This is a genomic window from Pseudomonas sp. S37 (assembly GCF_016658545.1).
Classification (GTDB): domain Bacteria; phylum Pseudomonadota; class Gammaproteobacteria; order Pseudomonadales; family Pseudomonadaceae; genus Aquipseudomonas.
Genome location: NZ_JACVZC010000016.1, coordinates 1 through 56,846, shown reverse-complemented (window position 1 = coordinate 56,846; position 56,846 = coordinate 1). Strand labels below are relative to the sequence as shown.

Annotated in this window: 50 protein-coding genes, 1 other RNA gene and 1 pseudogene (1 of these 52 running past the window's edge); 18 read left to right on the top strand and 34 right to left on the bottom strand. The window is 63.2% G+C overall.

Annotation, left to right across the window (positions count from 1 at the left end):
- The 4 genes from IAE39_RS08495 to IAE39_RS08480 form a co-directional block, all read right to left on the bottom strand.
- Positions 1–389, bottom strand: partial view of an efflux RND transporter permease subunit gene (locus IAE39_RS08495; RefSeq protein WP_201201214.1) — the 5' portion only. 2,665 nt of this gene lie to the left of the window's left edge; 389 of the gene's 3,054 nt are visible here — the first part of the coding sequence; the start codon lies at positions 387–389; its stop codon lies beyond the left edge, outside the window.
- Positions 386–1,450, bottom strand: coding sequence for an efflux RND transporter periplasmic adaptor subunit (locus IAE39_RS08490; RefSeq protein ID WP_201201209.1), 1,065 nt, complete (start codon positions 1,448–1,450; stop codon positions 386–388). The genes IAE39_RS08495 and IAE39_RS08490 overlap by 4 nt, the downstream gene beginning before the upstream one ends.
- Positions 1,447–2,535, bottom strand: coding sequence for an efflux RND transporter periplasmic adaptor subunit (locus IAE39_RS08485; RefSeq protein ID WP_201201208.1), 1,089 nt, complete (start codon positions 2,533–2,535; stop codon positions 1,447–1,449). Before IAE39_RS08485 ends, IAE39_RS08490 begins: the two co-directional genes overlap by 4 nt.
- Before the next feature lie 214 nt (positions 2,536–2,749).
- Entirely contained in the window at positions 2,750–2,956 is a 207-nt protein-coding gene (locus tag IAE39_RS08480) for a DUF3077 domain-containing protein (protein ID WP_201201207.1), read from the bottom strand.
- Positions 2,957–3,382: 426 nt separating this feature from the next.
- Here IAE39_RS08480 and IAE39_RS08475 point away from each other — a divergent pair, with 426 nt between their 5' ends.
- On the top strand, positions 3,383–3,838 hold the full coding sequence (locus IAE39_RS08475) for an REP-associated tyrosine transposase (protein WP_201201205.1): 456 nt from the start codon (positions 3,383–3,385) through the stop codon (positions 3,836–3,838).
- A 105-nt stretch (positions 3,839–3,943) separates the two neighbouring features.
- Here the strand turns inward: IAE39_RS08475 and IAE39_RS08470 are convergent, their stop codons facing one another.
- From IAE39_RS08470 to IAE39_RS08440, 7 genes are all read right to left on the bottom strand, one after another.
- Positions 3,944–4,837 (bottom strand): ABC transporter permease subunit, encoded by an 894-nt coding sequence (locus IAE39_RS08470; RefSeq protein WP_201201201.1) that lies wholly within the window; start codon positions 4,835–4,837, stop codon positions 3,944–3,946.
- Positions 4,834–5,754, bottom strand: coding sequence for an ABC transporter permease subunit (locus IAE39_RS08465; protein WP_201201200.1), 921 nt, complete (start codon positions 5,752–5,754; stop codon positions 4,834–4,836). Before IAE39_RS08465 ends, IAE39_RS08470 begins: the two co-directional genes overlap by 4 nt.
- The gene (gene potA, locus IAE39_RS08460) at positions 5,751–6,893 is read right to left on the bottom strand and encodes a polyamine ABC transporter ATP-binding protein (RefSeq protein WP_201201198.1); all 1,143 of its coding nucleotides are present in this window, start codon (positions 6,891–6,893) and stop codon (positions 5,751–5,753) included. Before potA ends, IAE39_RS08465 begins: the two co-directional genes overlap by 4 nt.
- A 71-nt stretch (positions 6,894–6,964) precedes the next feature.
- Entirely contained in the window at positions 6,965–8,059 is a 1,095-nt protein-coding gene (locus IAE39_RS08455) for a polyamine ABC transporter substrate-binding protein (protein WP_201201196.1), read from the bottom strand.
- A gap of 158 nt (positions 8,060–8,217) precedes the next feature.
- A complete protein-coding gene (locus IAE39_RS08450; RefSeq protein ID WP_201201194.1) occupies positions 8,218–9,315 on the bottom strand; it encodes a polyamine ABC transporter substrate-binding protein in 1,098 nt (365 codons plus the stop codon).
- A 168-nt stretch (positions 9,316–9,483) separates the two neighbouring features.
- Positions 9,484–10,845: an aspartate aminotransferase family protein gene (locus IAE39_RS08445; RefSeq protein WP_201201188.1), complete on the bottom strand. Its 1,362-nt coding sequence runs from the start codon at positions 10,843–10,845 to the stop codon at positions 9,484–9,486.
- Between the two features lie 48 nt (positions 10,846–10,893).
- On the bottom strand, positions 10,894–12,252 hold the full coding sequence (locus IAE39_RS08440) for a glutamine synthetase family protein (RefSeq protein ID WP_201201186.1): 1,359 nt from the start codon (positions 12,250–12,252) through the stop codon (positions 10,894–10,896).
- A gap of 573 nt (positions 12,253–12,825) precedes the next feature.
- On the opposite strand from IAE39_RS08440, the gene IAE39_RS08435 reads away from it, so the two are divergent.
- The gene (locus tag IAE39_RS08435) at positions 12,826–14,202 is read left to right on the top strand and encodes a glutamine synthetase family protein (RefSeq protein WP_014592784.1); all 1,377 of its coding nucleotides are present in this window, start codon (positions 12,826–12,828) and stop codon (positions 14,200–14,202) included.
- A 151-nt stretch (positions 14,203–14,353) separates the two neighbouring features.
- Here the strand turns inward: IAE39_RS08435 and argA are convergent, their stop codons facing one another.
- Both argA and argE read right to left on the bottom strand, forming a co-directional pair.
- Entirely contained in the window at positions 14,354–15,652 is a 1,299-nt protein-coding gene (gene argA, locus IAE39_RS08430) for an amino-acid N-acetyltransferase (RefSeq protein WP_060498133.1), read from the bottom strand.
- A 124-nt stretch (positions 15,653–15,776) separates the two neighbouring features.
- Positions 15,777–16,919, bottom strand: a complete 1,143-nt coding sequence (argE, locus tag IAE39_RS08425) for an acetylornithine deacetylase (protein WP_201201184.1) — start codon at positions 16,917–16,919, stop codon at positions 15,777–15,779.
- 229 nt (positions 16,920–17,148) lie between these two features.
- On the opposite strand from argE, the gene IAE39_RS08420 reads away from it, so the two are divergent.
- A complete protein-coding gene (locus IAE39_RS08420) occupies positions 17,149–18,525 on the top strand; it encodes a CYTH domain-containing protein (RefSeq protein ID WP_201201182.1) in 1,377 nt (458 codons plus the stop codon).
- 173 nt (positions 18,526–18,698) lie between these two features.
- On the opposite strand, the gene IAE39_RS08415 is transcribed toward IAE39_RS08420, so the two are convergent.
- Positions 18,699–19,169: an Lrp/AsnC family transcriptional regulator gene (locus IAE39_RS08415; protein WP_084850173.1), complete on the bottom strand. Its 471-nt coding sequence runs from the start codon at positions 19,167–19,169 to the stop codon at positions 18,699–18,701.
- Between the two features lie 127 nt (positions 19,170–19,296).
- On the opposite strand from IAE39_RS08415, the gene IAE39_RS08410 reads away from it, so the two are divergent.
- The 3 genes from IAE39_RS08410 to IAE39_RS08400 all read left to right on the top strand — a co-directional run bounded on the left by IAE39_RS08410 (position 19,297) and on the right by IAE39_RS08400 (position 21,978).
- Positions 19,297–19,602 carry a hypothetical protein gene (locus tag IAE39_RS08410; protein WP_201201180.1) on the top strand — a complete coding sequence of 102 codons (306 nt, stop codon included), beginning with the start codon at positions 19,297–19,299 and terminating at the stop codon, positions 19,600–19,602.
- A gap of 300 nt (positions 19,603–19,902) precedes the next feature.
- Positions 19,903–21,576 (top strand): GspE/PulE family protein, encoded by a 1,674-nt coding sequence (locus tag IAE39_RS08405; RefSeq protein ID WP_201201178.1) that lies wholly within the window; start codon positions 19,903–19,905, stop codon positions 21,574–21,576.
- Positions 21,577–21,663: 87 nt separating this feature from the next.
- Positions 21,664–21,978, top strand: a complete 315-nt coding sequence (locus IAE39_RS08400; RefSeq protein ID WP_201201174.1) for a DUF2388 domain-containing protein — start codon at positions 21,664–21,666, stop codon at positions 21,976–21,978.
- A 113-nt stretch (positions 21,979–22,091) separates the two neighbouring features.
- Here IAE39_RS08400 and gcvP read toward each other — a convergent pair whose 3' ends face one another.
- The 10 genes from gcvP to IAE39_RS08350 all read right to left on the bottom strand — a co-directional run bounded on the left by gcvP (position 22,092) and on the right by IAE39_RS08350 (position 34,621).
- On the bottom strand, positions 22,092–24,965 hold the full coding sequence (gene gcvP, locus IAE39_RS08395) for an aminomethyl-transferring glycine dehydrogenase (RefSeq protein ID WP_201201172.1): 2,874 nt from the start codon (positions 24,963–24,965) through the stop codon (positions 22,092–22,094).
- 193 nt (positions 24,966–25,158) lie between these two features.
- Entirely contained in the window at positions 25,159–25,542 is a 384-nt protein-coding gene (gene gcvH / locus IAE39_RS08390; RefSeq protein WP_201201170.1) for a glycine cleavage system protein GcvH, read from the bottom strand.
- Between the two features lie 51 nt (positions 25,543–25,593).
- Entirely contained in the window at positions 25,594–26,676 is a 1,083-nt protein-coding gene (gene gcvT / locus IAE39_RS08385) for a glycine cleavage system aminomethyltransferase GcvT (RefSeq protein WP_201201169.1), read from the bottom strand.
- A 124-nt stretch (positions 26,677–26,800) separates the two neighbouring features.
- Positions 26,801–28,423, bottom strand: a complete 1,623-nt coding sequence (locus IAE39_RS08380; RefSeq protein WP_201201168.1) for an ABC transporter permease — start codon at positions 28,421–28,423, stop codon at positions 26,801–26,803.
- A gap of 160 nt (positions 28,424–28,583) precedes the next feature.
- The gene (locus tag IAE39_RS08375; protein ID WP_201201166.1) at positions 28,584–29,585 is read right to left on the bottom strand and encodes an extracellular solute-binding protein; all 1,002 of its coding nucleotides are present in this window, start codon (positions 29,583–29,585) and stop codon (positions 28,584–28,586) included.
- Positions 29,586–29,808: 223 nt separating this feature from the next.
- Entirely contained in the window at positions 29,809–31,026 is a 1,218-nt protein-coding gene (locus tag IAE39_RS08370) for a 2-octaprenyl-3-methyl-6-methoxy-1,4-benzoquinol hydroxylase (RefSeq protein ID WP_201201165.1), read from the bottom strand.
- Positions 31,027–31,035: 9 nt separating this feature from the next.
- Positions 31,036–31,518, bottom strand: a complete 483-nt coding sequence (locus IAE39_RS08365) for a DUF4442 domain-containing protein (protein WP_201201164.1) — start codon at positions 31,516–31,518, stop codon at positions 31,036–31,038.
- Entirely contained in the window at positions 31,515–32,714 is a 1,200-nt protein-coding gene (ubiH, locus tag IAE39_RS08360) for a 2-octaprenyl-6-methoxyphenyl hydroxylase (RefSeq protein ID WP_201201163.1), read from the bottom strand. The genes IAE39_RS08365 and ubiH overlap by 4 nt, the downstream gene beginning before the upstream one ends.
- Entirely contained in the window at positions 32,711–34,045 is a 1,335-nt protein-coding gene (gene pepP, locus IAE39_RS08355) for a Xaa-Pro aminopeptidase (RefSeq protein WP_201201162.1), read from the bottom strand. The genes ubiH and pepP overlap by 4 nt, the downstream gene beginning before the upstream one ends.
- 21 nt (positions 34,046–34,066) lie before the next feature.
- Entirely contained in the window at positions 34,067–34,621 is a 555-nt protein-coding gene (locus tag IAE39_RS08350; protein WP_201201161.1) for a YecA/YgfB family protein, read from the bottom strand.
- Positions 34,622–34,802: 181 nt separating this feature from the next.
- On the opposite strand from IAE39_RS08350, the gene IAE39_RS08345 reads away from it, so the two are divergent.
- The 4 genes from IAE39_RS08345 (at position 34,803) to IAE39_RS08330 (ending at position 36,190) form a co-directional block, all read left to right on the top strand.
- On the top strand, positions 34,803–34,985 hold the full coding sequence (locus tag IAE39_RS08345; RefSeq protein ID WP_201201241.1) for a TIGR02449 family protein: 183 nt from the start codon (positions 34,803–34,805) through the stop codon (positions 34,983–34,985).
- Positions 34,982–35,302 carry a cell division protein ZapA gene (locus IAE39_RS08340; RefSeq protein WP_201201159.1) on the top strand — a complete coding sequence of 107 codons (321 nt, stop codon included), beginning with the start codon at positions 34,982–34,984 and terminating at the stop codon, positions 35,300–35,302. The genes IAE39_RS08345 and IAE39_RS08340 overlap by 4 nt, the downstream gene beginning before the upstream one ends.
- Before the next feature lie 17 nt (positions 35,303–35,319).
- Positions 35,320–35,499, top strand: a non-coding RNA gene (ssrS, locus tag IAE39_RS08335) — 6S RNA.
- Positions 35,500–35,581: 82 nt separating this feature from the next.
- Complete coding sequence (locus IAE39_RS08330; RefSeq protein WP_201201156.1) at positions 35,582–36,190, top strand: 5-formyltetrahydrofolate cyclo-ligase; 609 nt, start codon at positions 35,582–35,584, stop codon at positions 36,188–36,190.
- Positions 36,191–36,208: 18 nt separating this feature from the next.
- Here the strand turns inward: IAE39_RS08330 and IAE39_RS08325 are convergent, their stop codons facing one another.
- Complete coding sequence (locus tag IAE39_RS08325; RefSeq protein ID WP_201201154.1) at positions 36,209–36,361, bottom strand: hypothetical protein; 153 nt, start codon at positions 36,359–36,361, stop codon at positions 36,209–36,211.
- Positions 36,362–36,540: 179 nt separating this feature from the next.
- Between IAE39_RS08325 and IAE39_RS08320 the strand changes: the two genes are divergently transcribed.
- The 4 genes from IAE39_RS08320 to IAE39_RS08305 all read left to right on the top strand — a co-directional run bounded on the left by IAE39_RS08320 (position 36,541) and on the right by IAE39_RS08305 (position 42,078).
- Positions 36,541–36,990, top strand: a complete 450-nt coding sequence (locus IAE39_RS08320; protein WP_201201152.1) for an EVE domain-containing protein — start codon at positions 36,541–36,543, stop codon at positions 36,988–36,990.
- Between the two features lie 297 nt (positions 36,991–37,287).
- A complete protein-coding gene (locus IAE39_RS08315; protein WP_201201149.1) occupies positions 37,288–38,247 on the top strand; it encodes an HlyD family secretion protein in 960 nt (319 codons plus the stop codon).
- Positions 38,244–40,964, top strand: a complete 2,721-nt coding sequence (gene rbbA, locus IAE39_RS08310; protein WP_201201148.1) for a ribosome-associated ATPase/putative transporter RbbA — start codon at positions 38,244–38,246, stop codon at positions 40,962–40,964. Before IAE39_RS08315 ends, rbbA begins: the two co-directional genes overlap by 4 nt.
- A gap of 1 nt (position 40,965) precedes the next feature.
- Entirely contained in the window at positions 40,966–42,078 is a 1,113-nt protein-coding gene (locus IAE39_RS08305) for an ABC transporter permease (RefSeq protein ID WP_201201147.1), read from the top strand.
- 182 nt (positions 42,079–42,260) lie between these two features.
- Here IAE39_RS08305 and IAE39_RS08300 read toward each other — a convergent pair whose 3' ends face one another.
- Both IAE39_RS08300 and IAE39_RS08295 read right to left on the bottom strand, forming a co-directional pair.
- The gene (locus IAE39_RS08300) at positions 42,261–42,746 is read right to left on the bottom strand and encodes a type II toxin-antitoxin system PemK/MazF family toxin (RefSeq protein WP_236548472.1); all 486 of its coding nucleotides are present in this window, start codon (positions 42,744–42,746) and stop codon (positions 42,261–42,263) included.
- Positions 42,747–42,859: 113 nt separating this feature from the next.
- Positions 42,860–43,264: a flagellar basal body-associated protein FliL gene (locus IAE39_RS08295; RefSeq protein ID WP_201201145.1), complete on the bottom strand. Its 405-nt coding sequence runs from the start codon at positions 43,262–43,264 to the stop codon at positions 42,860–42,862.
- 168 nt (positions 43,265–43,432) lie between these two features.
- On the opposite strand from IAE39_RS08295, the gene IAE39_RS08290 reads away from it, so the two are divergent.
- Complete coding sequence (locus tag IAE39_RS08290; RefSeq protein ID WP_201201143.1) at positions 43,433–44,410, top strand: NADPH:quinone oxidoreductase family protein; 978 nt, start codon at positions 43,433–43,435, stop codon at positions 44,408–44,410.
- A gap of 133 nt (positions 44,411–44,543) precedes the next feature.
- Here the strand turns inward: IAE39_RS08290 and IAE39_RS08285 are convergent, their stop codons facing one another.
- The 5 genes from IAE39_RS08285 to trxA all read right to left on the bottom strand — a co-directional run bounded on the left by IAE39_RS08285 (position 44,544) and on the right by trxA (position 50,029).
- On the bottom strand, positions 44,544–45,194 hold the full coding sequence (locus tag IAE39_RS08285; protein WP_201201141.1) for a gamma-glutamylcyclotransferase: 651 nt from the start codon (positions 45,192–45,194) through the stop codon (positions 44,544–44,546).
- Between the two features lie 280 nt (positions 45,195–45,474).
- Positions 45,475–46,443, bottom strand: coding sequence for a CDP-6-deoxy-delta-3,4-glucoseen reductase (locus IAE39_RS08280; RefSeq protein WP_201201139.1), 969 nt, complete (start codon positions 46,441–46,443; stop codon positions 45,475–45,477).
- The gene (gene ubiD / locus IAE39_RS08275) at positions 46,443–47,909 is read right to left on the bottom strand and encodes a 4-hydroxy-3-polyprenylbenzoate decarboxylase (protein ID WP_201201137.1); all 1,467 of its coding nucleotides are present in this window, start codon (positions 47,907–47,909) and stop codon (positions 46,443–46,445) included. Before ubiD ends, IAE39_RS08280 begins: the two co-directional genes overlap by 1 nt.
- A gap of 204 nt (positions 47,910–48,113) precedes the next feature.
- Positions 48,114–49,373 carry a transcription termination factor Rho gene (rho, locus tag IAE39_RS08270; RefSeq protein ID WP_003253661.1) on the bottom strand — a complete coding sequence of 420 codons (1,260 nt, stop codon included), beginning with the start codon at positions 49,371–49,373 and terminating at the stop codon, positions 48,114–48,116.
- Positions 49,374–49,699: 326 nt separating this feature from the next.
- On the bottom strand, positions 49,700–50,029 hold the full coding sequence (gene trxA / locus IAE39_RS08265; protein ID WP_201201135.1) for a thioredoxin TrxA: 330 nt from the start codon (positions 50,027–50,029) through the stop codon (positions 49,700–49,702).
- A gap of 244 nt (positions 50,030–50,273) precedes the next feature.
- On the opposite strand from trxA, the gene ppx reads away from it, so the two are divergent.
- Entirely contained in the window at positions 50,274–51,776 is a 1,503-nt protein-coding gene (ppx, locus tag IAE39_RS08260) for an exopolyphosphatase (RefSeq protein WP_201201133.1), read from the top strand.
- Here ppx and ppk1 read toward each other — a convergent pair.
- Positions 51,763–54,021 (bottom strand): polyphosphate kinase 1, encoded by a 2,259-nt coding sequence (gene ppk1, locus IAE39_RS08255; protein WP_201201131.1) that lies wholly within the window; start codon positions 54,019–54,021, stop codon positions 51,763–51,765. The two genes, ppx and ppk1, sit on opposite strands and share 14 nt — an antisense overlap.
- 213 nt (positions 54,022–54,234) lie before the next feature.
- Here ppk1 and IAE39_RS08250 point away from each other — a divergent pair, with 213 nt between their 5' ends.
- On the top strand, positions 54,235–54,879 hold the full coding sequence (locus IAE39_RS08250) for a DedA family protein (protein WP_201201123.1): 645 nt from the start codon (positions 54,235–54,237) through the stop codon (positions 54,877–54,879).
- 501 nt (positions 54,880–55,380) lie between these two features.
- Here IAE39_RS08250 and IAE39_RS29625 read toward each other — a convergent pair.
- Positions 55,381–56,007 (bottom strand): annotated as a pseudogene (locus tag IAE39_RS29625) (sterol desaturase family protein); the annotation flags it as partial.
- A gap of 112 nt (positions 56,008–56,119) precedes the next feature.
- Here IAE39_RS29625 and elbB point away from each other — a divergent pair.
- Positions 56,120–56,779 carry an isoprenoid biosynthesis glyoxalase ElbB gene (gene elbB / locus IAE39_RS08240; protein WP_201201121.1) on the top strand — a complete coding sequence of 220 codons (660 nt, stop codon included), beginning with the start codon at positions 56,120–56,122 and terminating at the stop codon, positions 56,777–56,779.
- Positions 56,780–56,846: the final 67 nt, after the last annotated feature.

Here is a 56,846-nt window from a genome sequence, read left to right as displayed (position 1 = left end):
ATCCCGGCGGGGAACTGGCCACGGATGTCCTGGATCTTCTTGCGCACCTGGTACCAGATTTCCGGGATGTCCTTGGCCTTGGTGGTGTCACGCAGGTACACGTACACCGTGGACTCGCCCGGGCGGGTGTAGCTCTTGGTGTAATCGAGCGAGTCGAGTTCCTCGAGCTTTTTCTCGATACGGTCGGTGACCTGGTACAGGGTTTCGTCCTGGGTCGCACCGGGCCAGCGGGTCTGGATGACCATGGTCTTGATGGTGAACGACGGGTCTTCTTCACGGCCCAGGTTGAAATAGGAAAAAATCCCCATCAGCAGGCCGACGAACATCAGGTACCAGACGAACGATTGATGCTTGAGTGCCCAGTCGGACAGGTTGAAGCCGCCTTTCATTGCGCATCCTCGTCGAAGGTGACCTTCTGGCCAGGCTTGAGGCTGTTAACGCCCGCAGTCACCACGCGCTCACCGGGCTGCACACCGGCGGCCAGGACGATACTGTCGGGCGTGCGGTCGAACAGGGTAACGTCACGAGTATCGACCGTTTTCTGCCCGGTATCGATCACCCACACCTGGGTTTTGCCGTCACGCTCCAGCAAGGCACTCAAGGGCAGCTCGCTGCGTGGGGACACTTGCGAAGTCAGGGTCACACTGATCGCGGTGCCCAGGTGGAACGCTGCCGGGGTGCTTGCCAGGGTCAGGCGGGCACGGCGGGTACGGGTGGTGGGGTCGGCCTGCGGCTCCAGTTCGCGCAGGGTGGCGGTGGTATTGATGGTGGGGTCGAGCTGCGAGGCGACGGTGAAGGTCAGGTCCTTGTTCAGTTGCTCGGCCAGGCCGATCGGCAGGTCGATCACCGCCTCCTTCACATCGGGCCGCGCCAGGGTCACCACGGCCTGCCCGGCAGTCACGGTTTGCCCGGCTTCGGCCTGCCAGGCGGTGATCACCGCCGCGTGGTCGGTGCGCAGGGTGCTGTAGTCGAGCTGGTCGCGCGCCTGGCTGAGTGCCGAGCGGGCCTGTTCCAGCGCGGCGCTGGTGGTTTTCAGGTTGGTCTGGGCGATGTCCAGCTGCGCTTGGGCACCTACGCCCCGGTCATACAGTTGCTGCTGGCGGCGGGCATCGGCCTGGGCGTTGATCCATTGCGCTTGCACCTTTGCCAGGTCGCCTTCGGCAGCACGCAGCTGGTTCTGCTGGTCGGTGGGGTCCAGCGTGGCCAGCGTGTCGCCCGGCTTGACCTGGGCGCCCACATCCAGCCAACGCCGGGCAATGCGCCCGGCAACCCGGAAGCCCAAGGTGCTTTCAAAGCGCGCCTCGATATTGCCGGCAAAACGGCCCAGCTGCGACTGCACCTGGGGTTCTACCGTCACCGACAGCACCGGCCGGATCGGCTCTGGTGCTTGCTCCTCGCTGCCGCAGGCAGCCAGCAGCAGGCCGGCCGACAGCATCAGCAGGCGCTTCATAGCTCACCCCCTTGGGCCTTGGCATCGACCTTCTGCACCTGCATGCCGGGGTGCAATAGCTGGCTGCCATTCACCACCACGGTCTCGCCAGCCTTCAAGCCGCTGGCGATAACGATCTTGCCAGTCAGGTATCGGCTGACCTCGACCTTGCGCAGTTCGACCTTGTCGCCCTCGCCCACTACCCACACGGCAGGCTCATGCAGCGCCTTGGTCAACGCCGACCACGGCAGTTCGATGCTCGGCCGCCCCACGGCATTGGTGCTGGCCGTTACCGGCGCACCCAACTGCATGCCCGCTGGCACGTCCTTCAGGGCCACCTTGACCTGCACCGTGCCACTTTGCGCCGACACGGTGGGGGTGATTTCGCGGACAAAGCCGTGCGCCTGGACCTTGGGGTCGTCCAGCAGGCTGACGATCACACCGGCATCGCTGGGCGGCGCCACCAGCAAGGATTCATAGACGTTGAACACCGCATCGCGGTCGCCATCGACGGCCAGGCCGAAGATCGGCATGGTCGCCTGCACCACCTGGCCCACTTCGGCCTGACGCTCGGTGATGACCCCGGCGGCTTCGGAAACCAGCGCGGTATAGCTGAGTTGTTCGTTGGCATCGGCCAGTTGCGCCTGGGCGGCCTTGAGTGCGCTCTGGTTGCTGCGCAGCGCAGCTTCGGCGGAGTCGTATTCGCTCTGGCTGGTGTAGCCCTTGGGCAGCAGTTTTTGCTGGCGCACGAAGGCAGCGCTGGTCTGGGTAACCCGCGCCTGGGCGGCGAACACCTCGGCCTTGGCCGAGTTGACGTTGTTCTGCAGGTCTTTCGGGTCCAGCCGGGCGAGCACCTGGTTGGCCTTGACGTGGTCGCCCACATCGACGCTACGGGAAATGATCTTGCCGCCGACGCGGAACGACAAGTCGGTCTGCACTCGCGCTTGCACATCGCCCGTCAGGGTGACCCTGGCAGCGAAATCGGTGGGTTGGACCTGTTGCACACCAACCCGAGGCAGCGTCTCGGGGACTTCTTCCTTGCTACAGCCGGTGAGCATGTACAGCAGCCCCAGGCAAACGACCGACAGCGGACGTATCAACGCCATGCTGGCTCCTTGCTTGCGCACAAATGATTTGTGGGATGCGACTGTGAGCGTAGTTCAGGGTTCGATAAACATCACTGACGGGGATCAGTTCGGCATTTTCGGCGCTTGCGCGGGCCTCTTCGCGGGTGAACCCGCTCCCACAGAGGACACTACCAACCCGAAGGCTGTGATATCCCTGTGGGAGCGGGTTTACCCGCGAAGAGGCCGGTACAGGTCAAACCTGAACTGAAGCCTTGTTCAGCCCCAGTTCGATGTCATCGATCAAAGCTTTGGCAAAGCCACTGAGAATTCTTGCTGCACTACCCGCCAGCCGGTCGTTTTCCATCTCGGCTTCGGTTGTCAGGTGATTGATGCAGCCGAGCATGACTGAGAGTTCGGAGAAGGCATGGTTGGAATCCAATGTCGTTAATTGGACCACCAACTCGTCTTTCTCACGGACAAGGGGTGGCAGCCGAACGTGGGGTGAGAAACCGAGGACATTGAACCCGGCCAGACCGAAGCCTGCCCACGTAAGGCCGCCATGACAGGAAGCCCGTTCAACATCGAGCGGGTTCTCACACCCGGTCGCCTTGCTTGGCGACCCAACGACGTTATCCCTGGGGCATTTCCCCTACAACAGAGCAGCTTCCACGCGGCTCGTAGGATAATTCCCAAGCTGACCCGAATAAAGCTTTGGGTTTGAGTTGATGAAAAGTCGTACGCCGTGAGGGCCTCTTCGCGGGTTTACCCGCGAATAGACAGGTATTGCCACCAAAGTGTCTGCCACATCCAGAAACCATCCTCTACACAGCATCTGTCTCCCAACCACTACCTTTTAAAGCTCACCTGCTTTTCAAGGAAGAAACCAATGCCTCGGGCCCAGTCTCACCTGCTTCGCCGTGGTCGCTATTCAGAGCTTGGCAGGCTCTATCTGCTAACCACCGTCACCCACCAGCGCGAGCCACTGTTCCAGGACTTTTACCATGCTCGACTGGTCATACACCAACTGCGGCAGTCGGATGAGGAACATGCCTGCCGATCATTGGCTTGGGTGCTGATGCCGGACCATCTGCATTGGCTGATTGAGCTGAAAGGTACGACGCTGGGAACCTTGATGCGCAGGTTCAAGTCCCGGTCCAGTCTGGTGTTGCATCGGGCGGGGGTTGAGCATGATCCGGTTTGGCAACCTGGGTATCAGGACCGGGCACTCAGAAGGGAAGAAAGCATGGTGGATTTCGCCAGATATATCGTTGCCAACCCCTTGCGGGCTGGCCTGGTCAAAAGTGTCAGGGATTATCCACATTGGGATGCAGTGTGGCTTTGAATCAGTGCAGGAGCCTTCGCGGGTGAACCCGCTCCCACAGGGATTAACACAGGCCCGAGGCAGTGATATCCCTGTGGGAGCGGGTTCACCCGCGAAGAGGCCGGGTCAGGCGGACGCAGCCACCTGCGTCGGGCGCTTCACCTGCGGCTGCGAAGCATTGGCCGCAGCCCCCTCTTCGATCGCCTGCTGAATCGCCCGGCGGCGGTTTTCTTCGGCACGGCGGCTGAAGAACCAGACAAAGAAGGTCACCAGCGACACCGACAGCAGAATCAAACTGGCCACAGCGTTGATCTCCGGCTTCACACCCAACCGCACCGCCGAGAACACTTCCATCGGCAAGGTGGTTGAGCCTGGGCCGGACACGAAGCTGGCCAGTACCAGGTCGTCCAGCGACAGGGCGAACGACATCATGCCGCCCGCCGCCAGCGATGGCGCGATCATCGGGATGGTGATCAGGAAGAACACCTTCCACGGCTTGGCACCCAGGTCCATCGCCGCTTCTTCGATCGACAGGTCCAGCTCACGCAGGCGGGCCGACACCACCACCGCCACATACGCCGCGCAGAACGTGGTGTGGGCGATCCAGATGGTGACGATGCCGCGCTCCTGCGGCCAGCCGATCATCTGCGCCATGGCCACGAACAGCAGCAACAGCGACAGACCGGTGATCACCTCGGGCATTACCAGCGGCGCGGTGACCAGGCCACCGAACAGCGTGCGGCCCTTGAAGCGGGTGACCCGGGTCAGCACGAAGGCCGCCAGGGTACCCAGCGCCACCGCCGCCACCGCCGTGTAGCAGGCGATTTCCAGCGAACGCATCACCGAACCCATCAGCTGGGTGTTGTCGAGCAGGCCGACGTACCACTTGATCGACCAGCCGCCCCACACCGTCACCAGCTTGGAGGCGTTGAACGAGTAGATCACCAGAATCAGCATCGGCAGGTAGATGAACAGCAAGCCGAGCACCAGCATCAGCTTGGAGAAACTGAAGCGTTTCATGCGCGGCCCTCCATCTCTTTGGCCTGGCTGCGGTTGAACAGCAGGATCGGCACGATCAGGATCGCCAGCATCACTACCGCCAGCGCGGATGCTACCGGCCAGTCACGGTTGTTGAAGAACTCTTGCCACAGCACTTTACCGATCATCAGGGTTTCCGGGCCGCCGAGCAGTTCAGGAATCACGAACTCGCCCACCACCGGGATGAACACCAGCATGCAACCGGCGATGATGCCGTTTTTCGACAGCGGCACGGTGATCTTCCAGAAGCTGTTGAAGGTGCTCGAGCCCAGGTCCGAAGCAGCCTCCAGCAACGCCGGGTCATGCTTCACCAGGTTGGCGAACAGCGGCAGGATCATGAACGGCAGGTACGAATAGACCACGCCGATGTACACCGCGAGGTTGGTGTTGAGGATCTGCAGCGGCTGGTCGATCAACCCGGTCCACATCAGGAACCCGTTGAGCAGGCCGTTGTTGCTGAGGATGCCCATCCAGGCATAGACGCGGATCAGGATCGCGGTCCAGGTCGGCATCATGATCAGCAGCAGCAGCACCGTCTGCGTCTCTTTCTTGGCGTTGGCGATGGCATAGGCCATCGGGAAGCCGATCAGCAGGCACAGCAGGGTGCTGAAGAAAGCCATCTTCAACGAACCCAGGTAGGCCGAGAGGTACAGCTCATCCTCGGTCAGCAGGCCATAGTTGGCCAGGTTGAGCACCAACTGGATCTTGTCTTCGACGTAGCTGTAGATCTCGGTGTACGGCGGGATCGCCACGTCGGCTTCGGCAAAGCTGATCTTCAGCACGATGAAGAACGGCAGCATGAAGAACAGGAACAGCCAGATGAACGGCACGCCGATCACCACGTGCCGCCCCTGCGGGGTCAGGCGCTGGAAGGCTCGCTTGAGCTTGCGCAGTTTCATGACCGCAGTACCACGCCGCTGTCGTCTTCCCACCACACGTACACTTCATCGCCCCAGGTCGGTCGGGTGCCCTGGCGCTCGGCGTTTGCCACGAACGACTGCACGACCTTACCGCTCGGCAGCTCGACGTAGAACACCGAGTGGCCGCCCAGGTAGGCGATGTCGTGGACCTTGCCACGCGACCAGTTGTGCTCGAACTCTGGCTGGCTGGTTGTCACCAGCAGTTTTTCCGGGCGCAGGGCGTAGGTGATGTGCTTGTCTTCCACCGAGGTGGTGATGCCGTGGCCCACGTAGATCTTGCGCTCCAGCTCCGGGCTGGCAATGATCGCGTGGCCTTCGGCGTCGTCGACCACTTCACCTTCAAACAGGTTGACGTTGCCGATGAACTCGCACACCAGGCGGCTGGTCGGCGTCTCGTAGATATCCACCGGCGAACCGATCTGGGCGATCCAGCCCAGGTGCATGATGGCGATGCGCTGGGCCATGGTCATGGCCTCTTCCTGGTCGTGGGTCACCATCACGCAGGTCACACCCACGCGCTCGATGATCTCGACCAGCTCCAGCTGCATCTGCGAACGCAGTTTCTTGTCCAGTGCGCCCATTGGCTCGTCGAGCAGCAGCAGCTTGGGGCGCTTGGCCAGCGAGCGGGCCAGGGCCACACGCTGACGCTGGCCACCGGACAGCTGGTGCGGCTTGCGCTTGGCGTACTGGGTCATGTGCACCAGCTTGAGCATCTCGGCCACGCGGGCGTCGATCTCGGCCTTGGGCATCTTGTCCTGCTGCAGGCCGAAGGCGATGTTCTGCGCCACGGTCATGTGCGGGAACAGCGCGTAGGACTGGAACATCATGTTGATCGGCCGCTCGTAAGGCGGCATGTCGGTGATGTCGACGCCATCGAGGAAAATCCGCCCTTCAGTCGGGCGCTCGAAGCCGGCCAGCATGCGCAGCAAGGTGGACTTGCCGGAGCCGGAGCCGCCCAGCAGGGCGAAGATCTCGCCCTTGCGGATTTCCAGGGACACATCGTCCACGGCGACCGTTTCGTCGAATTTTTTCGTAACCCGGTCGATCTTGACCAGCACCTGCTTGGGTTGCTGGCCACCCTCGAGGGCTTTTTTATAGGCACCGGAGGCAACTGCCATGAGTGAAACTCCCAACAAGATTTTTGTGCCCGCGTGGCCTGTTCTGCAGGTGCCGGCGCGGGTCTGGATTTTTACTTGCCCGACTTGACCTTGGTCCAGCTACGGGTCATCAGCCGTTGCACCTTGGGTGGCAACTCTGAGTTCACGAACATCTTGTCCAGCACTTCCTGCGGTGGGTAAACCGCGGCGTCAGTCCTCACGGCCTGGTCCATCAGGTCGCCAGCCTTGGGGTTCGGGTTGGCGTAACCGACGTAATCACTGACCTGGGCGATAACCTCAGGTTTCAGCAAATAGTTGATGAAGGCATGCGCCTCTTTGACGTTCTTGGCGTCCTTGGGGATCGCCAGCACGTCGAACCAGAGGTTGCCGCCTTCCTTGGGAATGGCGTAGGCCAGGTTCACGCCCTTCTTCGCTTCTTCAGCGCGGGCCTTGGCCTGGAACACATCACCCGAGAAACCTGCCGCGACGCAGATGTCGCCGTTGGCCAGGTCGGTGATGTACTTGGACGAGTGGAAGTAGGTCACGTACGGGCGCACGGCCAGCAGCTTCTGCTCGGCCTTGGCGTAATCCTTGGGGTCGGTGCTGTTGGGGTTGAGGCCCATGTAGTTGAGTACTGCGGGGAGCATTTCGTCCGCCGAGTCGAGGAAGGCCACACCGCACTTGGAGAGCTTCTTCATGTTCTCGGGTTCGAACAGCACGGCCCAGGAGTCGATGGTGTCCACGCCCAGCGCGGCCTTGACCTTGTCGACGTTGTAACCGATGCCGTTGGTGCCCCACAGGTAAGGCACCGCGTACTGGTTACCCGGGTCGTTCTTTTCCAGGCGCTTCATCAACGCCGGGTCGAGGTTGGAATAATTGGGCAGCAGGTTCTTGTCGAGCTTCTGGAACGCGCCCGCCTTGATCTGCTTGCCAAGGAAATGGTTGGACGGCACTACCACGTCATAGCCGGTGTTACCGGCCAGCAGCTTGCCTTCCAGGGTTTCGTTGGAGTCGAACACATCCTGCACGGGCTTGATGCCCGTGGCTTTCTCGAAGTCCGCGAGCGTGGTCGGGCCGATGTAATCGGACCAGTTATAGAAGTGCACCGTTGGCGCCGCTTGGACGCTGCATGCCAGCGTCAGGCCCGCGCCAGCCAGCAAGGCCTTGCGGAATACAGAAATAGACAAGTGGGTGGTCCTCACAATCAGTGCCTGGGTAGCGACAATGCTGCCGCACACGCAAAACCGGCGCGCAACTTACCTTCGCAGCTTCGATGCCGCAATCATCAATTGCCTTTCACTGGCTCTGGGCCGGAAAACCCCGGCCCAGAGGTGCCGCATCGGGGTTATTTGCCCGACTTGATCTTGGTCCAGCTACGGGTGATCACACGCTGTACCGAAGCATCAGGCGCAGCGATCGCGTACAGCTGCTTCTTCACGTCGGCAGGCGGGTAGATGCTCGGGTCGCTGGTGATGTCTTTGTCGACCAACGGGGTCGCAGCCTCGTTACCGTTCGGGAAGCGTACGGCGTTGGTGATTTCAGCCATGATTTCCGGCTGCATCAGGAAGTTCATGAACTGGTAGGCAGCGTCTTTATGCTCGGCATCCTTGGGGATGGCGACCATGTCGTAGAAGGTACCGGCACCTTCTTTCGGAATGATGTAATCCACTTTGACCTTGTCGCCGGCCTCGTGGGCGCGGGCCTTGGACTGCTCCAGGTCACCCGAGTAACCGACGGCCACGCAGATGTTGCCGTTGGCCATGTCGCCGATGTACTTGGACGAGTGGAAGTAGGTGATCGAAGGGCGAATCTTGAGGAACAGGTCCTCGGCGGCCTTCAGGTCTTCTTTCTTGGTGCTGTTGCTTGGCAGGCCTAGGTAGTGCAGCGCAGCCGGCAGCATTTCGGTCGGGGCATCCAGGAAGCTCACACCGCAGCTTTTGAGCTTGGCAATGTTCTCAGGCTTGAACACGGCATCCCACGAGTCGATGTGGTCCACGCCCAGCGCGGCCTTGACCTTCTCTGGGTTGTAGCCGATGCCGATCGAGCCCCACATGTACGGGAAGGCGTGCTTGTTGCCATTGTCGCTGGCATCGCCCACGGCCTTGAGCAGGTCCGGGTCGAGGTTTTTCCAGTTCGGCAGCTTGGAGCGGTCCAGTTCTTCGTACACGCCGGCCTTGATCTGTTTGGCCAGGAAGTTGTTGGACGGCACGACGATGTCGTAACCCGATTTGCCGGCCAGCAGCTTGGCTTCGAGGGTTTCGTTGCTGTCGAAGACGTCGTACTTGACCTTGATACCGGTCTGCTTCTCGAACTTGGCGATGGTGTCCGGAGCGATGTAGTCCGACCAGTTGTAGACGTTCAACACTTTGTCTTCAGCCTGAACAGCGGAGGCCATGGCACCCATCAGGGCGGCGGCCAGCAACGTCTTGCCCATTTTATTCATGCGTAATGCTCCAGAATTTTTATTTAGCAACTGTCCAGCAGCCAGGACCCACGGTGCAGAGCGCGCGGCGACTGAAACAGTCGCTAGTCTGGCAAGTTACAAGGCCCTGTATCAAGGAAAGCAGGGCCATGTAACGACTTAATGTCACATCGCTAGCCTAGCAAACTGTCAACGAATCGCTTCGAGCGTCAAATCCAGGCACTTGCGGGCCTTTTCCACCAGCTCGTCGATCTCCGCATGGCTGATCACCAGCGGCGGCGCGATGATCATGGTGTCCCCCACCGCGCGCATGATCAGGCCGTTTTCGAAGCAGAAGTTCCGGCAGATCATGCCCACGCCTTTGCCTTCGTAACGGCTGCGGGTGGCCTTGTCCTTGACCAGCTCGATCGCGCCGAGCAGGCCCAGGCCGCGTACCTCGCCCACCAGCGGGTGGTCCTGCAGCTCACGCAAACGTTTTTGCAAATACGGTGCCGCTTCGGTGCGCGCCTTCTCGACAATTTTCTCGTCGCGCAGGATGCGTAGGTTTTCCAGGCCCACGGCGGCCGCCACTGGGTGCCCGGAGTAGGTGAAACCGTGGTTGAAGTCACCGCCCTCGCTGATCACCTTGGCCACGGTGTCACGCACGATCACACCGCCCATGGGGATGTAACCGGAGGTCAGGCCCTTGGCGATGGTCATCAGGTCGGGCTTGAGGTCGTAGTAATCGGAGCCGAACCACTCACCGGTGCGGCCGAAACCGCAAATGACTTCATCGGCAACGAACAGGATGTCGTACTTGGCGAGGATCTCCTTCACCTTCGGCCAGTAGGTCTCAGGCGGGATGATCACGCCGCCGGCGCCCTGGATCGGCTCGGCGATGAAGGCGGCGACGTTGTCTTCGCCGACTTCGAGGATTTTCTTTTCCAGCTGCTCGGCCGCCCAGACACCGAACTCATCCGGGGTCATGTCGCCGCCTTCACCAAACCAGTACGGCTGCGGGATATGCACGATGCCCGGGATCGGCAGGCCGCCCTGCTCGTGCATACCGCTCATGCCGCCCAGGCTGGCGCCCGCCACGGTGGAACCGTGGTAGCCGTTGACCCGGCCGATGATGGTCTGCTTCTGTGGTTTGCCTTTCAGCGCCCAGTAGTGGCGCACCATGCGCAGCACGGTGTCGTTGCCTTCGGAGCCGGAGCCGGTGAAGAACACATGGGTCATGCCCTCTGGCGCCACGTCGGTGATCGCCTTGGCCAGCTCCAGCGCAGGTGGGTGGGCGGTCTGGAAGAACAGGTTGTAGTACGGCAGCTCGCGCATCTGCTTCTCGGCCGCCTGCACCAGTTCCTCGCGGCCATAGCCGACCGCCACGCACCACAGGCCAGCCATGCCGTCGAGGATCTTGTGCCCCTCGCTATCCCACAAATGCACACCCTGGGCCTTGGTGATGATGCGCGGCCCCTTCTCCTTCAGTTGTTTGTAGTCACTGAAAGGTGCGAGGTGATGCTCCCCGCTCAGGGTTTGCCATTCACGGGTTTGCGGGTTGTTGACGCTCATGTGCTTCTCCGTTTTTCGACCGCCGCGCTCCTGCGGCACCAGGGTTTATCAGACAGCGAACAGCAGGAACTCACGCTCCCAGGAACTGATGACGCGTTTGAAGTTTTCGTGCTCGGCGCGCTTGGTGGCGACATATCCGGTAATGAATTTTTTGCCCAGGTACTGCACCAGCGCACGGCTGTTTTCCATGCGTTCCAGGGCGTCTTCGATGGTCAGCGGCAGGCGCAGGTTGCGGCGTTCATAACCACGGCCCTGCACTGGCGCGCTGGCCTCGATGCCTTCGACCATGCCGATGTAGCCACACAGCAGGCTGGCGGCAATGGCCAGGTACGGGTTGGCGTCGGCGCCCGGCAGGCGGTTCTCCACGCGGCGGCTTTGCGGGCCGGCATCCGGTACGCGCAGGCCGACAGTGCGGTTTTCTTCGCCCCATTCCACGTTCACCGGCGCCGAGGTGTCCGGCAGGAAGCGGCGGAACGAGTTGACGTTGGGGGCGAACAGCGGCAGCGCCTCGGGGATGAACTTCTGCAGGCCACCGATGTGGTGCAGGAACAGTTCGCTCATGCTGCCGTCGGCATTGCTGAAGATGTTCTTGCCGGTGGCCACGTCGACCACGCTCTGGTGCAGGTGCATGGCACTGCCCGGCTCGCCGGTCATCGGCTTGGCCATGAAGGTGGCCGCCACGTTGTGTTTGAGCGCCGCCTCGCGCATGGTGCGTTTGAACACCAGGATCTGGTCGGCCAGGTGCAGGGCGTCGCCGTGACGGAAGTTGATTTCCATCTGCGCCGTGCCGTCTTCGTGGATCAGCGTGTCGAGGTCCAGTTGCTGCAGTTCGCACCAGTCATAGACGTCCTCGAACAATGGGTCGAATTCGTTGGCGGCTTCGATCGAGAACGACTGGCGGCCTGTTTCCGGGCGGCCTGAGCGGCCCACTGGCGGCTGCAGCGGGAAGTCCGGGTCTTCGCTGCGCTTGGTCAGGTAGAACTCCATCTCGGGCGCGACGATCGGCTGCCAGCCCTTGTCGGCGTACAACTGCAGCACTTTCTTCAGCACGTTGCGCGGCGACAGTTCGACCGGGTTGCCCTTCTTGTCGTAGGTGTCGTGGATCACCTGGGCGGTCGGCTCGATGGCCCACGGCACCAGGAACACGGCGTTCTCGTCGGGGCGGCAGATCATGTCGATGTCCGCCGGGTCGAGCAGTTCGTAATAGATGTCGTCGTCGACGTAGTCGCCGGTCACGGTCTGCAGCAGCACACTCTCGGGCAGGCGCATGCCTTTTTCGGCGATGAATTTGTTGGTGGGCGAAATCTTGCCGCGTGTAATGCCGGTCAGGTCACTGATCATGCATTCGACTTCGGTGATCTTGTGCTCTTTCAACCAATCGGTGAGCTGGTCGAGGTTGTTACTCATAAATACCTCAGGAGGTAAGGTGGTCCGCGCCTTGATTCTGGATGGAGTAGATTGCTAAAGCAAAAACCCCCGCGCAGGCGGACACTGGATACACTGAAAACAAGCGTGTCCGTATGAGTGGGTAGGGCAGGAAGACGAAATCAAGGGCGGCATGCCGCTACGAGGACGGGTCCGGAAACGCCAAACGTCAATTATTGCGGCCAGGGCGGCCACGCCATTGACGAAGCTTGCAAAAACGACGGAGGTACCCGATGGCACTGCGCAGGCAGTGCTTTCAGGTCGCGGCAAGCGGACCATGTGACCCTCGTATTATTGTGTTTTGGGTTGAGACCGAGCTTAGCCTTGTTCATTTTTTTACACAACACCCGCGTAAAAAATAAAACACGCCAAGCTTGAGATAGCCCTTTACGCGGTAAATAGCGGATAATGGCACGCCCCGATATGCAGCAAATCTGCCGTAGATGTGCCATTTCAGGGCATCATGGGGTTGGCTTGACATCAGTATGGCTTTTCGATTGACTGGTCCTGCAAGCCCCCCTTGATTGATATTTTTAACAACAAAGGTGTTGCATCATGTCGGTACCCCCGCGTGCCGTTCAGCTTAACGAAGCGAACGCGTTCCTTAAGGAACATCCTGAGGTTCTCTACGTTGACCTTCTGATTGCAGATATGAATGGTGTGGTGCGTGGCAAGCGCATTGAGCGCACCAGCCTCCACAAGGTTTACGAGAAAGGCATCAACCTGCCGGCCTCCCTCTTCGCCCTGGACATCAACGGTTCTACCGTCGAAAGCACCGGGCTGGGTCTGGACATCGGCGATGCTGACCGCATCTGCTATCCAATCCCCGACACGCTCTGTAACGAGCCGTGGCAAAAACGCCCTACCGCCCAGCTGCTGATGACCATGCACGAGCTGGAAGGCGAGCCGTTCTTCGCCGACCCGCGTGAAGTGCTGCGCCAGGTGGTGAGCAAATTCACCGATATGGGCCTGACCATCTGCGCCGCGTTCGAGCTGGAGTTCTACCTGATCGACCAGGAGAACGTGAATGGCCGCCCGCAGCCACCACGCTCGCCTATTTCGGGCAAGCGCCCACAGTCGACCCAGGTGTACCTGATCGACGACCTCGACGAATATGCCGACTGCCTGCAGGACATCCTCGAAGGCGCGAAGGAACAAGGCATCCCGGCCGACGCCATCGTCAAGGAAAGCGCCCCGGCGCAGTTCGAAGTCAACCTGCACCACGTGGCCGACCCGCTCAAGGCCTGCGACTACGCGGTACTGCTCAAGCGCTTGATCAAGAACATTGCGTACGACCATGAAATGGACACCACCTTCATGGCCAAGCCCTACCCGGGCCAGGCAGGCAACGGCCTGCATGTACACATTTCCGTGCTGGACAAAGATGGCAACAACATCTTCACCAGCGAGGATCCCGAGCAGAACGCCGCGCTACGTCACGCTGTCGGCGGTGTGCTCGAGACCCTGCCCGCGTCCATGGCGTTCCTCTGCCCGAACGTCAACTCGTACCGCCGCTTTGGCGCGCAGTTCTATGTACCGAACGCGCCAAGCTGGGGCCTGGACAACCGTACCGTGGCCCTGCGCGTGCCGACCGGCTCGGCCGATGCCGTGCGCATCGAACACCGCGTAGCCGGTGCCGACGCCAACCCGTACCTGATGATGGCGGCCGTGCTGGCGGGCGTGCACCATGGCCTGACCAACAAGATCGAGCCGGGTGCGCCGATTGAAGGCAACTCGTACGAGCAGCTGGAGCAGAGCCTGCCGAACAACCTGCGCGATGCCCTGCGCGAGCTGGACGACAGCGAAATCCTGAACAAGTACATCGATCCGAAGTACATCGACATCTTTGTCGCGTGCAAGGAGAGCGAGCTGGAGGAGTTCGAGCATTCGATCTCCGACCTCGAGTACAACTGGTATCTGCATACCGTGTAAACAAGAACGCCGCCCCTAAGGGCGGCGTTTTTCATTCTAAACCGTGCCGGCCTCTTCGCGGGTAAACCCGCTCCCACAGGTACTGCACAGCATTCAGACCCTGTGGGATACCTGTGGGAGCGGGTTTACCCGCGAAGAGGCCGGCACAGGTTTACAGAGACTTCTCGAAAATCTTCGAATTACGCTGGTAGTTGTACAGCGACGCCCGCGCCGCCGGCAGCCGCTCCACCCCACTCGGCGCAAAGCCACGCTCGCGGAACCAGTGCGCAGTACGCGTGGTAAGCACGAACAAGGTATTCAACCCCATCTGCCGCGCCCGGCTCTCGATGCGCTCCAGCAGCTCGTCCCCACGCCCGCCATGACGGTACTCCGGGTTCACCGCCAGGCACGCCAGCTCCCCCGCCTCGGAATCGGCAATCGGGTACAGTGCCGCACAGGCGATGATCATGCCTTCGCGCTCGACCACGCTGAATTGCTCAATCTCCCGCTCCAGCACCTCGCGCGAACGGCGCACCAGAATGCCCTGCTCCTCCAGCGGGCTGATCAGCTCCAGCAGGCCACCCACGTCCTCGATGGTCGCCTCGCGCACCACCTCGAACTGCTCCTGCGATACCAGCGTACCGCCACCGCCCCGGGTAAACAGCTCGGTCAGCAGGGCGCCGTCTTCGGCATAGCTGACAATGTGGCTGCGCGCCACGCCGCCTTTGCAGGCCTCGGCGGCAGCATCCAGCAACTCGCCCTGGTAGTCGCTACCCAAGCGCTGAAGATGCGGGGCAACCTGCTGCGGGCGTAGCTCCCGCACCAGCTTGCCATCTGCATCCAGCAGCCCCGGCTCGGCACCGAACAGCAGCAGCTTGTCAGCGCCCAGCTCGATGGCAGCGCGGGTGGCCACGTCTTCGCAGGCCAGGTTGAAAATCTCGCCGGTTGGCGAGTAGCCCAGTGGCGACAGCAGCACGATGGAACGCTCATCCAGCAGGCGGCTGATGCCCTTGCGGTCGACCCGGCGCACTTCGCCGGTATGGTGGTAGTCCACCCCTTCCAGCACGCCGATCGGCCGTGCGGTGACCAGGTTGCCGGACGCCACGCGCAGGCGCGAGCCCTGCATCGGCGAAGCGGCGATGTCCATCGACAGGCGCGCCTCGATGGCCAGGCGCAAGGCGCCGACAGCGTCGATCACGCAGTCTAGGGTGGCCGCATCGGTGATGCGCAGGCCGCGGTGGTAGTGCGGGGTCAGGCCGCGATCGGCCAGGCGGCTTTCGATCTGCGGGCGCGAGCCATGCACCAGCACCAGGCGCACGCCCAGGCTGTGCAACAGCACCAGGTCGTGAACGATATTGCCGAAATTGGGGTGTTCCACCCCATCGCCAGGGAGCATGACCACGAAGGTGCAGTCGCGATGGGCATTGATGTACGGGGAGGCATGACGCAGCCAGTTGACGTAGTCGGGCATGACAGGGCCTGTGGATAAGTGGACGGAGAACGGCGATTCACGGGGCGTTCAGGATCATCGTCGGAACAGGCTTACGGTCACGCGCGGTCTCCTCTAGGCAGGAACGAATCAGGACAATGGACGTTTAGTGCAGGCAATAGTGCCGGATCAGGTCACGCAATAGACGCACGGTAGGCTCGATTCGTGACATTTCAAGGTATTCGCCGGGCTGGTGGGCGCAGGCGATGTCGCCAGGGCCCAGCACAATGGTCTGGCAGCCCAGCTGCTGAAGATAAGGCGCTTCGGTGCCGAACGCCACCGCTTCGGCGCGATGGCCGGTCAGGCGTTCCGCCACCTGCACCAGCTCGGCGTCAGCGGCCTGCTCGAACGGCGGTACCTCGGGGAACAGCGGCGCGTAGTCGATACGCACTTCATGGCGCTCGGCCACCGGCACCAGCTTTTCGCGAATGGCTGCGCGCAGTTGCTCCACATCCATGCCCGGCAGTGGCCGCAGGTCGAACTCCAGGGCGCACTGGCCGCAGATGCGGTTGGGGTTGTCGCCACCGTGGATGCAGCCAAAGTTCATGGTCGGGGTCGGCACGGTGAATTGCGGGTTGCTGTAGGTTTGCTGCCATTGCTGGCGCAGGCCCATCAGCTCGCCCATGACCGCGTGCATGGCCTCCATGGCGCTGCGGCCCAGGTTTGGGTCCGACGAATGGCCACTGCGCCCGAGAATGTCGATGCGGTCCATGAGGATGCCCTTGTGCATGCGGATCGGCCGCAGCCCGGTAGGCTCGCCGATCACCGCCGCACGGCCCAGTGGCTGGCCGGCCTCGGCCAGGGCACGGGCGCCGGACATGGAGCTTTCTTCGTCACAGGTGGCGAGGATCAGCAGTGGCTGCTTGAAGTCGTGCTCCAGCAGCGGGATGACCGCTTCGATGACCAGGGCGAAGAAGCCTTTCATGTCGCAGCTGCCCAGGCCGACCCAGCGGCCATCGGCCTCGGTCAGCTTCAGCGGGTCGCTGTGCCACAGCTGTTCGTCGTAGGGTACGGTGTCGCTATGCCCGGCCAGCACCAGGCCGCCAGGGCCGGTGCCACGGCTGGCCAGCAGGTTGAACTTGCCGGGGGTGACCTGCTGGATATCGCATTTGAAACCCAGGTCGCCCAGCCAGCCGGCCAGCAGGTCGATGACCTGACGGTTGGACTGGTCCAGCGCAGGCTGGGTGCAACTGACCGAAGGCGCGGCGATCAAGGCGGCAAACTGGTCTTTCAGCGTCGGCAACGGCATGCGCGTACTCCTTGGAAGCGTTGCCCATCATAGCAATGCCATTCGTTCGCAGGGCAACCCCATGGGCTTCTTCGCGGGTAAACCCGCTCCCACAAGTGCTGCACAGACCTCGGCCTGGTGCAATCCCTGTGGGAGCGGGTTTACCCGCGAAGAAACCACCACGATCCAACAGACCACAGCCGACTGCTGTAAACTCCTTGCCAACCACGCCCCCTCCTTCGAGTCTGTGATGCACAAAGAAACCGAACTCAAGCTCCGCGCCAGCCGCGAGACCCTTGCCGCCCTGCGCGAGCACCCTCTGCTGAAAAAGCGCAACAAGTCCGGCTGGCAGACCCGCGAACTGACCAACCAGTACTTCGACACCCCCGAGCGTGAGCTGTCCGCCGCGCGTGTCGCCCTGCGCCTGCGCCGCGATGGCGATGTGGTCATCCAGACCCTCAAGTACCGCGGCCAGAGTGTGGCGGGCCTGTCCGAGCGCAACGAGTACGAGTGGAACCTGGACAAGGCCAAGCTCGACCTGAAAAAGCTCGACGCCACCTGCTGGCCCGAGCAACTGGCTGCGCTGGACAAAAAGACCATCAAGCCGCTGTTCACCACCGACTTCACCCGTGAATTCGCTGAAATCGCCTGGGGCCGTGGCAAAAGCAAGGTCGTGATCGAGGCCGCGCTGGACCAGGGCTTTGTGGTGGCCGGCAAGCGCAAGGAAGAAATCTGCGAGCTGGAGCTGGAGCTGCGCGAAGGTGAGCCGCAGGCACTGCTGGAACTGGCCGCCGAGCTGGCCGCCAGCCTGCCGCTGATGCCCTGCGACATCAGCAAGGCCGAGCGTGGCTACCGCCTGCTGGAGCCGGACAGCTACGAGCTGGGCCTGCCAGCAACCGAGCTGGACGCCGAAATGGCCGTGGACGATGCCTATGCCGCACTGGCCTGGCAACTGCTGGGCAGCAGCCAGCGCCTGGCCGAGCAGTACCGCCACAACGGCCACTGGCGCCTGCTGCAGGACTGGGTCGAGTGCCTGAGCGAGCTGCGTGCCCTCACGGCCAGCCTGGGCCAGGCCGCGCCGCGTGCCACCACCCGCGACCTGCGCAGCAGCCTTGATGCCCTGCTGGAAGACTGGCGCCCGCTGGTACAGGCCGGTAACGATGACGAAGACATCCGCCGCGCCGCCCCCGAGCAGTTTGCCGAAGAGCTGGAAGACGTGCGCTGGGGCCAGTTCTCGCTGGAAACCTCGCGCTGGCTGCTGGCCCGCGCCTGGACCGCAGAACGCAAAGGCCGTGGCGAGCGCCAGGGCAAGGCGCAGCTGGCCAGCTGGATGGGCCATTTGCTGGGCGAGGAAGGCCGCGCGCTGAAGCTGCCGCTGTACACCCAGCGCCCGGAAGACCTGGCCGAACAGCTGCCGCGTATCGAGCAACTGCTGGCCTGGCTGCACCACGCCCGCCACGTGCTGGAAGCGCCGCAGATGGACCGCCTGTATGGCGACCTGAAAAAGCTGCATGAGCTGGCGGAGCTGCCTCTGGGCGAAGAGCCTGATGAGCTGCTTGAGGCGCGCATCGAGCAGGCTCGGGCAGTGGACCAGAGCCGTGGCTGGAAGCACCTGCTCAAGGCTTGAGCCCTCCCGAAAGCTTACGCGGTCTCTTGTAGGAGCGGCCTTGTGTCGCGAAAGGGGTGCGAAGCGCCCCCAGGATTTGTGCATCAAGCAAATATTGCTGGGGCCGCTTTGCGGCCCTTTCGCGACACAAGGCCGCTCCTACAGGGGACCGCGTCACAGGGGCTTAAGCGGCCTTACCGCGAAAGCGGCAGGCTGGTGGTGGACTTGATCTCCGACAACGCCACAATCGAGTTAACCTCCTGAATCCCCGGCACGTTCGACAGCTTTTCGAAGAAGAACCGCTCATAAGCCTCGATATCCGAGGTGACGATGCGCAACAGGAAGTCCACCGCCCCCATCAGCACATAACACTCCAGCACCTCCGGAAACCCGCGGATCGCCTCGGTGAACTCGGTAAAGTTGGAGCGCCCATGTGCATTCAGTTTCACCTCGGCGAAAATCTGTGTGTTCAGGCCGACCTTCTTGCGGTCGAGCAAGGTCACCTGCCCGCGAATCACCCCCTCTTCCTTCAAACGCTGAATGCGCCGCCAGCACGGCGACTGCGACAACCCCACACGCTCGGCGATCTGCGCGCTCGACAGTGAAGCGTCCTCTTGCAGCAGTTCGAGAATGCGCCGATCGTAGGCATCCAGCTCGCTTTGCATCATTAATTCTCCAGTTAGGTATTTATCGAATTGATCAATTCACAATTACCGCAAAAGGATCAAATCATAGCGAAAAAATACCCACTCCAACGTGCAAGAATTTCTCCCATATTTAGCGGAGACCAGCATGAACGCACAGCCCCGTACCGACGCCTGGGCCGCCCACAACGCCCACAGCACCGTGCATTATCGCCTGCAGGCCGAGGCCGAGCCCGACAGCCTGTGCCGGGTGCTCAACCTGTTCGCCCTGCAGTTCCTGACCCCGCACAGCGTGCAGGTCAGCCTGCAGAATGACTGGCTGGATATCGAGGTGGGCATCGGCGGCCTGAGCTGGCACCGGGCCGAGGTGATTGCGCAAAAATTGCGTAACCTGGTGTGTGTGGGTGAGGTGAGCCTGAGCAATCTGCAGCGGGTGGAGCTGGCGGTGGTATGAGCCATTCCCTGTACCTGTGCCGGCCTCTTCGCGGCGGTTCGGCGCCCCGATGAACCCGCTCCCACAGGTTCTGCACAGCACTCAAGACCTGTGCGATCCCTGTGGGAGCGGGTTCACCCGCGAAGAGGCCGGTACAAGTTCTGCACAGCACTCAAGGCCTGTGCGATCCCTGTGGGAGCGGGTTCACCCGCGAAGAGGCCGGTACAGGCAGCGCAAAATCCCGAAACCCTTCACCGCCAGCAACCTCCCGCAGCCCGTCTAGCCTTGATAAACACTCCCCATCAGGCACGGACGCCCCTCATGCACACCCCCGAAAGCCCCGCACTCGACCTCAAGCGCGTGCTGCAGGCCCTGCTCGCCGACCAGCACCTGCACGCCAGCGATACCCCGCCCATACTCGAACAAGCCGCCACCCACCCCACCCGCCACCCCCTGGAACAGATCGCCGCCTGCGGCCTGGAAAACCGCCAGCGCCCCGGCCAGCCCCTGGACCTCGACCACCTCTGCCACTGGCTGGCCAGCAAGGTTGGCCAGCCGTACCTGCGCATCGACCCCATGCAGCTCGACCTGCCGCAGGTCAGCGGCCTGATCTCCCCGGCCTTTGCCCAGCGCCACGGCATCCTCGTCGTCGCCGCCGACGCCACCAGCGTTACGGTCGCCAGCGCCCAGCCCTACCAGAATGACTGGCAGGCCGACCTGGCCCGCAGCCTGGGCAGGCCGATCCATCGCGTCCTGGCCAACCCGGCGCAAATCCGCCAGTCAGGCCAGTCGTTCCAGCGCCTGGCCCAGTCGGTTAAGGGTGCGCAATACCAGCAGTCAGCGAGCCTGGGTGAGCTTGAGCAGTTGCTGGAGCTGGGCAAGCGCCAAGCCGAAGCCAGCGCCGACGATGCGCACATCGTGCACATCGTCGACTGGCTGCTGCAGTACGCGATTGAACAGCGCGCCAGCGACATCCACCTGGAGCCCCGTCGCGATCAAGGCCAGCTGCGCTACCGCATCGACGGCCTGCTGCACAGCGTTTACAGCTTCCCCGCCGGGGTAACCCTGGCACTGGTCAGCCGCCTGAAGCACCTGGGGCGCATGGATGTGGCGGAAAAGCGTCGGCCGCAGGATGGCCGGCTGCAAAGCCGCCTGCCAGGTGGTGGTGAGGTCGAGCTGCGGCTGTCGACCCTGCCAACCCCGTTTGGCGAGAAGCTGGTGCTGCGCCTGTTCGACCCGCAGCAGCTGCAACAAGGCTTCGACCGCCTCGGCCTGCAAGGCCAGCAGCTGGCACAGTGGCAAGGCCTGTTGCGTCAGCGCCAGGGCATCATCCTGGTCACCGGCCCCACGGGCTCCGGCAAAACCAGCACGCTGTACGCCAGCCTCAAGCTGCTGGCCACGCCGCAAGTCAACCTGTGCACCATCGAAGACCCGATCGAACGCCTGGAGCCTGCCTTCAACCAGCTGCAGGTGCAGCCAGCGCTGGACCTGGGCTTTGCCGACGGCGTGCGGGCCATGCTGCGCCAGGACCCGGACATCATCATGGTCGGCGAAATCCGCGACCGCGAAACCGCCCTGGTGGCGGTGCAGGCAGCACTGACCGGGCACCTGGTGCTGTCCACCCTGCACACCAACGACGCCTGCGCGGCGATCACCCGCCTGCAAGAGCTGGGTGTGGCCGACTACCTGATCAAGGCGACGCTGGTGGGCGTGATGGCCCAGCGGCTGGTGCGTACCCTGTGCACGGACTGCCAGGAGGTTGCATCAGCCCACTGCCGCACCTGCCGGGGCACTGGCTTTCATGGGCGCACGGGCTTGTTCGAACTGCTCGAGCCCAGCGACAGCCTGCGCGCACTGATCGGCCCGAACGCCGACCTGACCCAATTGCGGCGCCAGGCGCTGGCCGACGGCCTGCTGGACCTGCGTCGTTGTGGCGAGGCAAAAGTGGCCAGTGGGCAGACCCGTGCCGAAGAAGTGCTGCGCGTCTGCAGCTGACGAAAAGGCCCCTGTATTCAGGAACTTGCTTCGCCGGAGAAGATCCAACGGCGCAACATCAACCCTCACCCTTCGAGGTGTTCAAACATGCGTCTCAAAACCGCCATTGCCGCCGCTGCCTTGCTTTCGCTGCCGATTGGCTCGGCCATGGCCGATACCTTTTGGCGTAACGTGATTTCTTCCGGGGCGACTACCGGATCGACCTACCTGACATCGCGAGACCACAAGCTGGTACTTGCCGCGCAGGATGACGCCAGCAGCTTTGTCGCCAGCGAAGGCGCAATCCGCGGGCCGTTCCTGGAAGCGGCCATGCACCAGGCCCGGGCAGAGAACCCGGGGCTGCAGGCTTCGGACATGGAGCTGGCCAATGCCATTCTGGCCAAGAATGCGGTGGCCGAATAAATCCCTGGGGGTGCTTTGCACCCCTATCGCGACACAAGGCCGCTCCTACAGGGGATCGCGTACCCTTGTAGGAGCACCTTGTGTCGCGAAGGGCCGCAAAGCGGCCCCCGATCTCAGCGATAAGCCTCCACCGGCACACACGCACAGAACAGGTTGCGGTCCCCATACACGTTGTCGACCCGGTTCACCGCCGGCCAGTACTTGTGCTGGCGCACATGCGCACTGGGCGCCACTGCCTGCTCCAGGCTATACGGCCTGTCCCACACCCCCAGCACATCGGCCAAGGTATGCGGCGCATGCTTGAGCGGGTTGTTCTCCGCCGGCCAGTTGCCCTCCTGCACCTGGGCAATCTCTGCACGAATCGCCAGCATCGCTTCGACAAAGCGGTCCAGCTCGGCCTTCGATTCGCTCTCGGTCGGCTCCACCATCAGCGTGCCCGGCACCGGGAACGACATGGTCGGCGCATGGAAGCCATAGTCCATCAAGCGCTTGGCCACATCTTCCTCGCTGATGCCGGTCAGTGCCTTCAGTGGCCGCAGGTCGAGGATGCACTCGTGCGCCACACGCTGGTTACGCCCGCGGTAGAGCACCGGGAAAGCCCCGCCCAGCTGGCTGGCCAGGTAATTGGCCGAGAGGATCGCCACTTCGCTGGCATCGGCCAGCTGCGGGCCCATCATGGCAATGTACATCCAGCTGATCGGCAGGATGCTCGCGCTACCCCAGGGCGCGGCACTGACCGCACTGTTGTTCGGGTCCAGGCCGGGCACCGGCACCACCGGGTGGCTGGCGACAAACGGCTTGAGGTGCGCGCGGATGCCGATCGGCCCCATGCCCGGGCCACCGCCGCCGTGGGGGATGCAGAAGGTCTTGTGCAGGTTCATGTGCGAAACGTCGGCGCCAATGTCGGCCGGGCGCGCCAAACCCACCTGGGCATTGAGGTTGGCGCCGTCCATGTACACCTGGCCGCCGTGCTGGTGCACCACTTCGCAGATTTCGCGAATGCCCTCCTCGTACACGCCATGGGTCGAGGGGTAGGTGATCATCAGGCACGACAGGCGCTCTCCGGCGGTGCTGGCCTTGGCCTTGAGGTCGGCCAGGTCGACGTTGCCGTCGTTGTCGCAATCGACAATCACCACCTCCATGCCGGCCATCTGCGCAGACGCCGGGTTGGTTCCGTGGGCCGACGACGGGATCAGGCACAACGTGCGCTGCGGTTGGTGGCGGCTGCGGTGGTAACGGGTAATTGCCATCAGGCCGGCGTATTCGCCCTGGGCGCCGGAGTTGGGTTGCATGCAGATGGCATCGAAGCCGGTAATCGCGCACAGCCAGCTTCCCAGCTCGTCGATCATCGCCTTGTAGCCGGTGGCCTGCCCCGCCGGGGCAAACGGGTGCAATTGGGCGAAACCCGGCCAGGTGATCGGGATCATCTCGCTGGTGGCATTGAGCTTCATGGTGCATGAGCCCAGTGGGATCATCGACTGGTTCAGCGCCAGGTCCTTGTTCTCCAGCTGCTTGAGGTAGCGCAGCATCTCGGTTTCGCTGTGGTGCAGGTTGAACACCGGGTGGGCGAGGATCGGTGTACGCCGCACCAGGCTGGCGGGGATGCCTTCGGGCAGGGCCAACTGGTCGAGGGCGGCGATCTCCAGGCCGTGATCCACACCGAGGAAGATGTCGAGCAAGCGCAGCACCGTCTGTTCGTTGCAGGTTTCGTCCAGGCTCACGCCAAGGTGCCCGCGGCCGAGGATACGCAGGTTGATCTGCGCGGCTTCGGCGCTTTCGATAATGGCCGCCTGGGCACCGCCGACATCCAGGGTAAGGGTGTCGAAGAAATGCTGGTTGAGGCGCTTGATGCCTTTGGCTTCAAGCCCGGCAGCCAGGATGAAGGTCAGCCGGTGTACGCGCTGGGCGATGCGTTGCAGGCCTTCCGGGCCGTGGTAGACGGCGTAGAAGCCAGCAATGTTGGCCAGCAGCACCTGAGCCGTGCAGATGTTGGAGTTGGCCTTCTCGCGGCGGATATGCTGCTCACGGGTTTGCAGGGCCATGCGCAACGCGGTGTTGCCACGGGCATCGCGTGATACGCCGATGATGCGCCCGGGCATGGCCCGCTTGTAATCGTCACGGCAGGCGAAGTAGGCGGCATGTGGGCCGCCGTAGCCCATCGGCACGCCAAAACGCTGGGTCGAACCCAGCACCACATCCGCGCCCAACTCTCCAGGCGGCGTGAGTACCACCAGGCTGAGCAGGTCGGCGGCCACGCAGGCCATGGCCTGCTGGCTGTGCAGCTGGTCGATCAGCGGGCGCAGGTCGCGCACCTCGCCATGGGTATCGGGGTATTGCAGCAAAGCACCGAATACCGCGTGTTTGCCAAGGTTATCCACAGCGTCGATGATCAGCTCGAAGCCGAAACCCTCGGCGCGGGTCTTGAGTACCGACAGGGTCTGCGGGTGGCAGTGCTGGTCGGCAAAGAACGCATTGCTCTTGCTGCGCGCCACCCGTTTGGCCAAAGCCATGGCCTCGGCGGCGGCGGTGGCTTCATCGAGCAGCGAGGCATTGGCCAGCGCCAGCCCGGTGAGGTCGATGACCATCTGCTGGAAGTTCAGCAGCGCCTCCAGCCGGCCTTGGGCGATTTCCGGTTGGTAGGGGGTGTAGGCGGTGTACCAGCCAGGGTTTTCCAGCACGTTGCGCAGGATCACCGTGGGGGTGAGGGTACCGTGGTAGCCCATGCCGATCAGGCTGGTCCAGACCTGGTTCTGCCCGGCGTAACCGGCCAGTTTGGCCAGGGCAGCCTGCTCGTCCAGTGCCGGGGGCAGGTCGAGGGGGCGATTGAGGCGGATGTCTGGCGGTACGGTCTGCTCGATCAGCTCAGTGCGGCTGGCAACGCCCAGCGCGGTGAGCATGGCCTGCTGCTCGCTGGCATCCGGGCCCAGGTGGCGACGCAGGAACGGGTTGAGCTCTTGCAGTTGATGCAGGGATGGCGACTGGGACATGACGACGCTCTCTTCCTGGAACAGCTCTCATGGAGACTACAAGTCTAGGAAGGGATTGCCGATTGTGTGGGGAAAGTTGGTTGCAGGCCCGGCCTCTTCGCGGCTAAAGCCGCTCCCACAGGTACTGCACAGCGTCTGATACCTGTGCAGTACCTGTGGGAGCGGCTTTAGCCGCGAAGCAGGCGACGCGGTCTTACTCGCCGATCGCAGCCTTGTAGGCAGCAGCATCCAGCAGCTTGTCCAGCTCGGCCGGGTTGCTTGGCTTCAGCTTGAAGATCCACGATTCGTAAGGTTCTTCGTTCAGCAGCTCCGGGCTGTCAGCCAGCTCTTCGTTCACTGCGATCACTTCGCCACCCACCGGGGCGTAGATGTCCGAAGCGGCCTTGACCGACTCGACCACGCCAGCAGCATCGCCAGCGGCGAACACCTTGCCGACCTCGGCCAGCTCGACGAACACCACGTCACCCAGGGCTTGCTGGGCGTGGTCGCTGATGCCCACGGTGACGGTGCCGTCGGCTTCCAGGCGTGCCCACTCGTGGCTTTCAGCAAAACGCAGGTCGGCGGGGATATTGCTCATGTCTTGAATTCCTCGATTGGCTCAGCGGTACGCCCGCCGGTTATAAATGGTTCAGATCAGGATCTTGCCGTGGCGCACGAAGGTCGGTTTGACCACCCGCACCGGGTACCACTTGCCGCGAATTTCCACCTCGGCCCGGTCACCGGTGGCCATGGGTACGCGCGCCAAGGCAATGGACTTGCTCAGCGTAGGTGAGAAACTACCACTGGTGATCTCCCCTTCGCCAATCCCGGCTACCCGCACCACCTGATGGGCGCGCAGTACACCGCGTTCTTCCAGCACCAGGCCGACCAGTTTTTCCTGCACGCCGTGCTCGATTTCTGCCAGCAGGGCGGCACGGCCGATGAAGTCGCGCTCGGCCGGCTCCCAGGCGATGCTCCAGCCCAGGTTGGAAGTCAGCGGGGTGTGGGCTTCGTCGATGTCCTGGCCGTACAGGTTCATGCCGGCTTCCAGGCGCAGGGTGTCACGGGCGCCAAGGCCGCTTGGGGCGATGCCGGCGCCGACCAGGTCGTTGAAGAAGGCCGCGGCCTGATCACCCGGGAAGATGATTTCCAGCCCGTCCTCACCGGTATAACCGGTGCGGGCAATGAACCAGTCGCCTTCGGCAACGCCTTCGAACGGGCGCAATTCACGAATCAGAGCGGCGCGCGAGGCACTCAGCAAGGCCGCGACTTTTTCGCGGGCGTGTGGCCCCTGGATGGCGAGGATGGCCAGGTCGGGCCGTGGCGTGAAGTTGACGGCAAAACCGGCGCGCTGGCGCTCAAGCCAATCGAGCACTTTGGCACGGGTAGCTGCGTTGGTAACCAACCGATAGCCGTTGGCCGTGCGGTAGACGATCAAATCATCGATGACGCAGCCATGCTCGTTCAACAGAGGGCTGTACATTGCCTTGCCAACCCCTTCGAGACGGGCGACATCATTGGCCAGCAGATGCTGCAGCCAAGCGATGGCGTCAGCACCATCGACATCGATTACAGTCATGTGGGAAACATCGAAGACGCCGCAGTCACTGCGCACCTGATGGTGCTCCTCGACCTGCGAGCCATAGTGCAGAGGCATGTCCCAGCCACCAAAATCGACCGTCTTGGCGCCTAGCGCCAGGTGCAGGTCATACAAAAGCGTGCGCTGTCCCATGGGTTTCTCCTTCCGGGCGTGGCGAAGCGGCGGCGGTCGATGACGTGGGTCGTCAGCTCTTCTTGTTTAACACCCGCCGCGCGAATGCCGCGCATTGTAGCCGCAAGGTGGCACGCTGGCATCCTCAGTGACTGTGACCGGGTCGACGGGCCGAACGGCGAATCAGGCCGATAACCGGCAGCAGGCCAACCAGTACCAAGGTCAATGCCGGCAACGAGGCACGCGCCCACTCGCCTTCGCTGGTCATCTCGAACACCCGCACGGCAAGGGTGTCCCAGCCGAACGGGCGCATCAGCAAGGTGGCTGGCATTTCCTTGAGCACATCGACAAATACCAGCAAAGCGGCGCTCAGGGCGCCGGGCACAAGCAACGGCAGATACACCTTGAAAAACAATCTAGCGCCACCGACGCCCAGGCTGCGCGAAGCCTCCGGCAGAGACGGGCGAATGCGTTCCAGGCTGCTCTCCAGTGGCCCGTAAGCCACGGCGATGAAGCGCACCAGGTAGGCCAGCAGCAACGCCGACAAGCTGCCCAACAGCAACGGTTTGCCGGCCCCACCCAGCCAACTGGACAACGGGATGACCAGGTTGTTGTCGAGGTAACTGAAGGCCAGCATGATCGACACCGCCAGCACCGAGCCGGGCAAGGCATAGCCCAGATTGGCCAGGCCGACGCCGGCGCGAATGCCACCGGTCGGTGCCTGCCGCCGGGCAAACGCCAGCAGCAGCGCCACGCACACCGTGACCAGCGCGGCTATGCCGCCCAGGTACAGGGTGTGCAGCACCAGGCCGATGTAGCGCTCATCCAGGTCATGCCGGCCACGCTGCCAGAACCATGCCAGCAGCTGCAGCAGCGGGATGACGAAGGCGCAGGCGAACACCAGCAGGCACCAGCCACTGGCCAGCAACGCCTTGAGCCCACGCAGGTGGTACAGCGCCTGCGCGCGTGGCCGTTCGTTGCCGCTGCGGCTGGCCCCGCGGGCGCGGCGCTCGCCGTACAGCACCAGCATCACCGCCAGTAATAGCAGGCTCGCCAGCTGGGCCGCGCTGGACAGGCTGAAGAAGCCGTACCAGGTCTTGTAGATGGCGGTGGTGAAGGTGTCGAAGTTGAATACCGCCACCGCACCGAAGTCGGCCAGGGTTTCCATCAGCGCCAGGGCAATACCCGCGCCGATCGCCGGCCGCGCCATGGGCAGGGCCACGCGCCAGAATGCCTGCAAGGGCGACAGGCCCAGTACCCGCGCGGCTTCCATCAGGCCCTTGCCCTGGGCCAGGAACGCCGTGCGTGCCAGCAGGTAGACGTAGGGGTAGAACACCAGCACCAGCACGATGATCACCCCGCCGGTGGAGCGTACCCGTGGCAGGCGCATCGGCCCGAACACCTCGCGCAATGCGCTTTGCACCGGGCCGGCGAAGTCCAGCAGGCCGACGAAGACGAACGCCAGCACGTAGGCCGGGATGGCGAACGGCAGCATCAGCGCCCAGTCCAGCCAGCGCCGGCCGGGGAACTCGCAGAGGCTGGTGAGCCAGGCCAGGCTGACGCCCAACACGGTGACGCCGATGCCCACGCCGACCACCAGGGTCAGGGTATTGCCGAGCAGGCGGGTCATCTGGGTGTCGAGCAGGTGCGACCAGATCTGCATGTCGATGGTTTGCCACGACAGCAGCAGGACGCTGAGGGGCAGGAGGACCAGGGCGGCGATAAGGGCGACCGGGAGGTACCAGCGGCGTTGGGGGGTGTGGGGCAAGGCTTGAGTCTCGAGTGCGATGGCGACCGCTGCGCGGTCGTTCGCGGGTGAACCCGCTCCCACAGGTTCGGTGCCGCCCTTAAGGGCAGAGGTATTCCTGTGGGAGCGGGTTTACCCGCGAAGAGGCCCTTGCAGGCCCCGAAAGGATAAAGCCTGGCGCTTAGTTGTAGCCAGCCCGATCCATCAGGCGGATGGCTTCAGCCTGGCGCTTGCCGGCAATTTCCACGGGAATGGTGTCGGCCTTGAAGCTGCCCCACGCGGCTACTTCCTCCGATGGCTTGACCTTCGGGTTGGCCGGGAATTCCTGGTTGATGTCGGCAAACAGCTTCTGCGCTTCTTCGCCGGTCATCCACTCCACCAGCTTTTTCGCCGCTTCCGGGTGCGGTGCATGCTTGGTCAGGCCGATGCCCGACAGGTTGACGTGCACGCCACGGTCACCCTGGTTGGGCCAGAAGATCTTCACCGGCAGGTTCGGGTTCTGCTTGTGCAGGCGGCCGTAGTAGTAAGTGTTGACCACCCCCACATCGCACTGGCCAGCCTCGATGGCCTGGATCACCGCGTTATCGTCGGAGAACACATCGGTGGACAGGTTGTTGACCCAGCCTTTGACGATCTGCTCGGTCTTGGCCTCACCGTGGGTTTCGATCAGGGTGGCGGTCAGCGACTGGTTGTACACCTTCTTCGCCGTGCGCAGGCACAGGCGGCCCTCCCATTGCTTGTCGGCCAGGGCCTCGTAGGTGCTCAGCTCTGCCGGCTTGACCCTGTCGGTTGAATAGATGATGGTGCGCGCGCGCAGGCTCAGGCCGGTCCAGTCATGGGACGAGGCACGGTACTGTGGCGGAATGTTCTGGTCGATGATGTCGGACTTGATCGGCTGCAGGATGCCCATCTGCTCGGCCTGCCACAGGTTGCCAGCATCCACAGTCAGCAGCAGGTCGGCCACGCCGTTGTCGCCCTCAGCCTTGATGCGCTGCATCAGCGGGGCTTCCTTGTCGGTGATGAACTTGACCTTGACCCCGGTCTTGGCGGTATAGGCATCGAACACCGGCTTGATCAGCTCGTCGATGCGCGAGGAGTACACCACCACTTCGTCCGCCGCCTGGGCGGTGCCGCCGAACAAAGTCAGGGCCAGGGCGGCCAGTAGGGGCTTGCGTGGCAACATGGAAAGCACTCCTCGGATCGTTTGAGAGGTGCAAATGGTAGTGAATCCCATTTTCTGGCTCATCTACCTAGCCGTTACCGGATGTTGCAGCGGGGGGCTGCTGCGCAGCCCATCGCGACGCAAGGCCGCTCCTACAGGGGACCGCGCAGGCCACCGACCATGTGGGGTCTTGGTGTAGGAGCGGCCTTGTGTCGCGATGGGCCGCAAAGCGGCCCCAACGATCTCAAGCCTTGGCCAGCTCCGGCAGGTCGCCGCTCAACCCTAACGCCTGGCGCACAAACAGCGCCTTGGCCTCAGGCATCTGCTCCACCAGCTTCAACCCGCTGTTACGCAGCCAGCGCAACGGCAACGGATTGGCCTGGAACAACCGCTCAAACCCTTCCATCGCCGCCATCAATGCCAGGTTATGCGGCATGCGCCGCCGCTCGTAACGGCTCAGCACCTTCACATCCGCCAGCCGTTCGCCACGCTCGCAGGCCTTGACCAGCACCTCGGCCAACACCGCGGCATCGAGAAAGCCCAGGTTCACGCCCTGCCCGGCCAGCGGGTGAATGGTGTGCGCCGCATCACCGATCAGCGCCAGGCCTTCATCCACATAACGCTTGGCGTGGCGCTGGCGCAGCGGTACGCACACCCGCGGGTCGGCCTGCAGTACATCGCCCAGGCGCCCCTCGAAGGCCCGCTCCAGGGCCTGCAGGAAGGCCGCTTCGTCCAGCGCCATCAGCTGCTCGGCATGCTCCGGGGTGGTCGACCACACGATCGAGCACCAGTCTTGCTGGCCATCGCGGGTCAACGGCAGGAACGCCAAGGGCCCTTCATCGGTGAAGCGCTGCCAGGCCGTGGCCTGGTGCCCGGCGCTGCAGCGCACGCTGGTGACGATGGCATGGTGCAGGTAATCCCACTCGCGGGTTTCGCAACCGGCCAGGCGCCGCACTGCCGAATTGGCGCCATCGGCAGCGATCACCAGCGGCGCGCGCAATTGCCGGCCATCGGCCAGGGTCAGCAGCCACTCATCGCCAGAGCGGCGCAACTGCTCCAGCCGGGCATTGGGCAGCAGGCCGATGTCGCTGTCGTGCAGGCGCTCCAGCAGGCCGTCCTGCACCACCCGGTTCTCGACGATATGGCCAAGCGCCTTGGCATGCACGCTGGCGGCCGAGAAATGAATCTGGCCGGTGCCGCTGCCATCCCACACCTGCATGTCCGAGTACGGCGTGGCACGCCGTTGGGCAATGCCATCCCAGGCGCCAAGGCGCTCAAGGATGCGCTGGCTGGCCGCCGACAGCGCGCTGACACGCGGCTCGAACGGGGCCTGGGCATCGAACGGTTTGACCGTCAGCGGGCCGCCGTCGAGCAAGAGGATTTGCAGGCCACTGTGGCGCAACGCCAGGGCCAGGGCGCTGCCGACCATACCGGCACCGACAATCAACAGATCTGCGCGCATTTCCATGCCTTACGCCAGCCTCGCTTGCGGCTTGAGCCGCACGTATAGGGTTTTATCGACCCGCGCCACCAGCTCGCCGGCACCGTCGCGGATATCGACCTGCAAACGCGGCAGGCACTTCTTGCCGGTAGCGGTCTGCTGGCGAATATCGTCCAGCAGCGCGTCATCGACGTGGAATTCGGCATACACCGGGCCTTTGCCCGGCGAGATGAAATCGATGCTGGCGGCCTTGTCCCAGACGATGTAGTCGCGCCCCAGCTGCTCGATCAGCAGCAGCATGTAGAACGGGTCGGTCATGGCATACAGGCTGCCACCGAACTGGGTACCGACGTAGTTGCGGTTCCAGCGCGTCAGCTTCATCGCTACCTTGACGCTGCGCAGGTCCGGGCTGATGTGCTGCACGCGAATACCCGCACCCAGGTACGGTGGGTAGAGGTTCAGCAGCCAGCGCAGCATGCGCGCCCGGCGCGCCAGTTTACGCGGGTTGCTCATGCCTGGCCCCGCGGATCGGGGCGGGTGCCCAGGCCCATGGCCTGGCGGGCGAACCAGCTTTTTGCCGGTGGCAGCAGGTCGAGCCCGAGCAGGCCGAGGTTGCGCCCGGCAGCCAGCAACGGCTGGTTGCTGCCGAACAGGCGGGTAACCTGGTCGGAGAAGCCGATGGTCATCGCCTGGTCCAGGCGCTGACGCTGGTGATAGGCCAACAAGGTGGCCAGGTCGCCAGGCTGCTGCGGGCCGGCCAGCAGCGCCTCGGCCAGGGCTTGCACGTCACGCAACGACAGGTTGAAACCCTGGCCGGCGATGGGGTGCAGGCTGTGTGCAGCGTTGCCCAGTACCACCAGGTGCGGCCGCACCTGCTCTTGGGCCTCGATCAGCGACAGCGGGTAGAGGTGCCGTGCGCCCACCTGGCGCAGCGCGCCGAGGCGGTAGCCGAACACGCCCTGCAACTCGCGCAGGAAGCTGCGCTCATCGATGTCGGCCAGGCGCCGTGCGTCCATGCCCTGCCGGGTCCACACCAGTGCACAGCGGTTATCCGGCAACGGCAGCAGGGCCATCGGGCCTTCTTCGGTGAAGCGCTCGAAAGCCTGGCCACCGTGGGCCTCGCCCGGGGTGATGTTGGCGATCAACGCACTCTGCTGGTAAGGCGTGTGGCGCACATGGATGCCCAGCTGCTCGCGCAGGCCGGAGCGGCCACCGTCGGCCAGTACCGCCAGGTCGCACACCAGCTGGGTGTCGTCGTTCAGGCGCAACTGGTAGCCACCTTCGATGGCCTGCATCGAGGTGACTTCCGCCGGGCAGCGCCAGCTCACCACTTCGCTGTCCAGCCCTTGCCACAGGCACTGACCGAGCCAGGCGTTCTCCACCACGTAGCCCAGTGCCGGCACGCCTTCTTCCATGGCATCCAGGCGGGTGGCGCCAAAGCGGCCACGGTCGGACACGTGAATCTGCCGGATCGGCTCGGCGCGGCGGCCAATGGCCTGCCACAGGCCCAGGTGCTGGTAGATCTGCTGGGTGCCGAACGACAACGCCGATGAGCGCGCATCGTAGCTGGGCTGGAAGCTGTCGCCGGGGGCGAACGGCTCGATCAGCAGGATCTTCCAGCCTCGCGCCTTGGCCCCGGCCTGCAGGGCCAAGGCCAGGCTTGCACCGACCAGGCCACCGCCGATGATCGCCAGGTTTACCCGGTTCATGCGGCGTCCTTGCGGGCGGCCTGCATCAGCGCCTCGATCTCGGCGACCGTGCGTGGCACGCCCGAAGTCAGGATTTCACAACCTTGCCTGGTCACTACCACGTCGTCCTCGATCCTTACCCCGATGCCGCGCCACTTCTTGGCCACGGCCTGGTTGTCGGCGCCAATGTAGATACCCGGTTCGACGGTCAGCGCCATGCCGGGTTCCAGCACCCGCCACTCGCCGCCCACCTTGTAATCGCCTACATCATGCACATCCATGCCCAGCCAGTGGCCGGCACGGTGCATGTAGAAGGCGCGATAGGCCTCGCTGTCGATCAGCGCCTGCACATCGCCTTGCAGCAGGCCCAGGTCCACCAGGCCCGCGGTAATCACCCGCAGGGTCGCCTCGTGGGCGTGGTTCCAGTGCTTGCCAGGGGCGATTTCGGCAAACGCCGCCGCCTGCGCCTTGAGCACCAACTCGTAGATGGCCTTCTGCTCGGGCGAAAATCGCCCGCTGACCGGGAAGGTGCGGGTGATGTCACTGGCGTAGCAATCGATTTCGCAGCCCGCGTCGATCAGCACCAGGTCGCCATCCTTGAGCGGTGCATCGTTCTGCTGGTAATGCAGGATGCAGCCATTGCGACCGGCCGCGACGATCGAGCCGTAGGCCGGCATCTTCGCCCCGCCCTTGCGGAATTCGTAGTCCAGCTCGGCTTCCAGGCTGTACTCGTGCAGCCCGGCCCGGCAGGCCTGCATGGCCCGTACATGGGCCCGCGCCGAAATATCCGCCGCCGCGCGCATCACCTTCACTTCCGCTGCCGATTTATACAGGCGCATGTCGTGCAGCAGGTGATCCAGCGCAACGAATTCGTTCGGCGGCTGGGCGCCCAGCCGGGCCTTGGAGCGGATGACGTTGATCCAGTCCATCAGCCGGCGGTCGAACTCGGGGTTGCTGCCCATGGCGCTGTACACCCGCTCGCGGCCTTCGATCAGGCCCGGCAGGATCTCGTCGATATCGGTGATGGGGAAGGCATCGTCGGCGCCAAAATCGCGCACCGCGCCTTCTTGCCCGGCACGCAGGCCGTCCCACAGCTCGCGTTCGGGGTTGCGTTCACGGCAGAACAGCACGTACTCGCCATGCTCGCGCCCGGGAATCAGGGCAATCACCGCCTCCGGCTCGGGGAAGCCGCTGAGGTACTGAAAGTCGCTGTCCTGGCGGTACACGTGCTCGACGTCGCGGTTGCGGATGGCAACCGCAGCGGCGGGCAGGATGGCGATGCTGTTGGGGACCATCTGCGCCATCAGCGCCTTGCGCCGCCGGGCATACTCGGCCTTGGGAATGTGGCTCATGGGCAGACTACCCCTGGTTGATCAGTGCAGCGATGGCTTGGGCGCGGGCGCAGCCGGCTTGGCCAGCTCGGAGAACAACAGCAGTGGCGCCACGCGCAGGTATTCCATGACTTCCATGTAGTCGCTCTCGCCGTCCTCGGACTCTTCAAGGGCTTCCTGCACCTGGGAAATGGCCACCAGGTCCTGCAGCACTTCCTTGGCCTCGTCGGACAAGTCCTTGCCGCCGGCGTTCAGGCCGAAACCGGTGATGAAGCCCTGGCACCACTGGCCCAGCGCGGTGGCGCGGTCGGTCAGTGCAGCGTCGTCGGAAGGCAGCAGCAGGACAATGGCCATGTCGTCGCTGGTGAGTTCACCCTTGACCATTTCCTGCAGGCCAATCAGGGCGTTGCGCACGGTGTCACCGGGCTCGGTTTCCAGCAGTTGGGCGGCGTCGGCCAGCCAGGCATCGGCGTCAAAACCGGCACCGGCGCAGCTGCGGCCGATCAGCAGGCCGTGCAGTTCGGCCGGGGTGACAGGGTGGCCATTGCTCGAAAGCAGCATGGCGAAAGCGATGTAGGGCGATTGGGTATTGGGCATGGGCAGCTAGGCGCCAGACGGCGCAATGACTAGAATGGAGACCTTGTATCCTAGCACCGGCAGGCGCGCCAAGACCATCGGCACTGGCCGTCGCCGCCCAGGGAGAGGCATCATCGCCAGGTGACTGAACGACGGAGCGAATCGAGTGCAACCCACGCAAGAGAACGACCTGCAGGCACTGATGAGCCGTTTCGAGTTGCTGATCGACCGCGTCGAGCAACTAAAACGGCAAAATGCACTCCTAGTAGCTCAGGAAAAGTCCTGGCGCGAAGAGCGCGCCCACCTCATCGAAAAAAACGAGATCGCCAAGCGCAAGGTCGAGTCGATGATCATACGCCTCAAGGCTCTGGAGCAAGACTCATGAGTTCAAGCAATAGCGTCACCGTGCAGATTCTCGACAAGGAATACTCGATCATCTGCCCGCCGGAAGAGCGCAACAACCTGGTCAGCGCCGCGCGCTACCTGGACAGCAAGATGCGCGAGATCCGCAGCAGCGGCAAGGTGATCGGCGCCGACCGCATTGCAGTCATGGCCGCGTTGAACATTACCCACGAAATGCTCCATCGCCAGGAAGAACGCAGCGATGCGCCGGTCAGCAGCACCAACCGTGAACAGGTGCGCGACCTGCTGGATCGGGTAGACAAGGCTTTGTCCGACGACACGGATACCAAAATCGGCTGAGATTGGTATACTGGCGCCACTCCCTGGGGGATGCGCCAGTCGGTTATGTCCCTGAGCCGATACGCACAACCACGGGGGTTGCACGCTGGGGCCGGTGTGCATGTCCGCCCGACGGAAAGCCTTAACGCCCCCTGCAATCTCCACCTTGAACTTTCGGGTTCAAGGGCTACACCGATAGCGGTCTTATCGGGGAGCCTGAATTTCTTGCCCGCCCCTGTGGCGGGCATTTTCGTTTTGGCCGCCCTTCAATGCGGCCACTACTTCCGGGATGCCCGTGCCATGACCGACACTGCACCGCTAACCCGCCCTCAGCTTCGCCGCTTGCTTCGCAATGCCCGCCGCGCCCTTACCCCTGCCCAGCAACGCCAGGCCACCCTTGGCCTGTACCGCCAGCTGGCGCAGCATCCGTTGTTCCGCCGCGCCCGGCACATTGCCCTGTACTTGCCCAATGACGGCGAAATCGACCCTTGCCTGTTGATGCGCGAAGCCCAGCGCCGCGGTAAACGCACCTACCTGCCAGTGCTGCATGCCTGGCCGCGCACGCGCATGGTGTTCCAGCGTTTCGAGCAGGGTGAAAAGCTCAGGCCCAACCGCTTCCGCATTCCCGAGCCGGTGACCGAGCGCAAGCGCCAACGGCCGATCTGGGCGCTGGACCTGATCTTGCTGCCATTGGTCGGTTTTGACGAAGTGGGTGGCCGCCTGGGAATGGGCGGAGGCTTCTATGACCGCAGCCTGGCCTACCAGGCGCGTCGGCAAACCTGGAAAAAACCGTTGCTGCTGGGGCTGGCGCATGAGTGCCAGAAGGTCGAGCGGCTGGCCCAGGCCAGTTGGGATGTACCGCTGCAGGGCACGGTCTCGGACCGTGACTGGTACCTGGCGCCGCGTTGAGCGGCGCCAGCGGGGGCATCAACGTTGTGGCTGGCTGGCCTCGACCGGCATCTGATAGGCGTTGTCCAGCTTGCGCTCCCAGAACCCTTGCGCATAACCGGTAGTGACCACACCCAGGCCAAAAATGAACACCAGGATCCACAGCAGATCCGGCTTTTTACGTTGATTCATCGAAGATTGCCCCCCAGGCAAACTGTTCAGTGCTCGGCGACTTTCTGGGTACCGCCGGAGCATCGCGCGTTAAACGGGGCGCATTTTCCGACAACCTGCGTCTGCAAGCAAACCTTGACGCCAACCGGCTGTCGGTTTCGTGCAACAGGTTATTTCAAACCTTTTCAGGAGCAGCATGCATGGCCTACTGGCTGATGAAATCCGAGCCCGACGAGCTCTCCATCGAAGCCCTCGGCCGCCTGGGCGAGGCGCGCTGGGACGGCGTGCGCAACTATCAGGCGCGCAATTTCCTGCGCGCCATGAGTGTGGGTGACGAGTTCTTCTTCTACCACTCCAGCTGCCCGCAGCCGGGCATTGCCGGCATTGCCCGGATCACCCGCGCGGCCTACCCCGACCCGACCGCGCTGGACCCGCAGAGCCACTATTACGATGCCAAGGCCACAGCCGAGAAGAACCCGTGGAGTGCGGTGGATGTGGCCCATGTGCAAACCTTGCCGCGGGTGCTGGAACTGGGCTGGCTGAAGCAGCAGGCGGGCTTGGCCGACCTGCCGCTGGTACAGAAAGGCAGCCGCCTGTCGGTGATGCCGGTTACGCCCGAGCAATGGGCGGTGATTGTCGCGTTGCGCTGAAACTGCGGCTAAGGTCTGAGTTTGCTTTTGGAACTTGGCCCCAATCCCTGTACCGCGTCGGCTGCTTCGCGGGTAAACCCGCTCCTACATGGACCCCACAGCCTTCGGGCTCACGCGGCCCCCTGTAGGAGCGGCTTTAGCCGCGAACACCGGCAACGCCGGTGCCATACGCCGCGTCGCATGCTTCGCGGCTGAAGCCGCTCCTACAAGGAAGTGAGAGGCCTTTGATTGATATCAACACGCCGCGCATGGCCGCAGGCCATGATGCAGTGTGCATGACCGCAAGGATGCGAAACGATGAACCGATACGCCCCCAGAATCTTCGCCACCGCTTTGCTCCTGCTGCTGGCTGCAGCCGGTGGGCTGGGGTACTGGAAGTCGCTCCACGACCAGCTGCCCGAAGGCCTGAGCATGGGCAACGGCCGGCTCGAAGCCACCGAAGTGCAGATCGCCAGCAAGGTCCCCGGCCGCCTGGCCGAAGTGCTGGTCGATGAAGGCGACAAGGTCGCCCGCGGCCAGTTGCTGGCACGCATCGACACCCGCACCATGGAAGCCCAGCGCAACCAGGCCGAGGCCGAAGTGCTGCGCGCCCAGCAGAACTACGCCGCCGCCCAGGCCAGTGTGCAGCTGCGCCAGAGCGAATTGCTGCTGGCCAGCCAGGAACTCAAGCGCGTACGCGAAATCTTCCAGCGCAAATATGCCAGCCAACAGTTGCTCGACCAACAGCAGGCGCGTTTCGACACGGCCAACGCCGCCGTGGTCGCCGCCCGTGCCCAACTGGCAGCGATCAAGGCCGCCATCGGCGCTGCCGAAGCCCAGGTGGCCCAGCTCACCAGTGAAATCGACGACAGCAGCCTGCGCGCACCAATCGACGGCATCATCCAGCTGCGCCTGGCCGAGCCCGGCGAAGTGCTGGGCGCCGGCGGCCGCGTGCTGATGCTGATCGACCCCGGCGACCAGTACATGAACCTGTACCTGCCGGCCTCCACCAGTGGCCGGCTGACCGTGGGCGACCAGGCGCGCATCGTGCTCGACGCCCTGCCCGACCGCGCCCTGCCGGCCAAGGTGGCGTTTGTCGCAGCCAAGGCCCAGTTCACCCCGAAACAGGTGGAAACCCGCGACGAACGGCAGAAACTGGTGTTCCGGGTGAAACTGCGCCTGAGCGACCCCGGCGCCGTGCCGCAGGCCAAGCCGGGCATGCCCGGTGCCGGCTACGTGCGCACGGCTGAGGTGGACTGGCCGGCCAACCTGCAATGAACGCCCCGGCACTGCTGGCCGAGGGCATCAGCCACCGCTATGGCGACCTGGCGGCCCTGCACACGCTGGGCTTCAGCCTGCCAGCGGGCACCCGCTGCGCACTGATCGGCCCGGACGGTGCGGGCAAGTCGACCCTGCTGGGGCTGATTGCCGGGGTAAAACGCCTGCAACAGGGCGAGCTGCAGGTGCTGGGCGGCTCGATCCGGCAGCGCCGCCATCGCGCTGCGCTGTACCCGAAAGTGGCGTTCATGCCGCAAGGGCTGGGCAACAACCTTTACCCGGAACTGTCGATCAGCGAGAACATCCGCTTTTTCGCCACCCTGTTCGGCCTGGGCCGGCGCGAGTGCGAACAGCGCATGGCCAACCTGCTGCTGGCCACCGACCTGCAGCGCTTTGCCGAGCGCCCGGCGGGCAAGCTGTCGGGCGGCATGAAGCAGAAACTGGGCCTGTGTTGCGCGCTGATCCACGAGCCTGACCTGCTGATCCTCGATGAGCCCACCACGGGGGTCGACCCGCTGTCGCGGCGGCGCTTCTGGGAGCTGGTCGAGCACGTGCGCGTGCAGCGCCCGCAGTTGACCCTGCTGGTGGCCACCGCCTACATGGAAGAGGCCGAACAGTTCGAGCATTGCCTGATGCTCGATGGCGGCCGCCTGCTGGCTGCAGGCCCCAGCCATGAGCTGGCGGCCGTCACCGCCAGTGGCAAGCTGGACGACGCCTTCACCCACTACCAGGGCGCGGGCAAAACGCAACCTCAACCCCTGGCCATTCCGCCACGCCCGGCCACGGACGGCCCGGTCGCCATTGAGGCGCACGACCTGACCCTGCGCTTTGGCGACTTCACCGCGGTGAACAATGTCAGTTTCGCCATCGGCCGGGGGGAAATTTTCGGTTTCCTCGGTTCCAACGGTTGCGGCAAGACCACCACCATGAAGGTGCTCACTGGCCTGATGCCGGCCAGCGAGGGCATCGCCAGCCTGCTGGGGCGCCCGGTGGATGCCAGCGACCTGGCCACACGCAAGCGGGTCGGCTTCATGTCACAGAGTTTTTCGCTGTATGGCGAACTCAGTACCCGGCAGAACCTGGCCTTGCACGCCCGCCTGTTCGACCTGCCCAAAGCCGAAAGTGCCCAGCGCATCGACGAGTTGATCGAGCGCTTCGACCTCGCCGCGATCGCCGATCAGCCCTCCGGCGCCCTGCCCCTTGGCCTGCGTCAGCGCCTGTCACTGGCGGTGGCGGTGCTGCACCGCCCGGAAGTGCTGATCCTCGACGAGCCGACCTCGGGCGTCGACCCTGCCGCCCGTGACGACTTCTGGCGCTTGCTGGTGGAACTGTCCCGCGAGCAGGGCGTGACCATTTTCCTTTCCACCCACTTCATGAACGAAGCCCAGCGCTGCGACCGCATCTCGCTGATGCACGCCGGGCGCGTGCTGGCCTGCGATACACCAGATGCCCTGCAGCGCCAGTACCAGGGCGACACCCTCGAAGACGCGTTCGTGCGTTGCCTGGAGCACGCCCAGGAACTGGCGCCGCAAGCCACCGATACCCGCATGCTGGAACAGGCAGCCAGCGCCACGCCGCCGCTGCGCAAGGGCTTCAGCCTGCGCCGCCTGCTGGCGGTGGCCAGCCGCGAGGGCAAGGAGCTGCTGCGTGACAAGGTGCGCCTGGCCTTTGCCCTGCTGGGGGCGCTGTTCATGATGGTGATTTTCGGCTACGGCATTTCGCTGGACGTAGAAAACCTCGCCTTTGCCGTGTACGACCAGGACCAGAGCCCGCAAAGCCGCACCTACCTCGAAGCGTTCCGCGGCTCACGCTATTTCGCCGAACAGGCGCCCATCCGCGACAGCCGCGAGCTGCACCAGCGCCTGCAACGCTCGGAAATCAAACTGGCGCTGGAGATTCCACCCGGGTTTGGCCGCGACCTGTACGCCGGGCGCCAGCCGGTGGTGGCTGCCTGGCTTGACGGCGGCATGCCGTTCCGCGCCGAAACCACCCGCAACTATGTGGAGGCCGTGCACCAGGCCAACCTTGAGCAACTGGCCAAGGCCAGCCCGCAACCGCAGGCGCGCCAAGACCTGGTGCGCGTGGAAACACGCTTCCGCTACAACCAGGACGTGGTCAGCGTGAACGCCATTGGCCCGGGGGTGATGGCGCTGATCCTGGCCTTCATCCCGGCCATGCTCACGGCGCTGGGCATCGTTCGCGAGAAAGAGCTCGGCTCCATTACCAACTTTTACGCTACCCCCCTCACCCGCCTGGAATTCCTGCTGGGCAAGCAGATGCCCTACCTGGCCGTGAGCCTGGTCAACCTGGCGCTGCTGGTGGCAATGAACCGTTGGCTGTTCGCCGTGCCGCTCAAGGGCAGTGTGCTGGCCCTGGCCTGTGGCGGTGTGGCCTATCTTCTGGCAACCACCAGCCTGGGCCTGCTGATTTCGGCGTTCACCCGCACTCAGATCGCGGCCATTCTGGGTACCATGATCATCACCAGCCTGCCGACCATCCAGTTCTCCGGGCTGATCGTGCCCCGCTCGTCACTGGATGGCGCGGCAGCCCTGATGGGCCAGCTGTTCCCCGCGGGCTACTTCCTCGATATTGCGGTCGGCACTTTCACCAAGGCGCTGGGCCTGCGCGAATTGTGGCCGCAGTGCCTGACCCTGCTGGGCTTCTTTGCTGCGTTCACCGGCCTGAGCCTGGCCATGCTGAAAAAGCAGGAGCCCTGACATGTCGCGCCTGAACCACACCCTGCGCCTGGGCCTGAAAGAGCTGACCAGCCTGCGCCATGACAGCGTGCTGCTGCTGTTTTTGCTGTACGCCTTCAGCGTGGCCATCTACATGCCGGCCGCAGGCTCTGTGATCGGCGTGCACAACGCCAGCGTCGCGGTGGTGGACGAAGACCACAGCCTGCTCTCGCGCAAGCTCGGCGAAGCCCTGCAACCACCCGAGTTCCAGCCCGCCGTGCCGCTGGGCCCAGAGTACCTGGACCAGGCCATGGACAGCGGCCAGTACACCTTCGTCATCAACGTACCGGTGAACTTCCAGAGCGACCTGCTGGCCGGGCGCTCGCCAGAGCTGCAGATCAATGTCGATGCCACTGCCATGAGCCAGGCGTTCATGGGCGCCGGCTACATCGGTCGCATCTTCGAACGCGAGTTGCTCGACTACAGCCAGCGCAGCGACGCGCAAAGCCCGGTGCGGCTCAACCCCAAGGCGCTGTTCAACCCCAACCTGGAGGGTGGCTGGTTCCTGGCGGTGATCCAGATCGTCAACAACATCACCATCCTGGCGATCATCCTCACCGGCACCGCGCTGCTGCGCGAGCGTGAGCACGGCACCCTCGACCACCTGCTGGTGCTGCCGCTGACCGCGCTGGAAATCATGCTGGCGAAAATCGGCAGCAACGCCCTGGTGGTGGTGATCTGCACCTGGATTTCGCTGATAGTCGTGGTCAAGGGTGCCCTGGGGGTACCGCTGTCGGGCTCGATGGGGCTATTCCTGGCAGTGACCGCGCTTTACCTGTTCGCCAGCACCGCGCTGGGTATCTTCCTCGCCACCCTGGCACGCTCGACGCCACAGTTCGGCCTGCTGGCGATCCCGGTGATCATCCCGATGCTGTTGCTGTCGGGCGGCAGTACGCCGCTGGACAGCATGCCGCAGTGGCTGCAGTGGGTGATGCAGGGGTCGCCCTCGACGCACTTCGTCAGCCTGGGGGCAGCCATCCTGTTCCGCGACGCCGGGTGGACGGTGGTATGGCCGGATATCCTGGCGCTGGCGGCGATCGGCCTGGTGTTCTTCAGTGTGGCGCTGGCGCGGTTTCGCCGTAGCCTGGCGTCCTGACGACGTGCGAGATGCTGCCGCAGGCCAATTTGAAATCTGGTAAAAAAACAAAGGGCGCCTTTCGGCGCCCTACTCACAGACAGGTCAGCTTGTAATCGCCATATACCTGCCCGGCTCTGTAATTGCTGGTTGAGCCAGGATCCGCAGAGTCTTGCAAGCCCCTTACGGGAACAGGCTGATTATCACGTATCGGGCTCAACGCTGACAACAGGCTGCACTGTTGCCGGATGTGTGAAGCCTAGCGTAACGCCAACAGCAGCCCTCACGGCGGCGAAATGCTCTGGCTGCATCGTAAAGGTCATGTATTCCCGACCACCACCCTGTCGCGATCTGACCCGGCATCTGTCCAGCCTGGAGGTAGCAACCGTGTAGATCATGTCGCACTTGGCCCAGCAGGTCAGCGCCGGGCCAGGTAGATAGCTTGGCAGCGCAACGTGATGCCTTGCCATGTGATCAGGTGCGGTGGTGCTTAACGGGATTATCGTGACCAACTGACGATTTTGACTGTGCTTGCGAATTACGACGACGGGACGCACTTTGATCATCTCAGGCACTTGAAAGCCTGAAAAGTCGCACATCAGTACAGTCGCCTCTTTCGGCTGATACTTCAAAGGCATTGCCAAATGCTCTCGAGCAACTGAAGACCAGGCACAATTTAGCTCGGCCATGGCCCCAGAAACTGAAAACTGGCGGGCTTACAGGAAAGATAGAAAGGTCCTACAACTGGGGTGAGCCTGACTTATGTCCTGCTCACCCGCGAGGGACCTCACACGGTTTCGGGTCACTGCACGATCAGGTTGTTGAACAGCAAGTCCTCAACGATCGGCTTGCCCTCTTCCGCCTCCAGCACCTGCTGCACCTGCTTCAGGGCCTCTTGGCGCAGATGCTCCTTGGCCTCTACGTTGCTCATGCTGTCCGCCGTCTGCTGGGTGAACAGTGCCACCAGCTGGTTGCGGATCAGCGGTTCGTGGTGCTGCACCGCCTTGGCTGCTTCGTCGCCGGTTACGCGCAGGGCCACGTCGGCCTTGTACACGCGCAGCCGCGGGCCGCCGTCGAGGGCGTAGTTGCCGACAAAGGGCGGGCTCAGGCTGATATAGGCAACCTTGGGCGCCCCTTCCTTGGCTTCCTCAGCCATGGCCGCAGCCGGCAGCAACAGCGCCAGTACCATCAAGATCCACGCTTTCACGAATTCGCTCCTCAATACAGTTGGCGCCAGCTTACCCAGCATGCCGTTCAAACCCAAGCCCGGGCTTGGTTGCCACTTATGCCTGCACATCAGGGCGGGCCATGCTCGTTGACCCGCCAATCGGCCCTCCTACACTTATCGGCCACTACCCGCAAAGGAATAGCCCCGATGAAAGCTGTGTTGTGCAAAACCCTGGGCCCGGCGCGCAACCTGGTGCTGGAAGACGTGGCCAGCCCGCTGCCGAAGAAAAACGAGATCCTGCTGGACGTGCAGGCCGCCGGGGTCAATTTCCCCGACACCCTGATCATTGAAGGCAAGTACCAGTTCCAGCCACCGCTGCCGTTCTCTCCCGGTGGCGAAGCGGCAGGGGTGGTGGCTGCGGTGGGCGAAAAGGCCGGTGCCTTCAAGGTCGGCGACCGGGTCATGGCGCTTACCGGCTGGGGCGCCTTTGCCGAGCAGGTGGCGGTGCCGTTCTACAACGTGCTGCCCATTCCGGCGAGCATGGATTTCACCACCGCTGCGGCGTTCGGCATGACTTACGGCACCTCGATGCATGCGCTGCGCCAGCGTGGCCAGCTGCAAGCAGGCGAAACGCTGCTGGTATTGGGTGCGTCCGGCGGGGTCGGCCTGGCGGCAGTGGAGATCGGCAAGGCCATGGGCGCGCGGGTGATTGCCGCCGCCAGCAGTGCCGAGAAACTGGCCGTGGCCAAAGCGGCCGGGGCGGATGAGCTGATCGACTACAGCCAGGCCAGCTTGCGCGAAGAGATCAAGCGCCTGACCGGCGGCCAGGGCGTGGACGTGATCTACGACCCGGTCGGTGGCGAGCTGTTCGAGCAAGCTGTGCGCGGGCTGGCCTGGAACGGTCGATTGCTGGTGGTGGGGTTTGCCAGTGGCAGCATTCCACAGCTGGCAGCCAACCTGGTGTTGCTCAAGGGCGCCGCGGTGCTGGGGGTGTTCTGGGGGGCGTTTGCCCAGCGTCAGCCGGAGGACAATGCGGCCAACTTCAGGCAGCTGTTTGCCTGGCATGCCGAGGGCAAGTTGAAGCCGCTGGTGTCGCAGACATATCCACTGGGCGAGGCTGGGGCTGCCATCGAAAAGCTGGGGCAGCGGCAGGCTGTGGGTAAGTTGGTGGTGCTGGCCAGGTAAGGTTTCAGATCTTTATAGGCAGTGCTGGCCTCTTCGCGGGTAAACCCGCTCCTACAGGGATCGCATCGCCCACAAGGGTGCGCTGTACCTGTGTAGGAGCGGGTTTACCCGCGAAGAGGCCGGAACAGGTTATTCACACCTCGCGCAGGTTATGGCAACGGCGGAACCGCGCTTCGAGGTTGCGATCGGGCATCTGGTGACTGCGCAAGGCATTCAAAGTCTGCTCGACATAGTCGCGCGTGCTGCCATAGCGACCCTTGGCACTGGCCAGAATCTGGCTGAGCAAGGTGTCCGGCAGGTTGCCGGCATAGCACGGCAAATGCCGCTCCAGCACAAAGCCCAGGGCCTGCACCTTGCTACCATCGACCAACCGGCAATTGAGCCAGTGCGGCCTGTAAGCCGGGTACGGCATCTCGCGTTGCCACAGGGCCATCAGCGAGTCGTCCAGGTTGCTTTCATCCAGCCGGTAGGCAAAACCGCTGCAGGAGCCACCCCGGTCCAGGCCAAACACCAGGCCGGGGGTTTCCGGGGTGCCGCGATGTTCGTGTGACCACAAGTACAAACCACGGTGATAACCATGTACCCGCGCGCGCTGGCGTTCTACCGAATTACATTCCGGGCGCCAGATCAACGAACCATAGGCAAACAACCACACCGGGCCACCCTGATGCTGTGACATGGTCATCTGCATGGAGTTGTACAGTTGCTCGCGGGTCAGTTGCTGACCGAAGTCGAGCGAAGGGGGGTAAGTAACTTTCCAGGACGAACTTTCAAGTGTCGACATAAGCTGCCGCCATAATTCCCTGTGTACTACACACGTAGCGCAAATCGCTCAAGGCAGACGCACTGGGCTGCCTGCACTGGCCCTTTCGCGGGCAAGCCCGCTCCTACAAGGGGTGTCATGACAGGTAAATTAAGGCAGACCGGTGCGTTAGCTCAAGTATATGTCGAAATTTTCATCGGGCATTCCGACGATTGGGAATTATTATTTCGCAGCGCGTGAAAGTTACTGGCCAAGGCGGTAACAATTACCGCCTTATACCCACACTTGCAAACTTCGGTTATTAGCCGCGCGGTGCGTAGGCGAATACATCGGCACGCATGCGGTGCGCATCCATGCCGGCTTCGACCAGGGCGTCGAGGGTGGCGTAGACCATGTTTGGCGAGCCACTGGCATACACATGCACCGTATTGAGGTCGGCAATGTCTTCGCAAACGGCTTCATGCAGCATGCCGCAGCGGCCTTCCCACCCGCACAGGTCACTGACCACCTGGTGCAGGAACAGGTTGGGCAGGCGCTGCCATTCGTCCCAGTGCTCAATCTGGTAGAAGTCCTCGGGCCGGCGCACGCCCCAGTACAGGTGTACCGGGTGCTTGAAGCCCTTGGCCCGGCAATGCTCGACCAGGCTGTGCATCTGGCCCATGCCGGTGCCGGCGGCAATCAATACCAGCGGCCCATCGGGCAGCTCGGCCAGGTGGGTGTCGCCAAACGGCATTTCGATGCGCGCCAGGCCGTCGCGCTTCAGCTGGTCTATCAGCTGCACAGCACTGGGCTCACGCGCCAGCACATGCAGCTCCAGCTCGCGCCCGGCATGCGGCGCGGAAGCCAGCGAAAAGGCCGCCTGCTTGCCGCCTTCACGCTCAATCATCAGGTATTGCCCGGCGTGGTAACGCAGCGGCTTGCCGGCTGGCGCGCGCAAACGCACCCGCCACACGTCGCCACCGACGTCGACGCACTCACTGACGCTGCACGCCAGCTTGCGTACTGGCAGCTCGCCCAGGGCGAGCACACCGTCCCAGAGCAACACGCAGTCCTCCAGCGGTTCGGCAATGCAGGTAAACAACTCGCCATGGTCGCGGACTTCGCCGTCCTGGCGTACCCGGCCTTCGACCAACAACGCGGCGCAGACATGGCAATTGCCATTGCGGCAGCTGTTTGGGCAGTCATAGCCCAGCCGCCGCGCTCCATCCAGGATCCGTTCCCCGGGTTCGAGCGCCAGCACCGCCCCGGACGGCTGCAACGTTACCTGCATCAATCTATTCCCAACTGATCCCACAGCTCATCGATACGGCGGGTGACGGCTTCGTCCTTGACGATGACCCGTCCCCATTCGCGTGTAGTCTCGCCCGGCCACTTGTGCGTGGCATCCAGGCCCATCTTCGACCCCAGCCCCGATACCGGCGACGCAAAGTCGAGGTAGTCAATCGGGGTGTTGTCGATCATCACCGTATCACGCTTGGGGTCCATGCGTGTGGTAATGGCCCAGATCACATCGTTCCAGTCACGGGCGTTGATATCGTCATCGGTGACAATAACGAACTTGGTGTACATGAACTGTCGCAGGAACGACCACACACCCAGCATCACGCGCTTGGCATGGCCCGGGTACTGCTTTTTCATGGTTACCACCGCCATGCGGTACGAACAGCCTTCCGGCGGCAGGTAGAAGTCGGTGATTTCCGGGAACTGCTTCTGCAGGATCGGCACGAACACTTCGTTCAGCGCTACCCCGAGAATGGCCGGCTCATCAGGCGGGCGGCCGGTGTAGGTGCTGTGGTAGATCGGTTTTTGCCGGTGGGTGATGCGCTCGACGGTGAACACCGGGAAGCTGTCCACCTCGTTGTAGTAGCCGGTGTGGTCACCATACGGGCCTTCCGGGGCCATTTCGCCCGGGTGGATCACACCTTCCAGAATGATTTCGGCCGTGGCCGGCACCTGCAGGTTGTTGCCACGGCACTTGACCAGCTCGGTGCGGTTGCCACGCAGCAAGCCGGCAAAGGCGTATTCGGAGAGGGTGTCCGGCACCGGGGTCACGGCACCGAGGATGGTTGCCGGGTCGGCGCCCAGGGCCACGGCGACCGGGAACGGCTGGCCGGGGTTTTTCTCGCACCATTCGCGGTAATCGAGGGCGCCGCCACGGTGGCTGAGCCAACGCATGATGACCTTGTTGCGGCCGATCACCTGTTGACGGTAGATGCCCAGGTTCTGGCGATCCTTGTTCGGGCCGCGGGTCACGGTCAGGCCCCAGGTGATCAACGGCGCCACGTCGCCGGGCCAGCAATGCTGGATCGGCAGCGCGCCGAGGTCGACGTCATCACCCTCGACCACCACTTCCTGGCACACCGCGTCCTTGACCACTTTCGGCGCCATCGACACGACTTTCTTGAAGATCGGCAGCTTGGACCAGGCGTCCTTCAGGCCCTTCGGTGGCTCAGGCTCCTTGAGAAAGGCCAGCAGCTTGCCGATTTCGCGCAGTTCATCGACCGACTCCGCGCCCATGCCCATGGCCACGCGTTCCGGCGTGCCGAACAGGTTGCCGAGCACCGGGATGTCGAAGCCGGTGGGCTTTTCGAACAGCAACGCCGGGCCCTTGGCACGCAGGGTGCGGTCGCACACCTCGGTCATTTCCAGGACGGGAGAGATCGGAACCTGGATGCGCTTGAGCTCGCCGCGCTGTTCCAGGCCACGGATGAAGTCGCGCAAGTCGCGATACTGCATGCAGGAGCCTCGTGTTGGCCGTATCGGTCGGGGTGCAGAGTGTAGCGCCGTTCGGGCTTTGTTTGGGGGCAAAAATGCATTGGGGCCGCTTCGCGCCCCATCGCGACGCAAGGCCGCTCCTACAGGGAATGCGTAATCCTGTAGGAGCGGCCTTGCGTCGCGATGGGCTGCGAAGCAGCCCCAATCAATCCCGGTTTGAAACGCTTATTTGCGCTTCATCGACAGGAAGAACTCGTCGTTGGTCTTGGTCTGCTTGAGCTTGTCGACCAGGAACTCGATGGCGGCGATTTCGTCCATCGGGTGCAGCAGCTTGCGCAGGATCCACATGCGCTGCAGTTCGTCGTCGGCGGTCAGCAGCTCTTCGCGGCGGGTGCCGGAGCGGTTGATGTTGATGGCCGGGAACACGCGCTTTTCAGCGATGCGGCGGTCCAGCGGCAGCTCCATGTTGCCGGTACCCTTGAACTCTTCGTAGATCACTTCGTCCATCTTCGAGCCGGTTTCGACCAGCGCGGTGGCGATGATGGTCAACGAACCGCCTTCCTCGATGTTACGCGCAGCACCGAAGAAGCGCTTCGGCTTCTCCAGGGCGTGGGCGTCGACACCACCGGTCAGCACCTTTCCGGAGCTCGGGATCACGGTGTTGTAGGCACGCGCGAGACGGGTGATGGAGTCCAGCAGGATAACCACGTCCTTCTTGTGCTCGACCAGGCGCTTGGCCTTCTCGATCACCATTTCGGCAACCTGCACGTGGCGGGTTGGCGGTTCGTCGAAGGTAGAGGCAACCACTTCGCCGCGCACGGTGCGCTGCATTTCGGTGACTTCTTCCGGGCGCTCGTCGATCAGCAGGACGATCAGGTGGCACTCGGGGTTGTTACGGGTGATGTTCGCCGCGATGTTCTGCAGCATGATCGTCTTACCGGCTTTCGGCGGGGCAACAATCAGGCCACGCTGGCCTTTGCCGATCGGGGCGCACAGGTCGATGACGCGACCGGTCAAGTCCTCGGTGGAGCCGTTACCGGCTTCCATCTTCAGGCGCTTGTTCGGGAACAGCGGCGTCAGGTTTTCGAACAGGATCTTGTTCTTCGCGTTTTCCGGGCGGTCGAAGTTGATGGTGTCAACCTTCAGCAGCGCGAAGTAACGCTCCCCTTCCTTCGGTGGGCGGATCTTGCCGACGATGGTGTCGCCGGTGCGCAGGTTGAAACGGCGGATCTGGCTAGGCGAGACGTAGATATCGTCTGGGCCGGCCAGGTAGGACGCATCAGCGGAACGCAGGAAACCGAAACCATCCTGGAGAATCTCCAGCACGCCGTCACCGGAGATCTCTTCGCCGCTTTTCGCGTGCTTTTTCAGCAGGGCGAAAATCACGTCCTGTTTGCGCGAACGGGCCATGTTTTCGATGCCCATCTGTTCGGCCATTTCCAAAAGATCGGTAATCGGCTTTTGCTTGAGTTCAGTCAGGTTCATAAGGGGAGTGACGTAATCATGTAAGAAGGGAGAATTAAGCTTTGGCTTAATGAAGCCGCGCCGCTAGATGGCGACAGGATCGCGTACTGATTCGAATTAGGGATGCTTCGGCGACGGCGTGTAGAGGGCACTGGAAAAGCAGTGCGAGGCCGAATGTAACACTTGCTTTTTTCGACGTCTAGTGGTTTTGGCCGGGTAAATTGTACCCTGTGGGAGCGGGTTTACCCGCGAAGGCGGCAGCAGGTTCGGCATCGAATTCGCGGGCAAACCCGCTCCCACAGGCCCTTCGGGCAAAAAAAAGCCCCGCGTTTGCGGGGCTTTTCGCATTACAGGTGGGCGTCGAGGAACGCGGCCAGCTGCGATTTCGACAGTGCGCCAACCTTGGTGGCTTCGACGTTGCCGTTCTTGAACAGCATCAAGGTCGGAATGCCACGCACGCCGTGCTTGGCCGGGGTTTCCTGGTTTTCGTCGATGTTCAGCTTGGCGACGGTCAGTTTGCCCTCGTAGGTGGAGGCGATGTCGTCCAGTACCGGAGCGATCATCTTGCATGGACCGCACCATTCAGCCCAGTAGTCGACCAGTACCGCGCCTTCGGCCTTCAGGACTTCGGCTTCGAAGGTAGCGTCGGTGACGTGTTTGATCAGATCGCTGCTCATGGAAATCTCCAGGGTCGTAAGCAAAAAAACGTGGCCCATGATAGCCGCACCCACGCCCGACAGGAAGCCGCGGACGATTGAGTGTAACTATAGTTGTGCAAGACGCCGCGAATCGAAACTGTCACACAAGTGTCATAGCATCGAATGGCACATTGCCTTGCATCAACGCCTGGTGTGTCACGCGTTGGCGACAGCCTGCTATCGTGGCACGATTGCCGGGTTAACGACCGAGAACAACCAGATCATGCCGCATACCATCGCGAAGAACCTGTCCCTGATCGCCGCCATCGACCTTGGCTCCAACAGTTTTCACATGGTCGTGGCCAAGGCCCACCATACCGAAATCCGCATTCTCGAGCGGCTCGGCGAGAAGGTTCAGCTTGCCGCCGGCATCGACGAAAACCGCAAACTCAGTGAAGAGGCGATGGAACGGGGCCTGGATTGCCTCAAGCGCTTTTCCCAACTGATCAACGGCATGCCATCAGGCGCCGTGCGCATCGTCGGTACCAACGCCCTGCGCGAAGCGCGCAACCGCAACGAATTCATCCAGCGCGCCGAGGCCATCCTCGGCCACCCGGTGGAGGTCATTTCCGGCCGTGAAGAGGCGCGCCTGATTTACCTGGGCGTCTCCCACACCCTGGCCGACACCCCCGGCAAACGCCTGGTCGCCGACATCGGCGGCGGCAGTACCGAGTTCATCATCGGCCAGCGCTTCGAGCCGCTGCTGCGCGAGAGCCTGCAAATGGGCTGCGTCAGCTTCACCCAGCGCTACTTCCGCGACGGCAAGATAACCCCGGCGCGCTACGCACAGGCCTATACCGCCGCGCGCCTGGAGCTGATGAGCATCGAGAACGCCCTGCACCGCCTGACCTGGGACGAGGCCATCGGCTCGTCCGGTACCATTCGTGCCATTGGCGCTGCGATCAAGGCTGGCGGCCTGGGCAACGGCGAGGTCAACGCCGAAGGCCTGGCCTGGGTCAAACGCAAGATGTTCAAGCTGGGCGAAGTCGACAAGATCGACTTCGACGGGGTCAAGCCAGACCGCCGCACCATCTTCCCGGCCGGCATGGCGATTCTCGAAGCCATCTTCGATGCCCTGGAACTGCAGCGCATGGACCACTGCGACGGCGCCCTGCGAGAAGGCGTGCTGTTCGACCTGCTCGGCCGCCATCACCACGAGGACGTGCGCGAACGCACCCTGAACTCGCTGATGGAGCGCTACCACGTCGACCAAGGCCAGGCAGCACGTGTCGAGCGCAAGGCCTTGCATGCCTTCGACCAGGTCGCAGACGCCTGGCAGCTTAAAGGTGGGAACTGGCGCGATCTGCTGGGTTGGGCCGCGAAAGTGCACGAAATCGGCCTGGATATCGCCCACTATCACTACCACAAGCACGGCGCCTACCTGATCGAGCACTCCGACCTGTCGGGCTTCTCCCGCGAGGACCAGCAGATGATGGCCTTGCTGGTGCGCGGCCACCGCCGCAACATCCCCAAGGACAAGTTCGCCGAGCTGGGTGAAGAAGGCGTGAAACTGCTGCGCCTGTGCGTGCTGCTTCGCTTCGCCATCCTGTTCCACCACATCCGTGGCAACCAGCAGATGCCGAAAGTAGAACTCAAGGCTGCCGATGACAGCCTCGATATCGCCTTCCCTGAAGGCTGGCTGGAACAGAACCAGCTGACCCAGGCCGACTTCGCCAACGAGGCGGAGTGGCTGGCCCGGGTCGGCTTCGTCCTCAGCGTACGTTGAGGACCGGGTTGCTCAGGCGCTCCAGCAGGGTCGCCTGGGCACTGCGCGGGTTCTGGTTGCCGGTCGGGGTGCTGCGCACGTAGCGCCCGTCTGGCTGCAAGGTCCAGGCGTGGGTGTTGTCGGTCAGGTAGCCTTCCAGCTCCTTCTTCACCCGCAGCAACAGCTTCTTGCCTTCTACCGGGAAGCAGGTCTCCACGCGCTTGTCGAGGTTGCGCTCCATCCAGTCGGCACTGGACAGGTAGATTTGCTCTTCGCCGCCATTGAGGAAGTAGAACACCCGCGTGTGCTCCAGGAAGCGGCCGATGATAGAGCGCACCTGGATATTGTGCGAAACCCCCGGAATGCCTGGGCGCAGGCAGCACATACCGCGCACCACCAGATCGATCTTCACGCCCGACTGGCTGGCCTTGTACAGCGCCTTGATGACCTTGGCATCGGTCAGCGAGTTGAACTTGGCGATGATGTGCGCCGGCTTGCCCTCGAGGGCAAACTGGGTTTCGCGCGCGATCATGTCGAGCATGCCCTTTTTCAGGGTGAACGGCGCGTGCAGCAGCTTCTTCATGCGCAGGGTCTTGCCCATGCCGATCAGCTGGCTGAACAGCTTGCCGACGTCCTCGGTAAGGGCGTCGTCAGAGGTCAGCAGGCTGTAGTCGGTGTACAGGCGGGCGTTGCCGGCGTGGTAGTTGCCGGTACCCAGGTGCGCATAACGCACGATTTCGCCCTGTTCGCGGCGCAGGATCAGCATCATCTTGGCGTGGGTCTTGAAACCGACCACGCCGTAGATCACCACCGCACCGGCCGCTTGCAGGCGGCTGGCCATTTGCAGGTTGGATTCTTCGTCGAAGCGCGCACGCAGCTCGATCACCGCGGTGACCTCCTTGCCGTTACGCGCCGCGTCCACCAGGGCGTCGACGATTTCCGAGTTGGCCCCGGAACGGTACAGGGTCTGGCGCACAGCGAGTACATGCGGGTCCTTGGCGGCCTGGCGCAGCAGGTCTACCACCGGGGTGAAGGACTCGAACGGGTGCATCAGCAGGATGTCCTGCTTGCTGATCACACTGAAGATGTTGTCGGCGTTCTGCAGCAGCTTGGGAATCGCCGGAGTGAACGGCGTGTACTGCAGCTCGGGGTGGCTGTCCAGGCCGGTGATGCTGAACAGGCGGGTGAGGTTGACCGGGCCATTGACCTGGTAAAGCTCGCTTTCGCTGAGGCTGAACTGCTTGAGCAGGTAGTCCGACAGGTGTTTCGGGCAGGTGTCGGCCACTTCCAGGCGCACGGCATCGCCGTAACGGCGCGAGAACAGCTCGCCACGCAGGGCGCGGGCCAGGTCGTCGACCTCTTCGGAATCCAGCGCCAGGTCGGCGTTACGGGTCAGGCGGAACTGGTAGCAGCCCTTCACCTTCATGCCCTGGAACAGGTCGTCGGCGTGCGCGTGGATCATCGAAGACAGGAACACGTAGTTGGCACCCGGGCCACCTACCTCTTCCGGCACGCGAATCACCCGTGGCAGCAGGCGCGGGGCCGGGATGATCGCCAGGCCCGAATCCCGACCGAAGGCGTCGACACCTTCAAGCTCGACGATGAAGTTCAGGCTCTTGTTCACCAGCAACGGGAACGGGTGCGTCGGGTCGAGGCCGATCGGGGTGATGATCGGGGCGATTTCGTCGCGGAAATAACGGCGTACCCAGGTCTTGAGCTTGGGTGTCCAGTAACGGCGGCGAATAAAGCGGATCTGGTGCTTTTCCAGCTCTGGCAGCAAGACGTCGTTGAGGATCGCGTACTGGCGCTCAACCTCAAAGTGCACCAGCTCGCTGATGCGCGCCAGCGCCTGGTGCGGCTGCAGGCCATCGGCACCGGCCTGTTCGCGGGCAAAATTGATCTGCTTCTTCAGGCCCGCGACACGGATTTCAAAGAACTCGTCGAGGTTGCTGGAGAAGATCAGCAGAAACTTCAGGCGCTCGAGCAGCGGGTAGTTCTCGTCCAGCGCCTGCTCCAGCACGCGAATGTTGAACTGCAACTGCGAAAGCTCGCGATGAATGTACAGGCTGCTGTCGTCGAGACCGGGCACGTTCATGACCGGGGCGGGTGCCGGGGCCGGAGCCACGGGTTCGGCCGCCTCCTCCGCTACAGGCTCGGGGGCAGCTTCCGGCGTTGGCGTCGGCAAGTCTGGCGGGGTTTGCACCATCTCTTCGGGAAGCTCTTGAGCCTCCTTGATCGCGACAGGGGTGAGCACTTCATTATTCATCTGGCGTTCCTGAGGACGTTAATGCCCTATCATCAATTGAGCGGCAAGATAAGCGCCCATTATGACGCCTGTGTTACACACCAGGGCAAGCCGCAGGATGTGGCCCTTCGCATTGTCCGCGTAGGAATTGTTCACGTCGAGACACATTTGGACACTTTCACGAACGCGCGCGAAGGGGTAGGCTGCGCGTTCATTTCGCCAGCACCTCAGAAAATGCTTCAACAATTCCTGCAGGATTTCGGCTACTTCGCCCTTTTTCTAGGCACCTTCTTTGAAGGCGAGACCATTCTGGTGCTTGCGGGGTTTCTTGCGTTCCGCGGTTACATGGACATCAAGCTGGTGTGCCTGGTGGCGTTCTTCGGCAGCTATGCCGGCGACCAGCTGTGGTACTTCATGGGCCGTCGCCATGGGCGCAGGATTCTGGCGCGCAAACCGCGCTGGCAGGCCATGGGTGACCGGGCGCTGGACCACATCCGCCGCCACCCCGACATCTGGGTGCTGAGTTTCCGCTTTGTCTATGGCCTGCGTACGGTCATGCCGGTGGCGATTGGCCTGTCGGGCTACCCCCCGCGCCGTTACCTGCTGCTGAACGGCATTGGGGCGGCGATCTGGGCCATTGCCCTGGGTGCGGCTGCCTATCACTTCGGCGCCATCCTCGAAGGCCTGCTGGGCAACGTGAAGCGCTACGAGCTTTGGGTGCTCGGCGGCCTGTTGGCGCTGGGCGCCCTACTGTGGCTGCGCCGGCGCTTTCGCACCCTGCGCGCGGAGCGCAAGGCGGCAAACCAGGCCCAGGCCGATGAGGCTGAGCAGGCTGTAAGCCACGAGCAGCAACCACCCCAGCGGCGTGACCACCGCTAAGCCCAAGGCGCCGGCCAGGTACAGCGCCGGCGCGTTCAGCAACAGCCGCGTCAACTCCAGCCGTACTGCCCAGCGCCGGTTCTCCAGCAACGCGCCCAGCACGAACAAGCCAAACGCCATCAGCGACCAGCCGAGCACCAGCGCGGCGCCGGGCACCCGCTCGGCCACGTCCATCAGGTAACTGCCCAACGCCACGTAAACCACGAACTGCGCCGCCACATAGGCTTGTTGCGCGCGGCCCAGGGTAACCTCGAACTTGCGGAACAGCGCCAGGTCCTGTTTAGCCTGCGGGTAGCGTGCGGCCACGTCATCCGGGCGCCAGCCGGTAGGCATGAACCAGATGCGCAGCTTGTCCCACAGGTTGGCAGTGCGTCGGGCGTCGTGCCAGAGCTGGGCATAAAACTGCAGGTTGGCCCACAGCGGGTTCCAGCTGGCCAGCGGCGTGGTGACCCCGAACACCACCGGTTCAGCCGGGTCTTCTTCCTTGAAGGTGCCGAACAGGCGGTCCCAGAGAATGAACACACCGCCGTAGTTGCGATCCAAGTAAGCAGGGTTTTGCGCATGGTGGACGCGATGGTTGGATGGCGTGATCAGCACCCACTCAAGCCAGCCGAGCTTGGGGATGTGCCGGGTATGCACCCAGAACTGGTACAGCAGGTTGAGCGAGGCCACGGTAATGAACACCAGCGGCGGCACGCCCAGCACTGCCAGCGGCAGATAGAAGATCCACGAGAAGATGAAACCGCTGCTGGTCTGGCGCAATGCGGTAGTGAGGTTGTATTCCTCGCTCTGATGATGCACCGAGTGCGCCGCCCACAGCACATTGCGCTCATGGCCCAGGCGGTGCAGCCAGTAGTAGCAGAAGTCGTACAAGACAAAGGCCGCCAGCCACACCCACCAGGCGTGTGCCGGCAACCGCAGCAGCGCCACGTGCTCGAAGGCCAGCGCGTAGGTAATCAGCCCTACCCCTTTGGTCAGCAACCCGGTACTGGTCGACAGCGCGCCGGTACTCAGGCTGTTGATCGAGTCGGCCAGGGTGAAGTTGCGCTGGCCACGCACGCGGTCGGCCACCAGCTCGACGGCAATCAGCACGAAGAAGAACGGCACGGCCAGCAATATCAGGTCCATGAGCATGACCTCAGGCGGTATCCAACAAGATTAGGCCGCGCCTGCGGGAAACCCTATGGCGACATCTGCCAAACTAGAGGACATTTAGCGCCTCGACACTGGAGTAACGAGCATGACAAAAAAAGTAGCGGTGATTCTTTCCGGCTGTGGCGTGTATGACGGCGCCGAAATCCACGAAAGCGTGATCACCCTGCTGCGCCTCGACCAGCGCGGTGCGCAGGTGCAGTGCTTTGCGCCGAACATTGCGCAGATGCATGTGATCAACCACCTGACTGGCGAAGAAATGCCCGAGTCGCGCAATGTGCTGGTGGAATCGGCGCGCATTGCCCGCGGCGAGGTCAAGGACATCCGCGAGGCCAAGGCCGAAGACTTCGATGCGCTGATCGTGCCGGGTGGCTTTGGGGCGGCGAAGAACCTGTCCAACTTTGCCGTGGAAGGCGCCAACTGCAGCGTCAACCCGGACGTACTGGCCTTGGCCGAAGCCTTTGCCGATGCCTGCAAGCCGGTTGGCCTGATCTGCATTTCGCCGGCACTGGCGGCGAAGATCTACGGGCCGGGGGTGGTCTGCACCATTGGTAGCGACGCTGGCACTGCGGCGGCAGTGGTGAAGATGGGCGGCACCCATGAAGAATGCGACGTGCACGACATTGTCGAAGATACCCAACGCAAGCTGGTGACTACCCCGGCTTACATGGAGGCCAAGTCGATCAGCGAGGCGGCTGGTGGCATCTACAAGCTGGTGGACCGGGTGCTGGAGCTGACCCACGAATAGGTAGCTGCATGCACGTCCTGTGTAGGAGCGGGGGGGGGGGGGGGGGGGGGGGGGGGGGGGGGGGGGG

Bases quoted from the DNA above. Each gene is read 5' to 3' on its own strand.
- IAE39_RS08490 (WP_201201209.1), bottom strand. From the start codon at position 1,450: ATGAAGCGCCTGCTGATGCTGTCGGCCGGCCTGCTGCTGGCTGCCTGC.
- IAE39_RS08485 (WP_201201208.1), bottom strand. From the start codon at position 2,535: ATGGCGTTGATACGTCCGCTGTCGGTCGTTTGCCTGGGGCTGCTGTAC.
- IAE39_RS08475 (WP_201201205.1), top strand. From the start codon at position 3,383: ATGCCTCGGGCCCAGTCTCACCTGCTTCGCCGTGGTCGCTATTCAGAG.
- IAE39_RS08470 (WP_201201201.1), bottom strand. From the start codon at position 4,837: ATGAAACGCTTCAGTTTCTCCAAGCTGATGCTGGTGCTCGGCTTGCTG.
- IAE39_RS08465 (WP_201201200.1), bottom strand. From the start codon at position 5,754: ATGAAACTGCGCAAGCTCAAGCGAGCCTTCCAGCGCCTGACCCCGCAG.
- potA (WP_201201198.1), bottom strand. From the start codon at position 6,893: ATGGCAGTTGCCTCCGGTGCCTATAAAAAAGCCCTCGAGGGTGGCCAG.
- IAE39_RS08450 (WP_201201194.1), bottom strand. From the start codon at position 9,315: ATGAATAAAATGGGCAAGACGTTGCTGGCCGCCGCCCTGATGGGTGCC.
- IAE39_RS08445 (WP_201201188.1), bottom strand. From the start codon at position 10,845: ATGAGCGTCAACAACCCGCAAACCCGTGAATGGCAAACCCTGAGCGGG.
- IAE39_RS08440 (WP_201201186.1), bottom strand. From the start codon at position 12,252: ATGAGTAACAACCTCGACCAGCTCACCGATTGGTTGAAAGAGCACAAG.
- IAE39_RS08435 (WP_014592784.1), top strand. From the start codon at position 12,826: ATGTCGGTACCCCCGCGTGCCGTTCAGCTTAACGAAGCGAACGCGTTC.
- argA (WP_060498133.1), bottom strand. From the start codon at position 15,652: ATGCCCGACTACGTCAACTGGCTGCGTCATGCCTCCCCGTACATCAAT.
- argE (WP_201201184.1), bottom strand. From the start codon at position 16,919: ATGCCGTTGCCGACGCTGAAAGACCAGTTTGCCGCCTTGATCGCCGCG.
- IAE39_RS08420 (WP_201201182.1), top strand. From the start codon at position 17,149: ATGCACAAAGAAACCGAACTCAAGCTCCGCGCCAGCCGCGAGACCCTT.
- IAE39_RS08415 (WP_084850173.1), bottom strand. From the start codon at position 19,169: ATGCAAAGCGAGCTGGATGCCTACGATCGGCGCATTCTCGAACTGCTG.
- IAE39_RS08410 (WP_201201180.1), top strand. From the start codon at position 19,297: ATGAACGCACAGCCCCGTACCGACGCCTGGGCCGCCCACAACGCCCAC.
- IAE39_RS08405 (WP_201201178.1), top strand. From the start codon at position 19,903: ATGCACACCCCCGAAAGCCCCGCACTCGACCTCAAGCGCGTGCTGCAG.
- IAE39_RS08400 (WP_201201174.1), top strand. From the start codon at position 21,664: ATGCGTCTCAAAACCGCCATTGCCGCCGCTGCCTTGCTTTCGCTGCCG.
- gcvP (WP_201201172.1), bottom strand. From the start codon at position 24,965: ATGTCCCAGTCGCCATCCCTGCATCAACTGCAAGAGCTCAACCCGTTC.
- gcvH (WP_201201170.1), bottom strand. From the start codon at position 25,542: ATGAGCAATATCCCCGCCGACCTGCGTTTTGCTGAAAGCCACGAGTGG.
- gcvT (WP_201201169.1), bottom strand. From the start codon at position 26,676: ATGGGACAGCGCACGCTTTTGTATGACCTGCACCTGGCGCTAGGCGCC.
- IAE39_RS08375 (WP_201201166.1), bottom strand. From the start codon at position 29,585: ATGTTGCCACGCAAGCCCCTACTGGCCGCCCTGGCCCTGACTTTGTTC.
- IAE39_RS08370 (WP_201201165.1), bottom strand. From the start codon at position 31,026: ATGCGCGCAGATCTGTTGATTGTCGGTGCCGGTATGGTCGGCAGCGCC.
- IAE39_RS08365 (WP_201201164.1), bottom strand. From the start codon at position 31,518: ATGAGCAACCCGCGTAAACTGGCGCGCCGGGCGCGCATGCTGCGCTGG.
- ubiH (WP_201201163.1), bottom strand. From the start codon at position 32,714: ATGAACCGGGTAAACCTGGCGATCATCGGCGGTGGCCTGGTCGGTGCA.
- pepP (WP_201201162.1), bottom strand. From the start codon at position 34,045: ATGAGCCACATTCCCAAGGCCGAGTATGCCCGGCGGCGCAAGGCGCTG.
- IAE39_RS08350 (WP_201201161.1), bottom strand. From the start codon at position 34,621: ATGCCCAATACCCAATCGCCCTACATCGCTTTCGCCATGCTGCTTTCG.
- IAE39_RS08345 (WP_201201241.1), top strand. From the start codon at position 34,803: ATGAGCCGTTTCGAGTTGCTGATCGACCGCGTCGAGCAACTAAAACGG.
- IAE39_RS08340 (WP_201201159.1), top strand. From the start codon at position 34,982: ATGAGTTCAAGCAATAGCGTCACCGTGCAGATTCTCGACAAGGAATAC.
- IAE39_RS08330 (WP_201201156.1), top strand. From the start codon at position 35,582: ATGACCGACACTGCACCGCTAACCCGCCCTCAGCTTCGCCGCTTGCTT.
- IAE39_RS08325 (WP_201201154.1), bottom strand. From the start codon at position 36,361: ATGAATCAACGTAAAAAGCCGGATCTGCTGTGGATCCTGGTGTTCATT.
- IAE39_RS08320 (WP_201201152.1), top strand. From the start codon at position 36,541: ATGGCCTACTGGCTGATGAAATCCGAGCCCGACGAGCTCTCCATCGAA.
- IAE39_RS08315 (WP_201201149.1), top strand. From the start codon at position 37,288: ATGAACCGATACGCCCCCAGAATCTTCGCCACCGCTTTGCTCCTGCTG.
- rbbA (WP_201201148.1), top strand. From the start codon at position 38,244: ATGAACGCCCCGGCACTGCTGGCCGAGGGCATCAGCCACCGCTATGGC.
- IAE39_RS08305 (WP_201201147.1), top strand. From the start codon at position 40,966: ATGTCGCGCCTGAACCACACCCTGCGCCTGGGCCTGAAAGAGCTGACC.
- IAE39_RS08300 (WP_236548472.1), bottom strand. From the start codon at position 42,746: ATGGCCGAGCTAAATTGTGCCTGGTCTTCAGTTGCTCGAGAGCATTTG.
- IAE39_RS08290 (WP_201201143.1), top strand. From the start codon at position 43,433: ATGAAAGCTGTGTTGTGCAAAACCCTGGGCCCGGCGCGCAACCTGGTG.
- IAE39_RS08285 (WP_201201141.1), bottom strand. From the start codon at position 45,194: ATGTCGACACTTGAAAGTTCGTCCTGGAAAGTTACTTACCCCCCTTCG.
- IAE39_RS08280 (WP_201201139.1), bottom strand. From the start codon at position 46,443: ATGCAGGTAACGTTGCAGCCGTCCGGGGCGGTGCTGGCGCTCGAACCC.
- ubiD (WP_201201137.1), bottom strand. From the start codon at position 47,909: ATGCAGTATCGCGACTTGCGCGACTTCATCCGTGGCCTGGAACAGCGC.
- rho (WP_003253661.1), bottom strand. From the start codon at position 49,373: ATGAACCTGACTGAACTCAAGCAAAAGCCGATTACCGATCTTTTGGAA.
- trxA (WP_201201135.1), bottom strand. From the start codon at position 50,029: ATGAGCAGCGATCTGATCAAACACGTCACCGACGCTACCTTCGAAGCC.
- ppx (WP_201201133.1), top strand. From the start codon at position 50,274: ATGCCGCATACCATCGCGAAGAACCTGTCCCTGATCGCCGCCATCGAC.
- ppk1 (WP_201201131.1), bottom strand. From the start codon at position 54,021: ATGAATAATGAAGTGCTCACCCCTGTCGCGATCAAGGAGGCTCAAGAG.
- IAE39_RS08250 (WP_201201123.1), top strand. From the start codon at position 54,235: ATGCTTCAACAATTCCTGCAGGATTTCGGCTACTTCGCCCTTTTTCTA.
- elbB (WP_201201121.1), top strand. From the start codon at position 56,120: ATGACAAAAAAAGTAGCGGTGATTCTTTCCGGCTGTGGCGTGTATGAC.